Annotated in this window: 55 protein-coding genes (2 of these 55 running past the window's edge); 22 read left to right on the top strand and 33 right to left on the bottom strand. The window is 62.2% G+C overall.

The window, feature by feature from the left end; translation table 11 throughout:
* The 6 genes from ACU5AZ_RS12465 to ACU5AZ_RS12440 form a co-directional block, all read right to left on the bottom strand.
* Nucleotides 1-64 carry the 5' end (the start) of an ABC transporter ATP-binding protein gene (locus tag ACU5AZ_RS12465; protein WP_446826006.1) on the bottom strand. 677 nt of this gene lie to the left of the window's left edge, so 64 of the gene's 741 nt are visible here — the first part of the coding sequence; its start codon is at nt 62-64; its stop codon lies off the left edge, out of view.
* Nucleotides 65-95: 31 nt separating this feature from the next.
* Nucleotides 96-848, bottom strand: coding sequence for an ABC transporter ATP-binding protein (locus tag ACU5AZ_RS12460; RefSeq protein ID WP_446822679.1), 753 nt, complete (start codon nt 846-848; stop codon nt 96-98).
* An 11-nt stretch (nt 849-859) separates the two neighbouring features.
* On the bottom strand, nt 860-2,068 hold the full coding sequence (locus ACU5AZ_RS12455) for a branched-chain amino acid ABC transporter permease (protein WP_446822678.1): 1,209 nt from the start codon (nt 2,066-2,068) through the stop codon (nt 860-862).
* Nucleotide 2,069: 1 nt separating this feature from the next.
* A complete protein-coding gene (locus ACU5AZ_RS12450; protein ID WP_446822677.1) occupies nt 2,070-3,101 on the bottom strand; it encodes a branched-chain amino acid ABC transporter permease in 1,032 nt (343 codons plus the stop codon).
* 94 nt (nt 3,102-3,195) lie between these two features.
* The gene (locus ACU5AZ_RS12445) at nt 3,196-4,539 is read right to left on the bottom strand and encodes a substrate-binding protein (RefSeq protein WP_446822676.1); all 1,344 of its coding nucleotides are present in this window, start codon (nt 4,537-4,539) and stop codon (nt 3,196-3,198) included.
* A 246-nt stretch (nt 4,540-4,785) separates the two neighbouring features.
* Nucleotides 4,786-5,589: a ferredoxin--NADP reductase gene (locus ACU5AZ_RS12440; protein WP_446822675.1), complete on the bottom strand. Its 804-nt coding sequence runs from the start codon at nt 5,587-5,589 to the stop codon at nt 4,786-4,788.
* Between the two features lie 249 nt (nt 5,590-5,838).
* Between ACU5AZ_RS12440 and ACU5AZ_RS12435 the strand changes: the two genes are divergently transcribed.
* Nucleotides 5,839-6,327, top strand: coding sequence for a MarR family winged helix-turn-helix transcriptional regulator (locus ACU5AZ_RS12435; RefSeq protein ID WP_446822674.1), 489 nt, complete (start codon nt 5,839-5,841; stop codon nt 6,325-6,327).
* Between the two features lie 26 nt (nt 6,328-6,353).
* Here ACU5AZ_RS12435 and ACU5AZ_RS12430 read toward each other — a convergent pair whose 3' ends face one another.
* From ACU5AZ_RS12430 to ACU5AZ_RS12390, 9 genes are all read right to left on the bottom strand, one after another.
* Nucleotides 6,354-7,058 (bottom strand): ABC transporter ATP-binding protein, encoded by a 705-nt coding sequence (locus ACU5AZ_RS12430; RefSeq protein WP_446826005.1) that lies wholly within the window; start codon nt 7,056-7,058, stop codon nt 6,354-6,356.
* Nucleotides 7,048-7,821, bottom strand: coding sequence for an ABC transporter ATP-binding protein (locus ACU5AZ_RS12425; protein ID WP_446822673.1), 774 nt, complete (start codon nt 7,819-7,821; stop codon nt 7,048-7,050). Before ACU5AZ_RS12425 ends, ACU5AZ_RS12430 begins: the two co-directional genes overlap by 11 nt.
* Nucleotides 7,818-9,680, bottom strand: a complete 1,863-nt coding sequence (locus tag ACU5AZ_RS12420) for an ABC transporter permease (RefSeq protein ID WP_446822672.1) — start codon at nt 9,678-9,680, stop codon at nt 7,818-7,820. Before ACU5AZ_RS12420 ends, ACU5AZ_RS12425 begins: the two co-directional genes overlap by 4 nt.
* A 79-nt stretch (nt 9,681-9,759) precedes the next feature.
* A complete protein-coding gene (locus ACU5AZ_RS12415) occupies nt 9,760-10,959 on the bottom strand; it encodes an ABC transporter substrate-binding protein (RefSeq protein WP_446822671.1) in 1,200 nt (399 codons plus the stop codon).
* A gap of 67 nt (nt 10,960-11,026) precedes the next feature.
* On the bottom strand, nt 11,027-12,094 hold the full coding sequence (locus ACU5AZ_RS12410) for an aromatic ring-hydroxylating dioxygenase subunit alpha (RefSeq protein WP_446822670.1): 1,068 nt from the start codon (nt 12,092-12,094) through the stop codon (nt 11,027-11,029).
* A 30-nt stretch (nt 12,095-12,124) separates the two neighbouring features.
* Nucleotides 12,125-12,709 carry an amino acid synthesis family protein gene (locus ACU5AZ_RS12405; protein ID WP_446822669.1) on the bottom strand — a complete coding sequence of 195 codons (585 nt, stop codon included), beginning with the start codon at nt 12,707-12,709 and terminating at the stop codon, nt 12,125-12,127.
* On the bottom strand, nt 12,706-13,290 hold the full coding sequence (locus ACU5AZ_RS12400) for an amino acid synthesis family protein (RefSeq protein WP_446822668.1): 585 nt from the start codon (nt 13,288-13,290) through the stop codon (nt 12,706-12,708). Before ACU5AZ_RS12400 ends, ACU5AZ_RS12405 begins: the two co-directional genes overlap by 4 nt.
* A complete protein-coding gene (locus tag ACU5AZ_RS12395) occupies nt 13,283-14,164 on the bottom strand; it encodes a UPF0280 family protein (protein ID WP_446822667.1) in 882 nt (293 codons plus the stop codon). Before ACU5AZ_RS12395 ends, ACU5AZ_RS12400 begins: the two co-directional genes overlap by 8 nt.
* Before the next feature lie 2 nt (nt 14,165-14,166).
* A complete protein-coding gene (locus ACU5AZ_RS12390; protein WP_446826004.1) occupies nt 14,167-15,621 on the bottom strand; it encodes a 6-hydroxynicotinate reductase in 1,455 nt (484 codons plus the stop codon).
* A 233-nt stretch (nt 15,622-15,854) separates the two neighbouring features.
* Between ACU5AZ_RS12390 and ACU5AZ_RS12385 the strand changes: the two genes are divergently transcribed.
* The 13 genes from ACU5AZ_RS12385 (at nt 15,855) to ACU5AZ_RS12325 (ending at nt 35,215) form a co-directional block, all read left to right on the top strand.
* Nucleotides 15,855-17,966 carry a hydantoinase/oxoprolinase family protein gene (locus tag ACU5AZ_RS12385; protein WP_446826003.1) on the top strand — a complete coding sequence of 704 codons (2,112 nt, stop codon included), beginning with the start codon at nt 15,855-15,857 and terminating at the stop codon, nt 17,964-17,966.
* Complete coding sequence (locus tag ACU5AZ_RS12380; protein WP_446822666.1) at nt 17,963-19,708, top strand: hydantoinase B/oxoprolinase family protein; 1,746 nt, start codon at nt 17,963-17,965, stop codon at nt 19,706-19,708. Before ACU5AZ_RS12385 ends, ACU5AZ_RS12380 begins: the two co-directional genes overlap by 4 nt.
* A 32-nt stretch (nt 19,709-19,740) precedes the next feature.
* The gene (locus tag ACU5AZ_RS12375; RefSeq protein WP_446822665.1) at nt 19,741-20,238 is read left to right on the top strand and encodes a (2Fe-2S)-binding protein; all 498 of its coding nucleotides are present in this window, start codon (nt 19,741-19,743) and stop codon (nt 20,236-20,238) included.
* Nucleotides 20,235-23,747, top strand: a complete 3,513-nt coding sequence (locus tag ACU5AZ_RS12370) for a molybdopterin cofactor-binding domain-containing protein (protein WP_446822664.1) — start codon at nt 20,235-20,237, stop codon at nt 23,745-23,747. Before ACU5AZ_RS12375 ends, ACU5AZ_RS12370 begins: the two co-directional genes overlap by 4 nt.
* Before the next feature lie 89 nt (nt 23,748-23,836).
* Nucleotides 23,837-24,853: a zinc-binding alcohol dehydrogenase family protein gene (locus ACU5AZ_RS12365; protein WP_446822663.1), complete on the top strand. Its 1,017-nt coding sequence runs from the start codon at nt 23,837-23,839 to the stop codon at nt 24,851-24,853.
* A 226-nt stretch (nt 24,854-25,079) separates the two neighbouring features.
* Nucleotides 25,080-26,060: a sialic acid TRAP transporter substrate-binding protein SiaP gene (locus tag ACU5AZ_RS12360; RefSeq protein WP_446826002.1), complete on the top strand. Its 981-nt coding sequence runs from the start codon at nt 25,080-25,082 to the stop codon at nt 26,058-26,060.
* A gap of 117 nt (nt 26,061-26,177) precedes the next feature.
* Entirely contained in the window at nt 26,178-26,744 is a 567-nt protein-coding gene (locus tag ACU5AZ_RS12355; RefSeq protein WP_446822662.1) for a TRAP transporter small permease, read from the top strand.
* 8 nt (nt 26,745-26,752) lie between these two features.
* Complete coding sequence (locus tag ACU5AZ_RS12350) at nt 26,753-28,027, top strand: TRAP transporter large permease (protein ID WP_446822661.1); 1,275 nt, start codon at nt 26,753-26,755, stop codon at nt 28,025-28,027.
* 160 nt (nt 28,028-28,187) lie between these two features.
* On the top strand, nt 28,188-29,963 hold the full coding sequence (locus tag ACU5AZ_RS12345; RefSeq protein ID WP_446822660.1) for an N-acetylglutaminylglutamine amidotransferase: 1,776 nt from the start codon (nt 28,188-28,190) through the stop codon (nt 29,961-29,963).
* 9 nt (nt 29,964-29,972) lie between these two features.
* On the top strand, nt 29,973-31,784 hold the full coding sequence (ngg, locus tag ACU5AZ_RS12340; RefSeq protein WP_446822659.1) for an N-acetylglutaminylglutamine synthetase: 1,812 nt from the start codon (nt 29,973-29,975) through the stop codon (nt 31,782-31,784).
* A 9-nt stretch (nt 31,785-31,793) separates the two neighbouring features.
* Entirely contained in the window at nt 31,794-32,966 is a 1,173-nt protein-coding gene (locus ACU5AZ_RS12335; RefSeq protein WP_446822658.1) for an osmoprotectant NAGGN system M42 family peptidase, read from the top strand.
* 150 nt (nt 32,967-33,116) lie between these two features.
* Nucleotides 33,117-34,073 carry a diacylglycerol/lipid kinase family protein gene (locus tag ACU5AZ_RS12330; protein WP_446822657.1) on the top strand — a complete coding sequence of 319 codons (957 nt, stop codon included), beginning with the start codon at nt 33,117-33,119 and terminating at the stop codon, nt 34,071-34,073.
* Nucleotides 34,074-34,174: 101 nt separating this feature from the next.
* On the top strand, nt 34,175-35,215 hold the full coding sequence (locus ACU5AZ_RS12325; RefSeq protein ID WP_446822656.1) for a sensor histidine kinase: 1,041 nt from the start codon (nt 34,175-34,177) through the stop codon (nt 35,213-35,215).
* A gap of 48 nt (nt 35,216-35,263) precedes the next feature.
* Here ACU5AZ_RS12325 and ACU5AZ_RS12320 read toward each other — a convergent pair whose 3' ends face one another.
* Nucleotides 35,264-35,800 (bottom strand): PRC-barrel domain-containing protein, encoded by a 537-nt coding sequence (locus ACU5AZ_RS12320; protein ID WP_446822655.1) that lies wholly within the window; start codon nt 35,798-35,800, stop codon nt 35,264-35,266.
* Nucleotides 35,801-35,971: 171 nt separating this feature from the next.
* Nucleotides 35,972-36,673 (bottom strand): Crp/Fnr family transcriptional regulator, encoded by a 702-nt coding sequence (locus ACU5AZ_RS12315; RefSeq protein WP_446826001.1) that lies wholly within the window; start codon nt 36,671-36,673, stop codon nt 35,972-35,974.
* 267 nt (nt 36,674-36,940) lie between these two features.
* Between ACU5AZ_RS12315 and ACU5AZ_RS12310 the strand changes: the two genes are divergently transcribed.
* Nucleotides 36,941-37,300 carry a hypothetical protein gene (locus ACU5AZ_RS12310; protein ID WP_446822654.1) on the top strand — a complete coding sequence of 120 codons (360 nt, stop codon included), beginning with the start codon at nt 36,941-36,943 and terminating at the stop codon, nt 37,298-37,300.
* A gap of 16 nt (nt 37,301-37,316) precedes the next feature.
* On the opposite strand, the gene ACU5AZ_RS12305 is transcribed toward ACU5AZ_RS12310, so the two are convergent.
* Complete coding sequence (locus ACU5AZ_RS12305; protein ID WP_446822653.1) at nt 37,317-37,880, bottom strand: sigma-70 family RNA polymerase sigma factor; 564 nt, start codon at nt 37,878-37,880, stop codon at nt 37,317-37,319.
* Nucleotides 37,873-38,094: a NepR family anti-sigma factor gene (locus ACU5AZ_RS12300; RefSeq protein ID WP_446822652.1), complete on the bottom strand. Its 222-nt coding sequence runs from the start codon at nt 38,092-38,094 to the stop codon at nt 37,873-37,875. The genes ACU5AZ_RS12305 and ACU5AZ_RS12300 overlap by 8 nt, the downstream gene beginning before the upstream one ends.
* A 186-nt stretch (nt 38,095-38,280) precedes the next feature.
* Between ACU5AZ_RS12300 and ACU5AZ_RS12295 the strand changes: the two genes are divergently transcribed.
* Nucleotides 38,281-38,448, top strand: a complete 168-nt coding sequence (locus ACU5AZ_RS12295; RefSeq protein ID WP_261928619.1) for a DUF1328 domain-containing protein — start codon at nt 38,281-38,283, stop codon at nt 38,446-38,448.
* Between the two features lie 107 nt (nt 38,449-38,555).
* On the opposite strand, the gene ACU5AZ_RS12290 is transcribed toward ACU5AZ_RS12295, so the two are convergent.
* The 7 genes from ACU5AZ_RS12290 to ACU5AZ_RS12260 all read right to left on the bottom strand — a co-directional run bounded on the left by ACU5AZ_RS12290 (nt 38,556) and on the right by ACU5AZ_RS12260 (nt 45,062).
* Nucleotides 38,556-40,334 (bottom strand): SLC13 family permease, encoded by a 1,779-nt coding sequence (locus ACU5AZ_RS12290; RefSeq protein ID WP_446822651.1) that lies wholly within the window; start codon nt 40,332-40,334, stop codon nt 38,556-38,558.
* A 73-nt stretch (nt 40,335-40,407) separates the two neighbouring features.
* On the bottom strand, nt 40,408-40,590 hold the full coding sequence (locus ACU5AZ_RS12285; protein ID WP_446822650.1) for a hypothetical protein: 183 nt from the start codon (nt 40,588-40,590) through the stop codon (nt 40,408-40,410).
* Between the two features lie 20 nt (nt 40,591-40,610).
* Entirely contained in the window at nt 40,611-40,949 is a 339-nt protein-coding gene (locus tag ACU5AZ_RS12280) for a hypothetical protein (protein ID WP_446822649.1), read from the bottom strand.
* Nucleotides 40,950-41,005: 56 nt separating this feature from the next.
* Nucleotides 41,006-42,013: a zinc-binding metallopeptidase family protein gene (locus tag ACU5AZ_RS12275; protein ID WP_446822648.1), complete on the bottom strand. Its 1,008-nt coding sequence runs from the start codon at nt 42,011-42,013 to the stop codon at nt 41,006-41,008.
* Nucleotides 42,010-43,110, bottom strand: a complete 1,101-nt coding sequence (locus tag ACU5AZ_RS12270) for an AI-2E family transporter (protein WP_446822647.1) — start codon at nt 43,108-43,110, stop codon at nt 42,010-42,012. Before ACU5AZ_RS12270 ends, ACU5AZ_RS12275 begins: the two co-directional genes overlap by 4 nt.
* A gap of 77 nt (nt 43,111-43,187) precedes the next feature.
* Nucleotides 43,188-44,138 carry a sensor histidine kinase gene (locus ACU5AZ_RS12265; protein WP_446822646.1) on the bottom strand — a complete coding sequence of 317 codons (951 nt, stop codon included), beginning with the start codon at nt 44,136-44,138 and terminating at the stop codon, nt 43,188-43,190.
* 129 nt (nt 44,139-44,267) lie between these two features.
* Nucleotides 44,268-45,062, bottom strand: coding sequence for a response regulator (locus ACU5AZ_RS12260; RefSeq protein ID WP_446822645.1), 795 nt, complete (start codon nt 45,060-45,062; stop codon nt 44,268-44,270).
* Between the two features lie 170 nt (nt 45,063-45,232).
* Here ACU5AZ_RS12260 and ACU5AZ_RS12255 point away from each other — a divergent pair, with 170 nt between their 5' ends.
* Nucleotides 45,233-45,430: a NepR family anti-sigma factor gene (locus ACU5AZ_RS12255; protein WP_446822644.1), complete on the top strand. Its 198-nt coding sequence runs from the start codon at nt 45,233-45,235 to the stop codon at nt 45,428-45,430.
* A 9-nt stretch (nt 45,431-45,439) separates the two neighbouring features.
* Here the strand turns inward: ACU5AZ_RS12255 and ACU5AZ_RS12250 are convergent, their stop codons facing one another.
* The 4 genes from ACU5AZ_RS12250 to ACU5AZ_RS12235 form a co-directional block, all read right to left on the bottom strand.
* Complete coding sequence (locus tag ACU5AZ_RS12250; RefSeq protein WP_446822643.1) at nt 45,440-45,688, bottom strand: hypothetical protein; 249 nt, start codon at nt 45,686-45,688, stop codon at nt 45,440-45,442.
* 89 nt (nt 45,689-45,777) lie between these two features.
* Entirely contained in the window at nt 45,778-46,290 is a 513-nt protein-coding gene (locus ACU5AZ_RS12245) for a Dps family protein (protein ID WP_446822642.1), read from the bottom strand.
* A gap of 76 nt (nt 46,291-46,366) precedes the next feature.
* Nucleotides 46,367-46,810, bottom strand: a complete 444-nt coding sequence (locus ACU5AZ_RS12240; RefSeq protein ID WP_446822641.1) for a hypothetical protein — start codon at nt 46,808-46,810, stop codon at nt 46,367-46,369.
* Between the two features lie 4 nt (nt 46,811-46,814).
* The gene (locus ACU5AZ_RS12235) at nt 46,815-47,150 is read right to left on the bottom strand and encodes a DUF883 family protein (RefSeq protein WP_446822640.1); all 336 of its coding nucleotides are present in this window, start codon (nt 47,148-47,150) and stop codon (nt 46,815-46,817) included.
* A 199-nt stretch (nt 47,151-47,349) separates the two neighbouring features.
* Here ACU5AZ_RS12235 and ACU5AZ_RS12230 point away from each other — a divergent pair, with 199 nt between their 5' ends.
* The 4 genes from ACU5AZ_RS12230 (at nt 47,350) to ACU5AZ_RS12215 (ending at nt 50,852) form a co-directional block, all read left to right on the top strand.
* Nucleotides 47,350-47,547, top strand: a complete 198-nt coding sequence (locus ACU5AZ_RS12230; protein WP_446822639.1) for a CsbD family protein — start codon at nt 47,350-47,352, stop codon at nt 47,545-47,547.
* A gap of 189 nt (nt 47,548-47,736) precedes the next feature.
* Nucleotides 47,737-49,221 carry a sensor histidine kinase gene (locus tag ACU5AZ_RS12225; RefSeq protein ID WP_446822638.1) on the top strand — a complete coding sequence of 495 codons (1,485 nt, stop codon included), beginning with the start codon at nt 47,737-47,739 and terminating at the stop codon, nt 49,219-49,221.
* 2 nt (nt 49,222-49,223) lie between these two features.
* Nucleotides 49,224-49,661, top strand: a complete 438-nt coding sequence (locus ACU5AZ_RS12220) for a response regulator (RefSeq protein ID WP_446822637.1) — start codon at nt 49,224-49,226, stop codon at nt 49,659-49,661.
* Between the two features lie 75 nt (nt 49,662-49,736).
* On the top strand, nt 49,737-50,852 hold the full coding sequence (locus ACU5AZ_RS12215; protein WP_446822636.1) for an anhydro-N-acetylmuramic acid kinase: 1,116 nt from the start codon (nt 49,737-49,739) through the stop codon (nt 50,850-50,852).
* A gap of 18 nt (nt 50,853-50,870) precedes the next feature.
* Here the strand turns inward: ACU5AZ_RS12215 and nagA are convergent, their stop codons facing one another.
* The 3 genes from nagA to ACU5AZ_RS12200 all read right to left on the bottom strand — a co-directional run bounded on the left by nagA (nt 50,871) and on the right by ACU5AZ_RS12200 (nt 55,584).
* A complete protein-coding gene (gene nagA / locus ACU5AZ_RS12210) occupies nt 50,871-52,037 on the bottom strand; it encodes an N-acetylglucosamine-6-phosphate deacetylase (protein ID WP_446822635.1) in 1,167 nt (388 codons plus the stop codon).
* A gap of 132 nt (nt 52,038-52,169) precedes the next feature.
* On the bottom strand, nt 52,170-53,450 hold the full coding sequence (gene rhaI / locus ACU5AZ_RS12205) for an L-rhamnose catabolism isomerase (RefSeq protein WP_446822634.1): 1,281 nt from the start codon (nt 53,448-53,450) through the stop codon (nt 52,170-52,172).
* Nucleotides 53,451-53,481: 31 nt separating this feature from the next.
* The gene (locus tag ACU5AZ_RS12200; protein WP_446822633.1) at nt 53,482-55,584 is read right to left on the bottom strand and encodes a bifunctional rhamnulose-1-phosphate aldolase/short-chain dehydrogenase; all 2,103 of its coding nucleotides are present in this window, start codon (nt 55,582-55,584) and stop codon (nt 53,482-53,484) included.
* Nucleotides 55,585-55,776: 192 nt separating this feature from the next.
* Here ACU5AZ_RS12200 and ACU5AZ_RS12195 point away from each other — a divergent pair, with 192 nt between their 5' ends.
* A protein-coding gene (locus ACU5AZ_RS12195; protein WP_446822632.1) for a DeoR/GlpR family DNA-binding transcription regulator crosses the window boundary here: on the top strand, nt 55,777-56,538 show its 5' portion. The gene runs 42 nt beyond the window's last position; 762 of the gene's 804 nt are visible here — the first part of the coding sequence; it begins with the start codon at nt 55,777-55,779; its stop codon lies off the right edge, out of view.

Here is a 56,538-nt window from a genome sequence, read left to right as displayed (position 1 = left end):
GGATATCCTTGACCGAGAAGAAGGGCTTTTCGCCGGCCTTCGCGGATGGCTGCGCCCCCGCCATGGCCGCGTTTTCCTGAGAAACAACATTCATGTCAGTGCGCTCCCCCGAGATAGGCTTCCTGGACCTTGGGATTGCCCTTGATCTCTTCCGGCTTTCCAGACGCGATCACCGTGCCCTGGGCGAGAACCGTGATCCGGTCGGCAAGCGAGAAGACCACATGCATGTCATGCTCGATGATCACCTTGGTCATGCCGGACTGCTTGATCTCCTTCAGGAGGTCGATCGTCCGGTTGGTGTCGAGGCGGGACATGCCCGCCGTCGGTTCGTCGAGCAGCAGCAGCTTCGGCTCCTGCACGAGGCACATGGCCATTTCCAGCCGCCGCTTGTCGCCGCGTGAAAGCGTCGCCGCGTTCATGTCGCGCTTGTCGAGCATCTTCACGTCGTCCAGCATTTTCTCGGCCTTTTCCAGGATGTCCCGTTCGCCGGGGACACTATCGAGGCCCTGCAGCCGGAACGCACCGTCACGATGGGCGAAGCACGGGATCATGACGTTTTCCAGAACCGAAAGCTCGCCGAAGATTTCCGGCGTCTGGAACACGCGACTGATTCCCATCTGGTTGATCTCGTGCGGCTTGCGCCCGAGAACCGGCTGGCCGTTGAAGCTGACCGAGCCGACGTCGGGCGAGATGCGCCCGACGAGGCAGTTGAGGAAGGTCGACTTGCCGGCGCCGTTCGGGCCGATGATGGCATGCACCGTGCCGGCCTCGACCGCCAGATTGACCTGGTTGAGCGCAAGCAGGCCGCCGAAGCGCTTGGAGACGTCGTTGACTTCAAGAATGTTCATGGTCGTCTCCCTCATTCCGCCGCATGCGGCGCAGGATTGCCCCGCGGCCCGTTGCCGTCCGCCTTGCGGCTGGACATCGCCCGCCCGATACGGCGCGCACCCTCCATCAGTCCGCCCGGCAGGAAGATGACGACGGCCATGAAGATCAGGCCAAGCGTCAGCGACCAGCCCTCGCCGGTAAACCGCGCTGCAATCCAGACGCAGACATCCTGAACGGAGTCCGGCAGGAACGAGAACCACTGGTGCAGCACGCCTTCGTTGATCTTGGAAAAGATGTTTTCCAGATACTTGATCAGCCCGGCGCCCATGATGGGACCGAGCAGCGTGCCGGCGCCGCCGAGGATCGTCATGATGACGACCTCGCCGGATGCCGTCCACTGCATGCGCTCGGCACCCGCCAGCGGATCCATGCAGGCAAGCAGAGCACCGGCGAGGCCGGCATACATGCCGGAGATCACGAAGGCCGCCAGCGTGTAGGGACGGGTGTTGAGGCCGGTATAGCTCATCCGGTTGCGGTTGGTCTTGATGGCGCGCAGCATCAGGCCGAAGGGCGACCGGAACAGCCGGATCGCCAGATAGAAGACGATCAGCAGGATGAGCGCGCAGATGTAGTAGCCGACATTCAGCTGAAACTCCCAGCTGCCGAAATGCAGCGTCGTCGTCGCCCGCATCTCTGCCCCGAATATCTGCGTCACCGGAATGCCGCCCGTCTGCGTGGCCGTCTGGCCGAGGATGCGCGGATCGCTGAGCGTGATCTGCAGGCCGGTCTCGCCATTCGTCAGCGGTGTGAGCACCGAATAGGCGAGATTGTAGCACATCTGCGCGAACGCGAGCGTGAGGATCGAGAAGTAGATCCCCGAGCGGCGAAGCGAGACGTAGCCGATCACCAGGGCGAAGATGCCCGACACGATGACGGCAAGCACGATCGCCGGGATAATGTTCATCGTCAGAAGCTTGAACATCCACACCGCCGAATAGGACCCGACGCCAAGGAAGGCTGCATGGCCGAAGGAGAGATACCCCGTCAGGCCGAACAGGATGTTGAACCCGATGGCGAAGATTCCGAAGATCACGAAGCGCCGCATCAGGTCGGGATAGCCGGCATTGAACTGCGCAAGCGCACTGTCTGCCGGGAACGGGTTGAGAATGACCGGTGCGAACAGGCAGAGCCCGAACACCAGCAGGAGAAGACCGAAGTCCTTGCGATCGAGGCCCAGCATGTCAGTCCTCCATCACGCCGACACGTCCCAGCAAGCCGCGCGGGCGGGCCAGGATGATGACGATTGCCACAAGATAGATGATGATCTGGTCGATGCCTGGAAACAGCATCTTGACCTCGTTCATCGATGCGAAGCTCTGCAATATGCCGAGCACGAAGCCGGCAAGCACGGCACCGGGCAGAGAGCCCATGCCGCCCACCACGACGACCACGAAGGACAGGACGAGGAAGTCCATGCCCATATGATAGTTGGGTGAGCTGATCGGCGCGTACATCACGCCGGCAATACCCGCCACCGCGGCCGCGATGCCGAAGGTGATGGTGAAGCGCTTGTCGATATTGATGCCGAGCAGGCCGACTGTTTCACGGTCCGCCATGCCGGCCCGCACCACCATCCCGAAGGTGGTGAACTGCAGGAATGCGAAAACCGCGCCGATCACGACCAGCGAGAAGCCGAAATAGATCATGCGCCAGTAGGGATAGATGACGACGTTGGGATCGAACCCCAGCATCGCGCCGAAGTCGAACGATCCGGTGAACTGCGAAGGGCCTGCAGTCTGGATCGGATTGGCGCCGAAGAAGTATTTGACGATCTCCTGCAGGACGATCGCAAGGCCGAACGTCACCAGGATCTGGTCGGCGTGCGGCCGCTTGTAGAAGTGCCGGATCAGCCCGCGCTCCATGGCATAGCCGACGATCAGCATCACCGGGATGGCCAGCAGAATGGCGAGCGGCACCGACCAGTTGAGAATGGCCGCGCCGAAATCCTGGCCGAACCATGCCTCGATATAGGCCGTCTTGACCTTCAGCGGCTGGCCGAGAAAGTCCGTTCGTGTTGGGTCGACCGTCTCGAAGGACAGGCCGAGCAAGCGTTGCATGGTGACGGCACAGAAGGCGCCGATCATGAACAGGGCGCCGTGCGCAAAGTTCACGACGCCGAGCGTACCGAAAATGAGGGTCAGTCCGAGGGCGATCAGCGCGTATGCGCTGCCCTTGTCCAACCCGTTCAGAATCTGAAGAATTATTGCGTCCATTGCCCCTCCCGCTGGAACACACCCGATCGATCAAGCTGTAGAAGCCGGCCGCCCTCCTCCCGAGAACGGCCGGCTGTCGACATTCGTCAGACGCTTATGCGCCCGCGTTGCACTTGCCGAGGTCGCCGCCGGCGAACATCGGATCATCAGGGGCGTACGTCACCTTGTCGGCCGGGGTGATCTCGACGACATCCAGCACGTCGAACTCATTGTCCGGCTTGTCCTTGCCCTTCACGACGAGAACGTCCTTGAAGCACTGGTGGTCGGCGGCACGGTAGAGCGTCTTGCCGTTGCCGAGGCCGTCGAACTCGTAGTCTTCCAGCGCTGCGACGACGTCGCAGGGATTGAAGGATTTCGCACGCGCCACGGCGTCGGCATAAAGCAGGGTCTGCACGTAGCAGGTCTGCGCTGCCTGGCTCGGCGGGAAGCCGTATTCCGTACCGAACGACTTCACGAAGGCCTTCGTGCCATCGTCCTGCAGCTTCCAGTTCCAGTTGGACGAACCCGGAATGCCCTTGATGTTGTCGCCGGCACCCTTGGCCATCAGCTCGGAGATCAGCGGCACGATGATCTCGAACTGCTTGCCGTTGACCTGCTTGTCCTTCAGGCCGAACTGCACGGCCTGGGTCAAGGAGTTGACCATGTCGCCGCCGTAGTGGTTGAGAACCAGAACATCCGCGCCGGAGTTGAGGACCGGGGTCAGGTACTGCGAGAAGTCGCCCGCGCCGAGCGGCGTCATCACATTGGTCACGGTTTCCCAGCCGATGCCCTTGAACGAGGCTTCCATCGACTGCTGCTGCGTCCAGCCCCAGGTGTAGTCGGCCGTCAGCATGTAGGCCCTGCGGCCGTCGCCGTAGAGGTTCTTCAGAACCGGCGCGAGTGCGGCTGCGGACATATAGGCGTTGAAGAAGTGGCGGAAGCCATTTGCCTTCTTGTCCTTGCCGGTCGTGTCGTTGGAGTGCGTCAGGCCAGCCATGAAGATGATGCCGGCCTCCTGGCAGAGCGCCTGAACGGCAACCGCGACGCCCGACGACGAACCGCCGGAGATCATGATCGCACCGTCCTTCTGGATCATCGACTGCGCGGATGCACGGGCAGCGTCGGACTTGGTCTGCGTGTCGCCGGTAACATAGGCGACCTTCTTGCCGAGAATGCCGGTACCGTCCAGGACCTTGGACGAGAAGGTGTTCAGCATGCCGCCGTCGCCCTCGCCGTTCAGGTGCTTGACGGCGAGCTGGAACGCCCGCAGTTCGTCGGCGCCTTCATCGGCATAGGGTCCCGTCTGCGGAACGTTGAAGCCGAGCGTGACGGTGCTCCCCTTCGGTTCGTTGACGAAGCCGTAGGCCGAGCGGGTGAAGATCGTCGGGGTCGCAAGAATGAGACCCGACGCGGCACCCGCCTTGAGCGCCTGACGACGCGTAAAGTTGAATTTTGACATTAAGCTCCTCCCATGAGCTGCAATCAGCGATGTAAATCTGTTCCGTCCTCCCCGGAACAGACATAACCTTAATAAGCTTACCGAAGCAGGCAAGCGATATATTTTGTTGTGAGTATATAATGATGAACTAAATCGTTTTAGCGCCGCAATTCCCGACAGAAAGACCGGGCCTTGCAGCGCAAAACTTCGTTTTTGTCAAAACGGTCGGCCCGAATTCACAGGCCAAGGTGCCATTGGACTGGAAAATCAGTCGACGAAGGCACGCTCTACGACGAAGCTTCCGGGCGCATTGTTGGCGCCTTCCACGAGGCCGCAGGCCTCCAGAATTTCCTTGGTTTCCTTCAGCATCGCCATCGAACCGCAGATCATGCCGCGGTCGACTTCGGGATCGAGCGGCGGCACGCCGAGATCGGAATAAAGCTTGCCGGACCGCATCAGGTCGGTAATCCGACCCGTATGGGTGAAGGCTTCGCGGGTAACCGTCGGATAGTGGACAAGCTTGCCCGACGCGAACTCGCCGACCAGCGGATCGTTCAAGGTTTCCTCGACCAGATCCTGACCGTATTTCAATTCGGCGACGTCACGGCACGTGTGGGTGAGGATGACCTGCTCGAACTTCTCGTAGGTTTCCGGATCGCGAACGAGGCTGGCGAACGGTGCGATGCCGGTCCCTGTCGAGAACATGTAGAGACGTTTGCCGGGGAGAAGGGCGTCGTTGACCAGAGTGCCGGTCGCCTTCTTGCGCAGGAGGATCGTGTCACCGACCTGGATCTTCTGCAGATGCTCCGTCAGCGGCCCATCCGGAACCTTGATGGAGAAGAATTCCAGCTCCTCGTCCCAGGCCGGGCTGGCGATCGAATAGGCGCGATAGACGGGCTTCTCGGCGTTCGGCAGGCCGATCATCACGAATTCGCCGGAGCGGAAACGGAAGGCGGCGGGGCGCGTGGTGCGGAAGCGGAACAGGCGATCGGTGTAATGCTGCACCAGCGTCACCGTCTCGGCATAGACATTCTCCGGAATTGCGAATGTTTGCTTCGCCATCACATCCATGACCCATCACCCTCTTTTTACATGTTTATTGAAAGCACTTCCGTCAGAGACGGCCGGTTCCGGCCGTATCGATGTGATGAAACGTCATCACATTTTCATTCGTATACTAACGATAATAAAGTCATTGTCTTTTGTCAATCCACCACGAGCAAGCACCCGGAGGTCTCTGCGGCCGCTTGACCGCGAGAGCGGACGCGACTTGACCCGTCGTGCAACCTATGGAAACAAGGGCAGGTCGTCCGCATCGAAATGCCGGGCGGCAACGGCATAGGGGGACATTCCATTTCAACGGATTCCAACGACGAGACCGCGCTTCCCGCAAACCGTGACGGCTACCGCCTTGACGACCAGATCGGCTATCTGCTGCGTCTGGCCAACCAGCGACATACGTCCATCTTTCAGGAACATTTTCCCGAACGGCTGACGGCGACGCAGTTTTCCGCCATGGCCAGGCTTGCCGACGTCGGTCCCTGCTCGCAGAACCAGCTGGGACGGCTGACCGCCATGGATGTTGCGACCATCAAGGGCGTCGTCGACCGCCTGAAGGCAAAGGACCTGGTCGCCATCAACGCTTCGGAAAGCGACCGCAGGCGATCCCTGATCAGCCTGACCTACAAGGGACAGACCCTGCTGGATTCCCTCTACAAGATTGGCTTCGAAGTCTCCCGGCTGACCCTCGATCCGCTGACCGCGGAGGAAAGCCGCACGCTGGTGACCCTGCTGGCGAAAATCACCTAGCCGTCCCGTAACCCTGCGTCACCGGATCAGACGGACAGGTATTGATCCCGTATCTCCGGCTCACGTTCGAGCACCTCGAACGTGCCGTCGAATTTCTTGGCTCCGCCTTCGATGATGATCGTCCGATCCGCCACGGCCCTTGCGAAATGCAGGTTCTGCTCGGAGATGATGACCGTAAGCCCGTGCTCCTTGAACTTCAGGATCGACGCGGCCATCTGCTCGACGATCACCGGCGCGATGCCCTCCGACGGCTCGTCGAGAAGGATCAGTGACGGATTGCCCATCAGCGTGCGGGCGATCGTCAGCATCTGCTGCTCCCCACCGGACAGCGCCTTGCCCAGATTGTTGCGTCGCTCCGACAGGTTCGGGAAAAGTTCGAACAGCGCGTCCACCGTCCAGTAAGGGGCACCGGCACGCTTTGGCTGTTTGCCGACCTCGAGATTTTCCAGGATCGTCAGGCTGGTGAAGATGCGCCGCTCCTCCGGCACGTAACCGAGCCCCTGGCGCGCCACCTTGTAGGCCGGCTCGCCTGTAATGTCGCGCCCCTGGAAGCGCACGCTGCCGGAACGCGGCCGCACCATCTGCATGATCGACTTCATCGTCGTCGTCTTGCCGGCGCCGTTGCGTCCCAGAAGCGCCACCACCTCGCCCGGCTCCACCGAAAAGCTCAGATCGTTCAGAATATGCGCCTTGCCGTAGAAGCTGTTGATTGCCGTCAGCTCAAGCATGATCGCCATCCTTCTTGTAGAGAGTGCCGCCGCCGAGATAGACTTCCTGGACCTTCGGATCGGCCTTGACTTCCGCCGCCGTGCCATCGGCGATCAGCTTGCCGCGGTTGAGCACCATGATCCGGTGCGCATGCGCGAAGACGACGTCCATGTCGTGCTCGGTAAACAGCACGCTGATCCCGCGCTCCCGCACGATGTCGCCGGTCAGCTGCATCAGCGCGATGCGTTCCTTCGGCGCCATGCCCGCCGTCGGTTCGTCCATCAGCAGAAGCTGCGGACCATGGGCGAGCGCGATCGCCAGTTCGAGGCGCTTGAGATCGCCATAGGCCAGAATGGCGCAGGCCCGGTCCGCCTGGTCCGCCATGCCGACGAGGTCGAGCAACGCCAGCGCCTCGGCGCGGTAAAGCTTCCAGGCCCTGGGCCACAGTGAGGTCAGCCGCCGCTGATAGCTGATCAAGGCCATCTGCACGTTCTCGGCGACCGTCATGCTCTGGTAGGTGCCGGTGATCTGGAACGTGCGGCCGACGCCCATGCGCCAGATCTTGCGCGGCGGCAGGCCGGTGATCGGCTTGCCCTTGAAGTAGACGCGCCCCGACGTCGGCTTCAACTGGCCCATGAGCATGTTGAAGCAGGTGGACTTGCCCGCGCCGTTGGGACCGATCAGCGCCTTCATCTCGCCTGCGGCGACCGCGAAGCTGACGCCCGCAACCGCCTGCACGCCGCCGAAGGATTTGCTGAGGTTTGTGACATCAAGAACCGGCGTCATACCCGCTCCTCCTTGTCGGCATAGAAGCCGAGCTTTGTCGCCAGCCTCTGCAACGTTCCGGCGATGCCATAGGGCGCGACGATGACGACGGCGATGATCAGCAGGCCGAGCAGCAGACGCCAGTATTCCATGCGCGTCAGCCAGTCCTTGGCGGAGGCCAGGAAGGCCCCGCCGACGACGGCGCCGGAGAGCGTCTTCACGCCGCCCAGGAAGACGACGATCAGCGCGTCGAAGCTCTTGGCGATCTCCAGCTCGTTCGGGAAGACCGACCCCTTGGAGAAGACGAACAAACCACCGGCGAGACCCGCCAGCGCACCGGCGATGGCAAACGCCGTCCACTGGATCATCTTGACGTCGATGCCGGTCGCTTCCGCCTGCCTTGCGCTATCGCGCGTCGCCCTCAGCGCGTAGCCGAAGGGCGAGTGGATGATGTGGCGCAGCGCGAGGATGCCGCCGATACCAAAGGCCAGCGTGAAATAGTAGTAGGCGGTCGTCGAAGACAGCCACGGCGCCGGCCAGATGTTGAGGATGCCGTCGTCGCCGCCGGTGAAATCGCCCCACTGGAAGACCAGCGACCAGATGAGCTGGCTGAAGGCAAGCGTCAGCATGGCGAAATAGACGCCGGCAAGCCGGATGCAGAACCAGCCTACGATGACGGCCAGGAGACCGGCACCGAACGGCGCGAGCAGGAAGGCAAGCTCCATGGGTGCCGCGAAATACTTGACCGACAGCGCCGCGACATAGGCGCCGCCGCCGTAAAAGGCCGCATGGCCGAAGCTGACGAGACCGCCGCTGCCGAGCATGAACTGCAGCGAGGCGGCGAAAAGGCAGAATACCAGAATGTCGATGATCAGCACCTGGGCGAAGTTCGACCCCAGCAGGGGAACGGCCGCAAGGCAGGCGACCAGCGCCAGGAAGAAGAGCCGTCCCCGCAGACCGAAGGGCCGGATCGGCGGCTCGATATCGCCAACCTGCCCGTGCTCGCCTGCCACCTCCGGCTTGCCGAGCAGGCCGTAGGGCTTGAAGATCAGCACGACTGCCATGACGACATACATCAACACCAGCGTGCTTTGCGGAATGTAGGTCACGCCGAAGACATTGAGGACGGAAATGATGACGGCAGCAATGAAGGCGCCGGGCAGCGACCCCATGCCGCCGATGACGACGACCACGAAGGCGCCGGCGATGATGTTGAAATCCATCAGCAGGTCCGCGCCGCCCTTCGGCAGCTGGATCGCGCCGCCGAGACCGGCCAGCGCCGAACCGAGGAAGAAGACGCCGGTAAACAGCCAGGCCTGATTGACGCCGAGCGCGCCGACCATTTCGCGGTCCTGGGTCGCCGCGCGCACCAGAATGCCGACGCGCGTCTTGGTGATCAGCCACCAGAGGCAAAGAAGGATGAAGGGGGTGATGGCGATGAGCGCCAGATCATACTGCGGGACCGGTTCGCCGAAGATTCGCACCACCGATTTCAGCCCCGGCGCACGCGGACCCAGACGGTCCTCGGCGCCCCAGATCATCAGGGTCAGGTCCTGCACCACCAGAATGACGCCGAAGGTCGCGACAAGCTGGAAGAGCTCCGGCGCCTTGTAGATCGGCCTGAGCACCAGGATTTCCACGACCACGCCGATCAGCCCGACCGCGATCGCGGACAGCACGATCGCCCCCCAGAAGCCGACGGCTCCGGGCAGGACCTGCATCAGCGTGACGCCGATATAGGCTCCAAGCATGTAGAAGGAGCCATGCGCGAAGTTGACGATACGGGTTACACCGAAAATCAGTGACAACCCGGAGGCAACGAGAAAAAGCGCCGCCGCGTTTGCAAGCCCGGTAAGGAGCTGCGCTACCAGAAGTCCCATTGAGGTCCGCTCGATATCTGAGAAGGGGCAGGCTCCGGCCGGTTCGTGGCAAACCGGCCGGATCGTTCGTCAACCGTGATCAGTTGGCCGGACGCATGGCTTTGACTTCGTCATCGCTCGGCATGTAGGGGACCGGATCCTTGTAGGACCAGTCGACCATCACGCCCTTGCCGTCCTTGACGGCGGTCGTGCCGACATAGGCGCCCATCGTCGACTGGTGGTCGATGTCGCGATAGGAGATTTCGCCGACCGGCGTTTCCACCTTCAGGTCCTTGAACGCTTCGAGCAGCGCAGGGGTGTCGGTAGAACCGGCCTTGGTGATGAGCGCGGCGATGCTCTTGGCGGTCATGTAGCCGACAAGGCTGCCGATCTTCGGACCGTCGCCGTAAGCGGCCTTGTACTCGTCGACGAAGGCTTTGCCCGGGCCGTCCTGAATATCGTACCAAGGGTAACCGGTGACGAACCAGCCTTCCGGCGCCTCGTCGCCGAGCGGATCGAGATATTCCGGCTCGCCGGTCAGGAGACCATAGACCTTGCGGCCTTCAAACAGCCCGCGCGTATTGCCCTCGCGGACGAACTTGGCAAGGTCGGTGCCGAATTCGACGTTGTAGATCGCGTCCGGCTTGGCTTTCTCGATCGCCTGGACTTCAGCGCCCGCGTCGATCTTGAAGAGCGCCGGCCACTGTTCGGCAACGAATTCGACATCCGGCTTCAGCTTCTTCAGCTGCGTCTTGAAGGCTTCGACCGCAGCCGTGCCGTAGGCATAGTTCGGCGCGATCGTCGCATAGCGCTTCGCGTCGGTCTTCGCGGCTTCTTCGGCCAGCATGCCGGCCTGAACCCAGGTGGAGGCACGCAGGCGGAAGGTGTAGGGATTGCCGTTCTTCCAGATCAGCTCGTCGGCGAGCGGCTCGGACGCGAGATAGATGTAGTGCTTCTCGCCGGCAAGCGCCGAGAGCGCCAGCCCGACATTCGACAGGATCGAGCCTGTCAGCATGACCGTGCCGTCACGCGTCATCAGTTCTTCGGCGATCTTGACGGCATTGCCGGGATTGCCTTCATCGTCGCGGTAGACGAATTCGAGCTTCTTGCCGAGCACGCCGCCCCCATCGTTGATTTGCTTCAGCGCCAGCTCGATGCCCTGCTTGTAGGGCTCGGCAAACGCCGCCATGCGCTTGTAGTGATTGATTTCGCCGATCTTGATCGTCTCTTCGGCCAATGCCGCCGTCGACAGGGCGAGCACCGCCAATCCTGTTGCGGCCAATTTAGTGAATAGTTTCATGTCGTTCTCCTCTGACGGCTTGTTTTCGCCTTTTCGTGATTCCGGTCTTCGCCGGATTGTTACGGATTTAGTCGTGATAGATAAAGGCCGGTGTCGGATCCGACGCGATATCGTGTGTCCGCTCCTTTTCCAGAAGTTCGGTGATCCGCTTGCGGTAGACCATCGGTCCCTTGTCGATGGCTATCCGGATCGGCCGGCGTTTCAGGGGGCGTTCCTCTTCTGCCTGGACTGCCTCCAGGATCTCCTTGTCTTCATTGAAGGCGATGCGGAACATGGCGTCCATGGCCGCGCTCGCCTCTTCGTCACCCACGGCCCGGTTGCGTAGGTGCATCCAGCGGTCGATGGTATAGTTCTTCGTGACCGGGGTCATGAAATGCAGGGCAAAGATGCGTACACCCTTGTCGCGCTCATCCTCGGCGATCTGATCTTCCACCGGCGCCGAACCGAAGTCGATGACCGCCGTGCACGGCGTGTAGAGATAGTAGTAGTGCCAGCGATCGACATTGCCGGAAAAGCCGCCGAACTTCTTGAAGAAGCCCACCGGCTCGGCATCGCGGATCCAGCGCCAGGCGACGATCGCCTTGCCTTCGGTCACCACGTGGACCGGAACGTTCTCGGAGGCGGCGCTGCCGAGCGTCGTCGGGTGGACGAAGCTCACATGCGCCGGGTCGACGAGATTTTCGGCGACATTCAGATAGTTCGACTTCAGATGCAGCGCCTCGCCCTGATGCGCATGCCAGCTGGCATCGTAGAATTCCGGCATGTCAAACACGTCGTCGGCATTTGCCTTGTCCTTGTCGCCCATCCAGATCCAGACGATGTCGTTCTTTTCGACGATCGGATAGGCCTCGACATAGGCCGATGCCGGCAGGTTGCTCTGACCCGGCACGCGCACGCATTTGCCGGAACAGTCGAAGGTCAGGCCATGATAGCCGCACTGGACGGTGTCGCCGATGCGCTTGCCCTTGGAAAGCGGCAGAAGGCGATGGGGACAGCGATCCTCCAGGGCGACGACCGAACCGTCGGATTTGCGGAACATGACGATGTGCTCGTCAAGGATTGTAAACCGGCGGAGCTCCGCATCGATTTCCTTCGACCAACCGGCCACGTACCAGGCATTTCTGACAAATTCCATGGATCCGCCTCCTTGTTCGAGCGCTTCGTTCTATCTCAATCCGTCTTCACCAACTGCGTCTTCATGTTTCAGTCCGCCGACGCGCGGCAGCGGGCGCCCGCCCGCCGTCACCGCGATGGCGACCAGTATTTCATTGGCCCGCGGCGCATCGGCAACGCGGATTTCCATGCCGTCAAAATGCGAGCGCACATAGGCCGCATCCTTGTGGCCGAGCGGCACGTCGAGCGGCTGGCCGGGAGCGCCCATCTTCTTGTTCGACGGCACCAGCGCGGCGCCCTTTTCCACGGCCTTGCGCAGCGGCGCACCCATCTTCGGATGCAGGAGAGCGGCGGCATGCTCCAGCTCGCCGTTTTCGCCGACAAGCGCCGCCTTGCCGTAGCTTTGCGCTTCCGCCGGCGAGATGCCGAGTGCCGCCACACATTTTTCGCCGAGCAACGCTCCTAACTCCTCGCCAATCGCAATCAGCTGGTCGAGGTCGGAGGAATAACGTCCGGCGTAGGGGTTGGCGATCACGGCGGCAGAGACCACCCGGCGCGCATGCGGCGTCACCGGCTGGCCCATTTCGAAGGCCACATCCTCAAGAACAGTGACGATCTTGCGGATCTGCGCAATCACCGGAGACCATCCTCCCCCTTGACGTCTGCGTGCTTGAGGCCGCCGACACGTTCGTGAATGCGCGCACCTGTGGTCATGACCAGCGCCAGCAGAATTTCGTCGGCCTTGGGAGAATCGTTCAGTCCGACCTCCATGGCGTCGAAATGCGAGCGGACATAGGATGCATTGGTATGGGTCACCGGCACGTCGAGCCGCGCACCCGGGCCGCCGACCTTCTTCGTCGAGGGAACGATCGCCGCCGAATTCGGCAGGATTTCCCGCATCGCGTAGCCGCCCGGCACATGCCAGAGCGCGCCGTGCTCAATTTCTCCAGCGGAGCCGACGATCGCACCCTTGCCGTAGCCCTGGATGACCGACGCATCACCGCCAAGCGCATTGACGAGGTCCTGCGCCATTTCCAGACCGAGAGGGTTGAGGTCATCCATGAAACCGGCGATGTCCTCGACATACTGGCCCGCGAAAGGGTTTTTGATGACGGCGAGGCAGGCGGCACGCTTCAGCGTACGGCCGGGAACGGGACCGCCCTCGTGAAAGATTTCCTCGACGATGATCGCCTTCTTGCGGACGACGGGCTTAGGCATGGATGATCTCCCTGGAATTATTGTGGTTCGGCGCGGCGTCCACAGTACGGCGCTCGCCGGAAAGACTGAGATAGGCGGCACGGATCAGGCCGCGCTCGCGGTAACCATAGGCAGCCCGTTCGCCGGACGAAAGGGCTTCTTCGACTTCATCGCGATCAAGAGGGGCGACGCCCGTTGTCACCAGACGATCGCCGAGATCGCTGTCGTGGGAAAGATCGCGGGCCGGAACGCGCGTTACCTTGGCAGACAGCGGTATATCGACCTTGTTGGCGATCATGGTCGCCGCGGCGTCCGCCTCGGCGGCGCTTTCCGCCAGCACGGTCACGGCGTCGGCGATGCCAAGCGAATGCGAGCGCCCGCGCCAGCCGCTGGTGGCGATGCCGCCGATGCCGTCGCCAGGTCCGATTTCGACCAGGCCGCCCGCCTCACCGGTCTCCGGATTGTCGCAGATGCGGATGCGAAAGGTTCCTTCCGCCAGATGGATCGCGATATCGCCGCCATTGTTGACATAGGCGCGCTCGAGACAGGTGCCGGAGCGCATCGCCGCCAGAATGTGATCGGCAACGCTGCCGGCCACGGCCGCCATCGGCGTGATGAATTCGGGCGCGTAGGGCGCGACTGCGGCGGCCATCCGCCGCGCGACGACACCGTAGGGCTCTGCCCCGGTCGCTGACCGCAACCGCGGCAATTCGAGAACGAGATCGGCAAGCAGGGGATCGAAGGCGGCACGCGCCTGCTGATAGGCCTGACGGACATCTGCGGGCGATCCAATAGCCTCGATGATGAGATCGATCGGCCCGTGCTGCAGATGCAGGCGGCGGCTGTCCGGCAGCAGAACCGCGATTGCACCCGATTTGCCGCCGCCCGCCACCATTGTCAGCTGACCTTCTTGCTGAGCGCAGACTTGGCGCGCGGTGGCCAGGGATTGTCGCCGCTGGCGGAAAGGTTGCGACGGCCCTTCAGGAGATGGTCGTTCTGCCGCCCGGTCTTGCCGCCAAGCGCTTCCATCAGCGGCATGACGTAATCCATGTGCCCGCCGAGCGCCGCGTAGTCGTCGGAGCGCATGGTGAACTCGATTGGAGCGACCAACGCCGGGGTCGGGACGTAACCGAAGGAATTCTTCGGCATGCGCGTAACATCGACCATCAGCGTGATACCGCCGCCGGGCCAGACATAGGCGGGCGCGCCGCCACAGGACACATAGGTGAGCGCCTGCTGGACCGAACGGGTGAGACCAACCGGGTTCTGCGTCGCGCCGGCGCGCAGCGATCCGCCGGCGCCCGCCATGAACAGGACGGACGTCATCGCCGGCTCGCAGTTTTCCTCGATCCGCTTGACCGAGGGGAGAAGCCGCTCCGGCATCTCCTTTTCGATCGGACAGAGGTTTTCGTCGAGTTCGTAATAGGCGGCGTGCTCGCCCGTCGTCGAAACCATCAGCAACGACTGACCGGGCTTAGCCGTCTTCGGATCGAACTTGCCGAGGATGGCGAGCGGATCGGCGAGATCGGTGCCGCCCCAGCCCGTGCCGGGTTCGGCCACCTGGAAATAGCGACCGGGAGTCGAGCGCCGGCCATTGATCTTGATGCCGGTCGGCTGCCAGCCGATGACCTTGCCCGCCTGGTGCTCGGACATGACGCCGGTGATGTGATCGTCCACCACGACGACCTCGTCGACCAGCCCCATCCATTGCGCCGCGAACATGCCGACCGTCGCCGATCCGCAACCGACCCGCATGCGGCTCTCGGGCACGCCGTTGACGATCGGCGCCTTGCCGGCCTCCACGATGAGCGTCGCGCCCTCGTCGATCGAGACTTCGACCGCCTCGCCGTTGCAGAGCTTCAAGAGCGTATCGCAGGTAATGCGGCCTTCCTTCTTCGAGCCGCCGGTCAGATGGTTGACACCGCCGAGCGACAGCATCTGGCTGCCGTATTCCGCCGTCGTCACGTGGCCGACGGGCTCGCCGTCGACGCGAACCGTCGCGCATTCGTGGCCAAGGTGCCGGTCGGTGTCGATTTTCACCTTCACTCCGCAATAAGAGAAGATGCCTTCGGTGACAACGGTAATCATGTCGGCGCCGTCGACTTCGGACGAAACGATGAAAGGCGCCGGCTTGTAATCGGGATAGGTCGTGCCAGCCCCGACGGCGGTCACGAAACTGTTCGAAGCGCCGACCACGTCGCCGTCCCAGTCACGCTCCAGGAAGGGCACGACGTCGCCGCCGGTCGCCGAGCGGTTTTCGAGGATAACGAGGGGATCGAGGCGGATCAGTTGTCCACCTTCATTGGCATAGCGGTCGCAGGCTCCGGAGCGGCCATCGGCGATGTAGCACATCACCGGACAGGCATCGCAGCGTATCTTCTCGGCCTTGACATCGGGGGCAGTCGTCACATTCGGCTCCCATGCGCCTGAACATCATTCGTTCGTATACAAACATCTAACCTCAAGACCTGTCAACGGCTGTTTTCCGCAGAGGAGAAATTGTTTCCGACGACGAATGTGACGCTTGACAGTCGTTGCGCTTCATTCATAGTCTGTTCGTATACAAATGATAAACGGGGTTCATGATGCAGGACGATGTTCTGGCCGCCGATCGCGCAGCTGGCAAACCGGCAGATCCGGCACCGACGGTGCAGTCGCAGGTCGCGGGCATTGACGTCGGAGGCACGTTTACCGACCTCGTCCTCGTCGACAGCGCCACCCGCACGGTTCGCCTCGCCAAGACCCCGACCACGCTCGACAACCAGGCCGGCGGCGTCCTGAACGCGCTGGAGGCAGCCGGTGCGGATCTCCACACGCTCGATCTCATCATCCACGGCACCACGACGACGACGAATGCGGTTCTGGAGCGGACGCTGGCCAAGACCGGCATCATCACCACGATCGGCTTCCGCGATGTGCTGGAGCTCGGCCGCCGCACCCGCCCCAATCCCTACGGCATGAAGGGCGAGTTCACACCTATCATTCCGCGTGATCTGCGCATCGAAATCCCCGAGCGCATGGATGCCGGCGGCAATGTCGTCACCCCGCTCGACGAGGACGCGTTGAAGTCCGCCCTTCAGGCACTGGTCGACAAGGGCTGCGAATCCCTCGTCATCCATTTCCTGCACGCTTACGCCAATCCCGCCCATGAACTGCGCGCGGCCGAAATCGCCGCTGAAATCTGGCCGAACGGCAACATCACAATGGGTCATGCCCTGCTCTCCGAAAGCCGCGAATTCGAGCGCGGCGTGACGGCCGCCGTCAACGCCTCGGTACAGCCGCTTCTGCGCCGCTATGTCGAGCGCCTGGCCGACAAGCTCGCCGAGCGCGGCTACCGCAACGACGTTCTGGTGATGAACGGAAACGGCGGCATGGTCTCGGCCCGCCACGTCTCCAACGAAGCCGCCAAGACCGTCATGTCCGGCCCGGCATCCGGCGTCATGGCGGCAGCCTACACCGGACGGCGTGCGGGCATCACCAATCTCCTGACCTATGACATGGGCGGCACCTCAACCGACGTGGCGCTGATCAAGGGCGCGGAACCGGCGGTCTCCAACGAGATCGAGATCGAATACGCCATGCCGATCCACGTGCCGATGGTCGACGTGCGCACCGTCGGCGCCGGCGGCGGCTCGATCGCCAAGGTGACGGCCGCGGGCCTCTTGCAGGTCGGTCCGGAAAGCGCCGGCGCGACGCCGGGCCCGATCTGCTACGGGCGCGGCGGCACACGCCCGACCATCTCCGACGCCAACCTTCTGCTCGGGCGCATGAACCCGGACAAGCTCAACTCCGTTTCCTCGAAAATCTCCCTCGACGATATCCGCGCGATCTTCGAACGCGACCTCGGCGCGCCGCTCGGCCTGGATGCCACGGACGCCGCCGCAGCCGTGCTGCAGATCGCCAACGCCAAGATGGCCGGCGCGGTGCGCATGGTCTCGGTGAGCCTTGGCGAAGACCCGCGCGACTACGCCCTCTTCGCCTTTGGCGGCGCGGGCCCGTTGCATGCCGTGGCGATCGCCCGCGAACTCGGCGTGCCGCGCGTCCTCTGTCCCTCCCGCCCCGGCATCACCAATGCGCTGGGCTGCGTCGTCGCCGATCTCCGGCATGACTTCGTCAACACCGTCAACAAGCCGCTCGACTTGGCCGACATGGACGCCGTCCACGCGCTCTTTGCCCATCAGGGCGAAGAAGGACGCCGGCTGATCGCCAAGGAACCGGTCGAGATCGAGGAATTGAAGGAGATCTATTCGGTCGACATGCAGTTCATCGGCCAGACCCACCTCCTGCGCGTGTCACTCGACACGCCGACACCGAGCCGCGAGGAACTGCGCCAGCGTTTCGCCGACGCCTATTTCAACCGCTTCCATGTCGAACTGCCGGAAATCCGCCCGAGCCTTGTCAACGTCAACACATCCGTCATCGGCCGCCGCAAGGATATCGACCTCTCCCTGCTGATCGACGCGTCTGGCCGCAAGGCGACGCTCGCCGAGGCGAAGACCGGCGAACGCCCGGTCTGGTTTGACGGCTGGGTGACGACGCCGGTCTACTGGCGCGACCACCTGCCCGCCGACGCCACCGTCACCGGCCCCGCCATCATCGAACAGATGGACACGACCATAGTCGTGGAACCCGGCGATACGGCCGCGCAGGACCGCGACGGCAACATCATCATCACCCTCAAGGGAGCGCTCGCATGACCATCGATCCGATCACGCTCTCCGTCATCCAGAACGGCCTGCAGCAGGTCTGCGACGAGATGGACCTGACCTTCTCGCGCGCCGCCTTCTCTCCGGTCATAGCCGAGGCGAACGACCGCTCCGACGGCATCTATTCGGCCGAAGACGGCGCGCTGATCGCGCAAGGGGCCGGCGGCCTCCCCGTCTTCGTCGGCACCATGCAGTACTCCACCCGCACGCTGATCGAGATGATCGCCTCGGGCGACGCGGCCGAACCGCAGCCGGGCGACATCTACATCGTCAACGACCCCTATCTCGGCGGCACGCATCTCATGGATGTCCGCTTCGCCATGCCCTATTACCGCAACGGCAAGATCTTCTGCTGGCTGTCGAACACCGGCCACTGGCCCGACACCGGCGGCGCGGTCCCGGGCGGCTTCTCGGCCTCGGCGACCGCCGTCGAGCAGGAAGGCCTCCGCCTTCCGCCGGTCCGCCTGTTCAAGAAGGGCGTGCTCGACAAGGAAATCTACGCCATCATCTGTTCCAACATCCGTGTCGCCGAACAGCGCATCGGTGACGTCAAGGCGCAGGCCGCCGCCCTTCTGGTCGGAGAGAAGCGTCTGAACCGCATTCTCGACCGCTACGGCGACGACACCGTTGCCGAGGCGATCGGCGAGCTGAAGCGCCGCGCCGCCGAACAGATGCGCGCCAACATCAAGCTCATTCCGGACGGCGTCTACACCTCGACCGCCTATGTCGACAGCGACGGCGTGATAAACGAACCGCTGGAGATCAGGCTCACCGTTACGGCCAAGGACGGCGAACTGACCTTCGATTTCGCCGGCTCTTCCGCGCCCTGCATGGGACCGATGAACTCGGTTCTGGCGACGACGCATTCCTCCGTATATCTCGCCATGCGCCACATCTTCCCCGACGTGCCGATCTCGGCCGGCGCCTTCGAGCCGCTCAAGATCGTTCGCCCGGAAGGCACCTTCCTCGACGCCCGCTATCCGCGTCCCGTTTCCGGCTGCGCGGCCGAGGTCTCGCAGCGCATCGCCGAAGCCGTCTTCGCCGCGCTGGTCGAGGCGCTGCCGGACCGCGTCACCGCCGCGCCCGCCGGCTCGTCCGGCAATTTCGGCCTCGGCGGCTTCGATCCCGAGCGCGGCCGCAACTTCGTCATGTACCAGATTTCCGGCGGCGGCTACGGCGGCAGCGCGGATGGCGACGGCATCGCCAACGGCTGCTCGACCATCGGCATTTCCAAGGCACCGCCGGTCGAGATCATGGAGCAGCAGTTCCCGGTCCTCTATCATCGCTACGCGCTGCATGAAGGCTCCGGCGGCGCCGGCAAGCATCGCGGCGGTTTCGGCCTCGACTACGAAGTCGAGTTGAGGCGCGGCAATGCGACCGCGAGCTTCGTCATGGATCACGGCCGCTTCGGTCCGCAGGGCGCGCTCGGCGGCCGCGATGGCATGGTCAACCGGGTCACCGTCTGGCAGGACGGCAATCCGATGACGCCGGAACACCTGTCGAAGGCGCAGGATATCCCGATGAAACCGGGCGACCGGGTGCGGGTGCGCACGCCGGGCGGCGGCGGCTACGGCGATCCGCTGACCCGCGACCCGGCGCTGGTGGCCGAGGACGTGCGGCTGGAACGCTACACCCGGGAGGAAGCCGGCACGTTGTTCGGCGTTGTCATCGCTGAGGGCGGCGTGCCAGACTGGCAAAAAACCGAAACGCTGCGGACGCATCTTCGAACATAACGGACAAGAGGGGCAAAGAGGGTGACCGATCCATGAGCACTCCCCATGAGATCACCGTCAATGGCAGGACCGTCACCGTCTCTGCCGACCCTGAAACGCCGCTCCTCTATGTCCTGCGCAACGATCTGCAACTGAACGGCCCGAAATTCGGTTGCGGACTCGGCGAATGCGGTGCCTGCATGGTGCTCGCCGGCGATCGCGCCGTGCGCGCCTGCACCGTCAAGATCCGCGACGCGGCCGGCCGCACCTTCACGACGATCGAGGGCCTTGGCGACGGCGAGAGGCCACACCCGGTCCAGCAGGCCTTCATCGAAGAAAATGCCGCCCAGTGCGGATATTGCCTGAACGGCATGATCATCGCCACGACTGGGCTTCTGAAACGCTGTCCGACACCGACCGAGGATGAGATCCGGGCATCGCTCAGACACAATCTCTGTCGCTGCGGCACGCATATGGAAATCCTCGCCGCTGTCAGAAAGGCCGCAGGCCTGATGCGTGAACCGTCCGCCATAGAAAGCGCCGCCGGATGAGCGACGTTCGCGATATCCCGAAAAGCGCCTGGTTCGCCAGCGACGACATGCTTCTGATCACCGGCACCGACGGGTCGGACATTTATATAGCCATCGATGGAAATGGCGCGGTGACGGCCTTCAACGGCCATGTCGATCTCGGCACCGGCATCCGGACCGCGCTTGCCCAGATCGTCGCCGAAGAGCTGGACCTCGCTTTCGCCAGGGTCGACATGGTGCTCGGCTCCACCGGCTCCGTTCCGGACCAGGGCGCGACCATCGCCTCGGAAACGATACAGATTGCCGCCAAGCCCCTGCGCTTTGCCGCCGCGACCGCCAGACGGTATCTCCTCGGCGAAGCGGCCGAACGGCTGGAGATCGCCCCCGAGGCGCTGGTTTTCGACGATGGCATCATCCGCGAGAAGGACGGCAACCGCTCCATCAGCTTCGGCGAGATCGTCACCGGACGGCACGTGGATATCCCTCTGGACCGCGATGCGCCAGTCAAGCCCGTTTCCGACTACCGCCTGGTCGGAACCCCGCAGCGTCGCAGCGATATCCCGGCAAAATCACGCGGGGCCTGGATCTACGTCCATGACGTGCGGCTGCCCGGCATGCTGCATGGCCGCGTCGTGCGCCCACCCTATGCCGGTTACGACCAGGGCCCGCATGTCGGCAACAGCCTGATCGCGATCGACGAAGGGTCCGTCGCCGATATCCCCGGCATGGTCGGCGTCTTTTCCGAAGGCGATTTCGTCGGTCTGGTGACTGAGCGCGAAGAGCAGGCGATCGAGGCGATGAACCGCCTCAAGGTTGACTGGAAAGAGCCACCCGCCCGGCCCGACCTCAACGATCCCTACGACCCGCTCCACCAGAATCCGGGCATTGCCCGCAAGCTCGCAGACAAGGGCAATGTTGACCGCGTGCTGGAGGGTGCCGCCGAGCCGCTCACCCGCAGCTATGTCTGGCCCTACCAGATGCACGCCTCGATCGGCCCGTCCTGCGCCGTCGCCGACTGGCGCGAGGATGGCCTGACCGTGTGGTCCGGCACCCAGAACCCGTTCTGGATGCGCCGCGACCTCGCCCAGCTCCTCCATGTGCCGGAGAGCTTCATCACCGTGGAGCGGCTGGAGGCGGCAGGCTGTTATGGCCGTAACTGCGCCGACGACGTTACCGCCGATGCGGCTCTCCTGTCGCGCGCCTGCGGACGCCCGGTCAGGGTGCAGCTGACGCGCGAGCAGGAACACGAATGGGAGCCGAAGGGCACCGCCCAGGTGATGGATGTGCGCGGCGCGCTCGATCTCGAGGGCGGCCCTGCGGCCTACGACTTCGAAAGCCGCTATCCGTCCAACGCCTCGCCGACGCTGGCACTGATCCTGACCGGCCGCCTCGCCCCGGTCGCCGATACGCTGCAGATGGGCGACCGCACCGCCATCCCGCCCTATGACTTCGGCGCGCTGCGGGTGACCGTCCACGACATGCCGCCGATTGCCCGCGCCTCCTGGTTTCGCGGCGTTTCGTCCATGCCGAACACCTACGCGCACGAATCCTTCATCGACGAGCTCGCCGCCGCCGCCAAGGTGGACCCGATCGAATACCGCCTGCGCTACATGAAGGACGAGCGCGCCATAGACCTCATCAAGGCGACCGCCGAACGCGCCGGCTGGACGCCGCGCACCAGCTGGGGAACCATGGGCGGAGAAGGCGATCTTCTGTATGGCCGCGGCTTTGCCTATGCCGTCTATGTACACGGCACCTTCCCCGGTGTTGCCGCAGCCTGGGCCGCCTGGGTGACCGATGTCGCCGTCAACCGCAAGACCGGCGAAATCGCCGTCACCAAGGTGATCTGCGGCCAGGACTCCGGCCTGATGATCAATCCGGACGGCGTGAAGCACCAGATCCACGGCAACATCGTCCAGTCCGTCAGCCGCACGCTGAAGGAACAGGTGGAGTTCGACGAGACGAAGGTCGTGTCGAAGGACTGGGGCAGCTATCCACTGATCACGTTCCCGGACGTGCCGGATATCGATGTCCTGCTCATGCCGCGCCAGAACGAACCGCCGCTCGGCGTCGGCGAATCGGCTTCCGTGCCCAGCGCCGCCGCCATCTGCAACGCGGTCTATGATGCGACCGGCATCCGCTTTCGCGAATTGCCGCTGACGCCTGAAAAGGTGCTGGCTGCGCTGAACGGCGGTGAGCCACCCGCGAAGCCGCAGCCGGAGAAGCCGGCAAGGAAGGGCCTCCTCGCTGGCCTGTCGTTTGCCGGCATCGCCGCCACGCTTGCCGGTCTCTCCTGGGTAACCCCCTTTCCGGCCTCGATCGCCCCGGTCGCCAGGCCGCAGAGCGGCGTCTACAGCACTGAGACGCTGGAGCGTGGCCGGTTGGTCGCCGCTGCCGGCGCCTGCAATGTCTGTCATGTCGGTGCCGACGGAACCGCATTTGCCGGCGGCAGGGCGTTCGAAACGCCGTTCGGCAATATCTATGCGCCGAACATCACTCCTGATCCGGACGCCGGCATCGGCGCCTGGTCCTATCCCGCCTTCGCGCGAGCCATGCGCGAAGGTGTCAGCCGCAACGGTCATTTCCTCTATCCCGCGCATCCCTATACATCCCTTGCCGGCGTCGAGGAAAACGACATGCAGGCGCTCTATGCCTACATGAACAGCCTCGCCCCCAGCCGGAACAAGACGCCGCAAACGGCGCTCGCCTTCCCCTTCAACATCCGCACGCTGATGGCCGGCTGGAATGCGCTGTTCCACAAGCCCGAACCATTCACCGCGAATACGGCAATGAGCGCCGAATGGAACCGCGGTGCCTATCTGGTCGAAACGCTCGGCCACTGTTCCGCCTGCCATACCGAGCGCAATGTCCTTCAGGCGGAGAAGACGGGCACGCATCATCTTGCCGGCGGGTTTGCAGACGGCTGGGAAGCCCCGGCCCTGACCGGTGCGACGAAAGCGCCTTCGGGCTGGACCACAGACGAGCTCTACGCCTATCTGCGCCACGGCTATTCGGAAAACCACGGCGGCGCCGGCGGACCGATGGCGGAGGTTGTCGCCTCGCTTGCGCCGCTGCCGAACAGCGACATCCGCGCCATGGCCACCTATCTCACCTCCCTTAAGAACGTGACAGGACACGCCGCCGACCCTCAGACTGCGATCGCCGCCAGCGACGCCGCAGCAGAGGCAGCCGCCCTTGCCGAGCCGCGCGGCAAACGGATCTTCGACGGCGCCTGCGCCTCCTGCCACGAGAACAACGATCTGCTGACCCCGCTCGCCCTGCGCTCCGCCGTCGTCAGCGACAATCCGGCCAATGTTCTGCAGGTGATCGTCAACGGTGCCGAAGCCCCTGCCCGGCTAGCCGCGCTCACCGGCGGCGCGCATGAGGAAATCATGTCCATGCCGGCCTTCGGCCGGACGCTGACGGACAAGCAGATCGGCGAACTGGCGCGCTATGTCCGGGCCCGCTTCGCACCTGGGGCTCCCGCCTGGAACGGGATCGAAAAAGCCCTTCAGGAAATCCGCCACTGAACCATCGCATCCGAAAAAGCCGTTTCTTCCTGCGAGGCTTTGGCGTATGCATCGGACAACAAGCCGGAACCTGTTGGAGGAGTGAGACTATGGTGCGCGCGCTGATGATCGAACGGGAAAACACCACGGTTTTCCATGACATTGAGTCCGCGCCCATGGGAGAGGGCCAGGTGCGGATCGCCGTCAGGCACGTCGGTCTCTGCGGCAGCGATCTCAACACCTTCAAGGGCCTCAACCCCCTCGTCGAACTGCCACGCATTCCCGGCCACGAGATCGGCGGCGAGATCATCGAGGCAGGCTCCGCGGTCAATCCGGCCTACCAGAAGGGCAAGCGCGTCATCGTCATGCCCTACACCAATTGCGGCACCTGCTCGTCCTGCCGCAAGGGCCGCCTCAACGCCTGCCGCTACAACAAGACCCTGGGCGTCCAGCAGAATGGCGGGCTTGCCGACGAGATCGTCCTGCCGGCCGAAAAAGTCATCCTCAACGACACTTTGAAGCCCCTTCATCTGGCGCTGGTCGAGCCGCTGTCCGTCGGCTTCCACGCCGTCGAGCGTGGCCGTGTCGCCAAGGGCGATCGGGTGGCCGTCATCGGCTGCGGCATGATCGGCATGGGCGCTGTCATCGCGGCTGCGTCGCGCGGCGCCGAGGTCATCGCCATCGACCCGAGCGAGCAGAAGCGCGAACTGGCCAAGCGCTTCGGCGCCACGCATGCGCTTCCCTCCGGCGCCGAGGAACTGGTCAAGGCCGTCTACGACCTGACAGACGGAGACGGCGTCGATGTCGCCTTCGAGGCCGTCGGCCTGCCGCAGACCTTCACCCAGGCCGTCGATCTCGCCTGCTTTGCCGGACGCGTCGTCTATGTGGGCTATTCGAAGGCGCCGGTCACCTATCAGACCCAGTTCTTCAACCTGAAGGAACTGGACATCATGGGATCGCGCAATGCCACCATGGCGGATTTCCGATCGGTGATTTCCTACCTGGAATCGGCAGGAGACACGCCGGATCTGCTGGTCTCCAAGGTCGTGCCGTTCACCGAGGCGGAATCGGCGCTGCCCTATTGGGATTCGCATCGCGACGCATTGAAAGTCGTGATCAGCCGATAGGCCGCAACGTTCGCATTCATAATACGACAAGTGCAATTGATCGCCTGTCAGTTTCATACTATGAGTTGAGGTAATCACCTGTCGGGAACGGGTGATGCTTGCGCATTTTTCGCGGAAGTTATCAGACAAGATAGTTTTTCCGTATGCAGTCCCGTCTTGGAGGAGACGCCTGCCTGCGGAACTGTCCGCTTGAAGCGGACACCCTAGGAGGAGGGAAACCATGAAGATTACACGCAGAACGGCCACGTTCGGCCTCGTAGCCCTGTCGCTGTCGACAGCCCTTTCCGTGCCGGCCAAGGCCGCCATGGAGCTGAAATGGGCGCATGTCTACGAGACGTCGGAACCCTATCACGAGCAGGCGCTGTGGGCCGCCGAGGAAATCAAGAAGCGGACCAACGGCGAAATCTCCATCTCGGTCTTCCCGGCGTCGCAGCTCGGCAACGAGAACCAGATCAACGAAGGCCTCGGCCTCGGCACGGTCGACATCATCTATACAGGCGTGGCCTTTGCCGGCTCGATCCACAAGCCGATGGCGATCTCCAACGCGCCGTTCATCCTGCGCGATTTCGACCACTGGAAGGCCTATCGCGACTCGCCCCTCTTCCAGGAGCTGACGGGCGGCTACAATGACGCCTCCGGCAACCATGCCGTGGCACTCACCTATTACGGCCAGCGCAACCTGACGGCAAACAAGGCAATCACCAAGCCGGAAGACATGAAGGGCATGAAGCTGCGCGTACCGCCGGCGCCGCTGTTTCTGATGTTCACTAAGTCTGTCGGCGCCAACGCCACGCCGATCGCCTTCTCCGAAGTCTACCTCGCTTTGCAGCAGGGCACGGTCGACGGCCAGGAAAACCCGCTGCCGACGATCAAGGCGAAGAAGTTCTATGAAGTGCAGAGCCACATCATGCTCACCCAGCACATCACGGAATCGCTTCTGACCATCGTCGGCCCGCATGTCTGGTCGCAGCTTTCGGACGACCAGAAGAAGATCTTCGAGGACGTCCTGCGCGAGGCCGCCTCCAACGCGACCGACCAGATCCGCGACGCCGAAGGCAAGCTCGCCGCATGGTTCACCGAACAGGGCAATACCGTCGTCGAAGTCGACCGCGGCCCGTTCATCGAAGCGGCCAAGCCCCTGCACAACGATCCTGACTCCGGCGCCGGCTGGACGAAGGAGCAGTACGACGCCCTGCAGGCCCTGTAAGGCATCCGCCATCGACGCCACCGGCCCCGACGCGCCTGCCATGGCGCACCGGGGCCGGTGCACAATCAGGATATTCCGCGATCGCGGAAGCCCGTATCGGATGGGGAGACGAGCCGCATGGCGACGAATGACGACAAGCAGCAGGAAGAGCTGAGCGCAGCCGCTGCGCTGCACATCGAAGACGAGCAGGACGAGCCGATCGAACACCACTTCGACGACTGGCTGTCCTTCCTGCTGTTCTGGGGAATGGCGATCGTCACCTTCCTGCAGTTCTTCAGCCGCTACGTGCTGAATGATTCCTATGCCTGGACGGAAGAGATAGACCGCTATCTCCTGATGTGGCTGACCTTCATCGGCGCCAGCGTCGTCTTCCGCCGCCGCTCGAACATCGCCGTCGACATCCTGCCCTACATGCTGCCGGAAAAGGCGGGGCGGGTGCTGCGCGCCATCTCCGATACCATCACGCTGGCCTTCGTCGCCCTGCTGGTCGTCTTCTCCTGGACCGTGATGGACAAGATGAAGATCCAGCGGATGACCGTCTTCGACATCTCCATGCAGGTCGTCTATGCGGGCATCGCCATCGGCTGCCTCATGATGCTCTGGCGCGCCGTCACCAGCTTCATTGCCAGCGCCCGCCGCGGCTGGCGCGAAGATGAAAACAGCACCCCGCTGGTCATAGACTGAGGTTCACGATGCTTCTTCTTCTCACCGTCTTCTTCGGTCTGCTCATCATCGGCGTACCGGTCTTCGTCTCGCTGGGCGCTGCCTCGCTCGCCTATGTCTATTTCATAGGACACATCCCCGCCTTCGTCGTGCTGCACCGGATGGCGGGCGGCGTCGACAGCTTCCCGCTGATCGCCGTGCCGTTCTTCATTCTCGCCGGCAACCTGATGAACTCGGCCGGCATCACCAACCGCATCTTCGACTTCGCGACCGCCGCCGTCGGCTGGCTTCGCGGCGGCCTCGGCCACGTCAACGTGCTGGCCTCGGTCATCTTCGCCGGCATGTCGGGCGCGGCCGTCGCCGATGCCGGCGGCCTCGGCACCATCGAGATCAAGGCGATGCGCGACCGCGGCTATGACGACAACCTGTCCGTCGGCATCACCGCCGCCTCGTCCACCATCGGCCCGATCATGCCGCCGTCCCTGCCGATGGTCGTCTTCGGTGTCATGGCCAACGTCTCGATCGGGCAGCTTTTCGCAGCCGGCTTCCTTCCCGGTCTGCTGATGGCCGTGGCGCTGATGCTCTACGTCACCTGGTATTCGCATCGCAAAGGCATCGGCCGCGATCAGGCGTTCCGCGTCACCACGCTTGGCCGGACCTTCGTTTCCGCCGTTCCCGCCCTGATGACCCCGGTCATCATCATCGGCGGCATGTCATCGGGCGCCTTCACTCCGACGGAAGCAGCAATCGCCGCCTGCGCCTGGGCGCTTCTCCTCGGCTTCGTCTTCTATCGCACGCTCACCTTCCGCCGCTTCTACAAGATCAGCATCCAGACCATCGAGACGACGGCAAGCGTACTGATCATCGTCGCGGCCGCCTCGCTGTTCTCCTGGGTGCTGACGGTGACCCAGGTGACGACGCTGGTGACCAACTTCCTGCTCGGTGTCAGCGACAATCCGCTCGTTATCCTGCTGATCATCAACATCCTGGTGCTGATCGTCGGCTGCTTCATGGAAACGATCGCCGCGATCTCGATCCTCGTGCCGGTGCTCATGCCGGTGGTCGTCCATGTCGGCATCGACCCCGTCCAGTTCGGCGTCATCATGGTGCTGAACCTGATGATCGGCCTGCTGACGCCGCCGGTCGGGATGGTCCTGTTCGTGCTGTCGCGCATCTCCGGCCTGTCGGTCGAGAAGACGATCCGGGCGACCGCGCCCTTCCTCATCCCGCTGCTGCTGGTGCTGGCCGCCATCAGCATTTTCCCGTCGATCACCCTTTACCTGCCCACCGTCTGGTACAGGTAGGAAAGGGCCGACCCGGAAAAGTTCCCGCCGAAATTTGAATTCAGGGAACTCTTTCTATACAAACCCGTTAACAGAAGGCGCGGCTTGGTCCGCGCCTTTTTTGTTTTGATTGCAACAGCGCAGGGTCAACCACCCTGCAGAACAGGAAGGTGTCCCCGTTATGTGTGGAATTGCCGGAGAAGTCCGTTTTGATGATTCGTTTGCCAATGCCTCGGCTGTCGGCAGGATGATGGAGGTGCTGGCACCTCGTGGTCCGGATGGTGCGGGAGTGGTGTCGAGAGGACGGATAGCCTTCGGCCACAGGCGGCTGAAGATCATCGATCTTTCCGAGAAGGCCGCCCAGCCGATGACGGATCCCGATCTTGGCCTGACCATCACGTTCAACGGGTGCATCTACAACTACCCCGAGCTGCGCAAGGAATTGCAGGAAGCCGGTTACCGCTTCTTCTCCGAGGGTGACACCGAAGTCATCCTCAAGGCCTTCCACAAGTGGGGTGAGGACTGCGTCAAGCGCCTCCACGGCATGTTCGCCTTCGCCATTCACGAGCGCGACACGGGCGCCGTGACTCTGGCGCGCGACCGCTTCGGCATCAAGCCCTTCTACATTTCCGAGGACGGCAAGCGGTTGCGCTTTGCCTCCAGCCTGCCCGCGCTCGTCGCAGGCGGCGACATCGACACGGGCATCGACAAGGCCGCACTCCACAATTACATGAGCTTTCACGCCGTCGTGCCGCCGCCGCGCACGATCCTGAAGGGCGTGCGCAAGCTGCCACCGGCGACCGTTCGCCGGATCGAGCAGGATGGCACGAGCCGAGAACGCCGCTACTGGCAGCCGGTCTACGAGCGTCGCGAGGAAGACAGCGGCCTCACCCGCGAACAATGGCGCGACCGCGTTCTCGAGGCCCTGCGCGTTGCCGTCCGTCGCCGCATGGTGGCCGACGTGCCGGTCGGCGTGCTGCTCTCCGGCGGTGTCGATTCCAGCCTGATCGTCGGCCTGCTGGCGGAAGAAGGCCAGAAGGATCTGATGACCTTCTCCATCGGCTTTGAAGAGGCCAATGGCGAGAAGGGCGACGAATTCGTCTATTCCGACCTGATCGCAAAGCGCTTCGAGACCGACCACCACAAGATCTTCGTTCCGGCAGAAGACCTGATGGGCCATCTGCCAGATACGATCCGCGCCCAGTCGGAACCGATGGTTTCCTATGACAATATCGGCTTCTACCTGCTGTCGCGCGAGGTCTCCAAGCACATCAAGGTCGTGCAGTCCGGCCAGGGCGCCGACGAGGTCTTCGCCGGCTATCACTGGTACCCGCCGCTGATGGGCTCCAACGATGTCGTCGGCGACTATGCCAAGGTCTTCTTCGACCGCAGCCACGAGACGCTGGCCACGCAGCTGTCGCCCGAATGGATGGCCGACCGCGACGAAAGTTTTGAGCTGGTGCGCGACCATCTGATGATGTCCGGCGCAGCCACGCCCGTCGACCGGGCCCTGCGCCTCGATTCGCAGGTGATGCTGGTCGACGACCCGCTCAAGCGCGTCGACAACATGACGATGGCCTGGGGGCTTGAGGCCCGCGTTCCGTTCCTCGACCACGAGCTCGTGGAACTGGCCGCCACCGTGCCGCCGGAACTGAAGCTCGCAGACCAGGGCAAGGGCATCCTCAAGGATGCCGCCCGCCAGGTGATCCCGAGCGAGGTGATCGACCGCAAGAAGGGCTATTTCCCGGTCCCGCAGCTCAAATACATCCAGGGTCCGTTCCTCGACATGGTGCGCGATGCGCTGACCTCCCAGAAGGCACGCGAGCGCGGTCTGTTCCAGAAGCAGTGGCTCGACCAACTCTTTGCCGATCCTGCTGCCCACATCACGCCGCTGCGTGGTTCGGAGCTGTGGCAGGCCGCCCTCCTGGAAATGTGGCTGCAGGCCCACGACATCTGAGGTGCTGACATGTCCGACACGAAGAAGACGACGTCCGTGACACAGCGCGGCCGCGACGGCTACGGACATCGGCTGAAACGGATGCGCGAACAGGGGCTCAAACCCCCGATTGCCCATCCGCAACCCGATGAGGATCAGAAGGCGGAATCCGATTTCGCCCTCGACTGCGGTTGGGGTCGGCTGGTCTTCGCCCAGACCTTCACCAGTCCGGATACGCTGGCCGGCGCCTTGCGCGAGGAGAAGGCGGACCGCCGCGACATCGCACTCTATGTCCGCGACCCGCATGTGCTGCTGGCAAGCGCGCCGCAGGAGATCTTCCTCGATCCCTCGCACACCTACCGGCTGGACCTGTCCGGCTACCGGCCGTCGAAGCGGACGCCGAAAGGCTATTTCATCCGCCGGCTGACCTCGCAGCGGGATGCGATCGCCATCAATCGCATCTACGCCTCGCGATCCATGGTACAGGTGCCGCCGGAGTTCTTCTGGTCCAAGCGCGATGCGCGGGCGATCATCTATTTCGTCGCCGAGGACGAGCGCACCGGCCAGATCATCGGAACGGTGACCGGGGTCGACCACATGCGCGCCTTCAACGACAGCGAGCGCGGCTCCTCGCTCTGGTGCCTTGCCGTGGATCCGCAGGCCCGCCATGCCGGTATCGGCGAGGCGCTGGTCCGGCGGCTGGCGGAATACTCAGCCGCCCGTGGCGCAGGCTTCCTCGATCTGTCTGTCCTGCACGACAATGAACAGGCGATTGCGCTCTATGAAAAGCTCGGCTTCCAGCGCGTGCCGTTCTTCTCGGTCAAGCGCAAGAATTCGATCAACGAGCGGCTCTTCACCCGCCCTGAGACCGACGAGGGCCTGAACCCCTATGCGGCGATCATCGTCAAGGAGGCGCGCCGGCGCGGCATCCAGGTCGACATCATGGATGCCGGTGGCGGCTTCTTCCGCCTGACCCATGGCGGCGTCTCGATCCGCTGCCGGGAAAGCCTGTCGGAACTCACGTCGGCCGTCGCCATGTCGATTTGCGACGACAAGGCGACGACGAGGCGGATCGTCGAGCAGGCCGGCGTGCGGGTTCCACCGCAGATCAGCGGCGATGCCGGCAGCGAGGCCGTGAGCGCATTCCTGGCGGAACACGGTTCGCTCGTCGTCAAGCCGGCCCGAGGCGAACAGGGCCGCGGAATCTCCATCGGGCTGACCACCGAAGAGGACGTCGCGGCTGCGGTTGCCGAAGCCAAGTCGGTGTCCAACGATGTGCTCATCGAGGCGATGATCGAGGGCCAGGACCTGCGTCTCGTAGTGATAAACTACAGGCTGGTGGCTGCCGCCATCAGGCGTCCGCCGATCATTGTCGGTGACGGACACTCGACCGCCGCGGAGCTGATCGCCGCACAGAGCCGCCGCCGTGCCGCCGCGACGGGCGGCGAATCCGAAATTCCGGTGGATGCGGAAACCCGGCGGACCCTCGCGGCCGCCGGCTACTCGTTGAAGAGCGTCATCCCGGCGGACGAGGAAGTCATGGTGCGCCGGACCGCCAACCTGCACACCGGCGGAACCATTCACGACGTCACCGAGGAAGTGCATCCGGTGCTGATCGAGGCGGCCGTCAAAGCGGCGCGGGCGATTGACATACCGGTGACGGGCATCGACCTTATGGTGAAGTCGCCGCATGAGGCCGACTATGCCTTCATCGAGGCGAACGAGCGGCCGGGGCTGGCAAACCACGAGCCCCAGCCGACCGTCGAACGCTTCATCGACCTGCTCTTTCCGCTTTCGATGCCGGAACCGGTCAGGCAGGCGATGCGGCGAACAGGAGTTTAAGGAGGACACATGACACGGCTGACGATCGACAGCGCATATCTCATCCAGGTTCTGAAGGACCTGCTCGCCATACCGAGCCCGACAGGCTACACGGACACGATCGTACGCTATGTAACCGGTGAGCTGCAGAAACTCGGCCTCGAAGCCGAACTGACCCGGCGTGGCGCCATCCGCGCCGTCAGGCAGGGCTCGCGCCGCCATGGCGCCCGCGCCGTCGTCACCCATCTCGACACACTCGGCGCACAGATCAAGGCGCTCAAGGCCAATGGCCGGGCCGCGCTCGTGCCTGTCGGTCACTGGTCCGCCCGCTTTGCCGAAGGCGCTCGTGCGACCATCTTCACGGAGAAGGGCTCGTATCGCGGCACCGTCCTGCCTTTGAAGGCATCGGGCCACACCTATAACGAAGAAGTCGACACCATGCCGATCGGTTGGGAATACGTCGAACTGCGCATCGACGCCATGTCGCGAAGTGCCGAGGACCTGGAGCGGCTCGGCGTCGAGATCGGTGACATGGTCGCCATCGATCCGCAGCCGGAATTCATCGATAACGGCTTCATCGTCTCCCGCCATCTCGACAACAAGGCCGGCGTCGCCGTCGAGCTTGCCGCCCTGAAGGCCTTGCAGGACGAAAAGGTCCGCACGCCGGTGGACATCCATTTCCTGTTCACGATTGCCGAAGAGGTCGGCGTCGGCGCCGCCTCGGTGCTGACCCCGGAAGTGGCCTCCATGATCGCCGTCGACAACGGCACGTCGGCGCCCGGGCAGAACTCCTCCGAGTTCGGTGTCACCATCGCCATGGCAGACCAGACCGGCCCGTTCGACTATCACCTGACCAAGAAGCTGGTCGATCTCTGCCGGGAAAACGATATCCGCTACCAGAAGGACATCTTCCGCTACTACCGCTCGGACTCCGCCAGCGCGCTGGAGGCAGGCGCCGATGTCCGCACGGCGCTGATCACCTTCGGCGTCGACGCGTCGCACGGCTACGAGCGCATCCATCTCCACGCGCTGCGCTCCCTGGCCGAGTTGATTGCCGCCTACGTGGCAAGCCCGGTCGCCATTACCCGCGACTTTTCGCCGACGGCGGAAGGGGTCAAGGGCTTCACCCGGCAGAACACCGACGAGGCAAGCCAGGACCTCTCCCCGGACATCCGCGACGAGGAGCTGGACGCCGGCGAATGACGAGCGAGCGCCTCTGACGCAAAGCCGCGCGCGAGAATTCCACCGATGACCGGGAACCAAATCCATCCGGGCGCATTCCTGCTGGGGACGTGCCCGATGGTACGGCTCGCGCCGCACCATGCGTTCGGCGATCACATGGGATAAGGGGATATGACCATGCGCTTCGCCGCCATTGTCAACGCCGCAGGCGGCACGTTGCGGACGATCGACGTCCAGCAGTTTACCCAGCACATCGAAACCGCGTTCAGCCAGGCCGGCCATGAGGTGAAGATCGTCATGGCCTCCGGCAAGGACGTGGTGGAAGCCATGGAGCGGGTTACGACCGACCCTGATCTGGGCGGCATCATCGTTGCCGGCGGCGACGGCACCCTGTCGCTTGGCGCCGCAACGGCATGGAAGCATCAGAAGCTCCTGGCCGTCGTCCCCGCCGGCACCATGAATTTCTTCGCCAAGTCGCTGGAGCTTCCCACCGATATCTTCGCCGCGGTCGAGGCGCTTGCTACCGGGGAGGAAAGGCACGTCGACATTGCCACCGCAAACGACAAGCCGTTCATCCACCAGTTTGCCGCCGGCATTCACCCCAAGATGGTTCGCCTGCGCGAATCCCTGCCGTTCCGGTCGCGGATCGGCAAGATTTTCGCCAGCATGCGCGCCGGCATCACGGTCTTCCGGCGCCCGCCGCGCATCAAGATGGAGATCCTGTGCGACGGCGCGCCGAAGAAGAGCGGTCGCTTCAGCCTGGTCGCAGTGTCAAACAACATGTATGGCGCCGGTCATCTGCCTTATTCCGACAGGCTCGACGAGGGCATTCTCGGCCTCTACACGCTGCCGCCCGCCTCCTTCGGCACGCTGATCAAGCTCTCTTTCGGCCTGATCAGAGGCCACTGGCTCGACGATCCCGACATAGATATTTCTTCGGCGCGCGAAGTCAGCCTCAAGCTTCTCGACAACCGTCGGAAGACCCATGTGGTGATGGATGGCGAGATCGTGCTATTTGAAGGCGAGGTCGTCATACGGCTGCACCCGAAGGCGTTGCGTGTACTCGTCCCGAAGCAGGACACCTCTGAAAATTCATCGGTTTTCGGGGAAATTTTGTCCGACCGTTGATCACATGCAACTAGGAATTCAATCCGCGGCGCGCTAACGTGCGGCCTTCGAGGAGACTGGACAGGGTTATCCCTTCTGCCGGAAGGACGCTAGCGGCTTATATGGAAACACGCATACTCTACATCGACGATGACCTTGCCCTCGCGAGTTTGGTCAAGAGAAATCTTGGCCGGGCAAGTCACGATGTCACGCATACCCATGATCCGGAAATTGCCATCAGCTACCTGCGGGAGCAATCCTTCGACGTGATCGTGCTCGATCACTATCTCAGCAACATGACGGGCCACGACATGCTGAAGCGCTTCCAGGAGCTCGGCATCGGCATTCCTGTGGTCTACATCACCGGCTCGCATGAGGCGCGCATCGCCATTGATGCGATGAAGTCAGGTGCATCCGACTACGTATTGAAGAGCGTCAGCGAGGACTTCTTCCCGCTCCTGGTGGATGCCATCAACCAGACGGTCAGCAATGCGCGGCTGCGTGAGGCGAAGGCCCGTGCCGACGAGGAGACGCGGCTCGCCAAGGAAAGAGCCGAAGCCCTGCTGGCGGAAATGAACCATCGCGTCGCCAACAGTCTGGCGCTGGTCGCGGGCCTTCTGCGCCTGCAGGCCAACAACTCCGCCAATCCCGAGGTCAAGGAAGCGCTCGAGGAAACCCAGGGACGTATCTCCGCCATCGCCGGCATGCACCGCAGCCTGTACACGACGGACGACGTGCGCACCGTCGAGATGCAGCCGTACCTGAATGCTCTGGTCAAGGACATCACCGCGACTGCGGCCAAGGGCTCCTCCACCTCGATCTCCATCGACGTCGAACGTATCCTGCTGCCCGCCGACAGGGCCGTCTCCGCCGGCATGATCGTCACCGAGCTAGTGACCAATGCGTTGAAATACGCCTATTCGGACAGCCAGCAGGGAGAAATCCGCGTTCTCTTCAACAAGATCGATGAAACGTCGGCCCGTCTGGCGGTGGAAGATGACGGTGTCGGGGTCAATGCGGCCCAGCCGAGCGCCGGATCGACCGGACTTGGACGCAAGATCGTCAAGACGATGGCCGACACCATCGGCAGCGGCATCCGCTATCCGGAAACCGAGCGCGGCACGGTTGCCGAAGTGATCGTCACGCTCGGCAAGCCGGAATAAAAAAGCCGGCGTCTTGCGACGCCGGCGAGTTTTCAAATTCCGTTATCGTTATTTGGTAGCCGGAGCGGCAGCATCCATCGGATACTTGGTCGCATCAAACTGCGGTGCCGATTCCAGCTGTTCCTTGGTCATGGCCGTCTTGACGGAGAAGTTGCCGTCAGCATCAGCCATGATCGTCAGCTGGTCGGGGGAGATGGCAACCGGCTTGTCGCCGATACCCAGGAAGCCACCGACATTGACGATGTACGACTGCACGCCACCCTCGGTGGAGAGGATGATGTCGCCGATCTCACCGATGCTGTCTTCATTGCCGTCGGTGATCGAGGTGCCGATCAGCTGATTGGCGGCAAATTCCTTGCCGTCGAGGTTCATCATCGGCTTGGCCTGGGCGTCAGCCGTGACATCGGCAGTGCCGGTAGTGCCTACGCCCGGAACGGCGGGCTTGGTGTCCATGGTGCCGGTATCAGCACCGGAATCCATCGTGGCGGCACCACTTGCGCCGGCATCGGTGTTGGTGCTCTGCGCCATAACCGGGAACGCAACGGCGGCGGTCAGAAAGGTCGAAGCAATAAGTGCACGAAACATGAGGTGTCTCCTTTGGTTTCTCTCTCTTTCCGGCCAGGCTTGGGAGTCTTGTTGTCTTTCCGACCGGATACAGGGGATAAACGTGATGACCTCTTGAAAGGTTCCGCAGATTGCGGGCGGAAATTTATTTTTTGATATTTCTTTTTAAAATCAAAAAGATAATGAATAATCTCAGATGAACGGGCGCTCGGCTTCCGACCGCGGCTCCCACTGGGCGACCGCCGACAGGCCGTCGGCATCTAGGATTTCGCAGCCCTTTTCCTTCCAGGTCACAAGCTTGCGGGCAGCAAGCTTCTTCAGGGTCTTGTTGGTGTGCACAATCGAAAGACCGAGGGTATCGGCAATCAGCGCCTGCGTAACCGGAAGGTGCGCCCTGCCCTTGGAAATCAGACCCGCGTTGAGGCCCCTGTAGTAGAGAAAGGCAAGCAGATAGGCAGACCGCTCGAGTGCCGAACGACGACCGACGCTCAGAAGATGCTCATCAAGAATGGTTTCCTCCCGCGAGGCAATCCAGGTCACGTCGAAGGCCAGATCGGCATGCTTCTCAAACAGCGAGAAGAAGCGCTCCCGCTCGAACACGCACAGACGCATCGGCGTCAAAGCCTCGACACTGTGGTCCATGTATTTGAGAACGGCGCCCTGCAGCCCGACCATGTCTCCAGGCACGACGAAATTGAGGATCTGCCGGCGGCCATCCTCAAGCGTCTTGTAGCGGAAGCCCCATCCGTCGAGCACGGTGTAGAGATGCGGGCTGTAGGCACTTTCGGCGATCAGGGTCATGCCCGCATCGCACGCAAGTTCGCCCGACTTGAAGTCCTGAACGAATTTCAATTCTGTAACCGACAAGGGACGGAGCCCGGAAAGTTTGCGCAGACTACAATTCTTGCAATCCTGCGAGGGCCTGGATTCAACCTTTGTGTCCACGATGGGCTCTCCTGTTCAACTGCCATGAACGTCGATAGTGCGGGTTTGTTCCGCAAAAGCGGTTTCACATGTCATTTTTAAATGACTTGGGAGGAAACTCGGGTCTTTCGTGTTTCCAATCGCAAGTCCTCACTGGCCCCCGCCCCCGAAGACAGCGACGATTTGCCCGTTACACCGATTTTGACCGTTTCGGACGGTAATGATTTGCAGGAATAAATGACCAACCGCCGCCGCCAGATACTGATTGCAGAGAACCAGTTCTTCATTGCCATGGATGCCGAACGGGCGGTCCGCGAACTGCTCGACTGCGAGATCAGCCTCTGCCGGCGCGACCACCTGGATGATATGCTGGCGCAGACGCCACGCGATCTCGTGCTGGTCGAGGCGGGCGCAACTTTCGAGGAATGCTGCGAACAGGCCGAGCGGATCATCAGGGCCGGCTCGCAGGTCGCATTCCTCACGGCCAATTCCAACATCCGGGAAAAATTGCGGGCGGAAACCAGTTATCCCGTGATCGACATCCCCTTTACCGACGATGCCATTCGGGCATTTCTGGAAGGGTTGTACGGGGCCTGACGGCCCCGCTCCTTCGTCAGGCTGTCAGCGTCTGCTTGATGACGGCGGCGCTGTGTGCGTCCGGACCGTAATCCGCTTCACCGCTCACGCCGAGCAGTTCCTGCAGACGGCTTCTGGCGCGATTGATACGGCTCTTGATGGTGCCGACCGCGCAGCCGCAGATATCGGCCGCCTCTTCGTAGGAAAAGCCGGATGCGCAGACGAGGACGATTGCTTCGCGCTGATCTTCGCTGATCTGCTTCAGCGCATGCAGGAAATCCTTCATGTCCACTGATCCGTACTGGTTCGGGTGTACGGACATCTGCGAGGTGTAATAATCGTCCGGATCGGACACTTCCCGACCCTTCTTGCGCATCTGGGAATAGAACTCGTTGCGCAGGATGGTGAACAGCCAGGCCTTCAGATTGGTACCCGGCTCGAACGATTCCTGCTTGGACCAAGCCTTCACAACGGTTTCCTGGACAAGGTCGTCGGCCCGATCGTGATGGCCGCTCAGCGACACGGCAAAAGCCCGCAAGCTGGGTATGGTGGTCAGCAGCTGGCTCTTGAAGTCAAATCCGGCTTTGGTCTTGTCACCCATCGACTGTACCCTTCGAACTCTGAACCTTTGCCTCGGCCTTCTCGGCGGCGTCGAGCTTTTCCAGGAGCTGGACGAGGTTGTCCGGAATGCCCTCGTCTTCGAGGACCCCGTAAAACTCCTTCAGCTTGGACGCTATGCCGTCATGGGCGAAATCTGCGGACGCGTCGGCCCCGCCAGCCGCCCCGCCAACTTGTCTGGATTCTATCTTACGCATTTCGAACCACTTATATTTGTTTCTGTTTTCACCTTAACGGCGCCCACCGGGTTAAAGTTCCCCGCAGAAATTGCAATTTCGTCAGCCTCCGGCGAATTTCATACAATGAACGAAATCCTTCACATGTCCATGGGAACGACTTTGCGTCCAACGCGTTTAGCAAGCATCTGTCAAAGGAGAAGTGACATGCTTTACTACGCCCTGGTATTTCTGGTTATCGCCCTTGTCGCAGCAGCCCTCGGTTTCGGTGGCATCGCCGGCGCCTCGGTCGGCATCGCGAAGATCCTGTTCTTCGTCTTCATCATCCTCTTCGTCCTCTCGCTGATCTTCGGTGGGTTCCGCCGGGGCGTATAACCGCCCCGTCAACGGACGGACCAAAAATGCCCGGCATGACGCCGGGCATTTTTTTATGCGCAGTTCGGAGCGCCGACCAACACCTGCAGGCGGGCCGCACTGTCTCCTCAGACGAAGAAGAAGTAGATCGCCGTGCAGGACGCCAGTCCGCAGACTATGTTCATCGGTACACCTATCTTGAGGAAATCGACGAAGCGGTAGTCGGCCGCACCGTAGACGAGCGTGTTCGTCTGATAGCCGATGGGCGTGGCGAAGCTGGCGCTCGCGGCAAACATGACCACCACCAGCAGCGCGACCGGCGGCAGGTCCAGTCCTTCGGCCGCCGACACAGCAATCGGCCCCATCAGGATGGCAACCGCGGCATTCGAGATGATCTCGGTCAGGAATGAAATCAGGACATAGAAGGCGATCAGCACCATGAAGGGCGAAAGCCCCTTGAGATACGGCAGCAGGATGTCGACGATCAGCTGTGCCGCGCCGGACTTTTCCATGGCTGTCCCCACCACCAGCATGCCGAAGATCAGCATGACCACCTCGCCGTTGACGGCCGGCCATGCGTCCTTTGCATCAAGGCCGCGAATGAGAAGCAGAAAGCCCACCGCGATGATGACCAGGCCGACGATCGGCATGACATTGAGCGCGGCAAGCACGACGACGAAGACCAGGGCAAGGATGGCAAGGATTGCCTTGTTGCGGCGGAAAGGCGGTGCCAGTCCGCTTTCGGAGGCAATCAGCGACCGGTCGCGCGAAAGTGTCGCAAGCTCTTCCTTCGGACCGCTGACCCACAACCGGTCCCCTGGCTTCAGGGTCAGGCCGGCGAGGTCCGGCCCGGCGAGATTGCGGAACCGACTGGCGCCGACGACGGTGACGGCGGACCGGGAAAAGAAGGTCGCATTCGGCAGCGTGGAACCGATGGCCGGGCTTTGCGGCGCAATGCTCACACGCAGGATTTCGTCTTCAGGATTGAACCGGCCACGCACGCTGAGCCCCATACGCACGCCCTCTACGGTGCGCAGCGTCGCCAGTTCCTCCGCAGTTGTTCGCAGCACGAGACGGTCACCCGCCTCCGCGACCGTCGCCTTGTCCTCCTGGTCGAGCTTCACCCGGTTCCGGTAGATCGCGACGATCTTCACCCCGCGCGGCTTCAGTTCCGAAATGTCGCCGTAGCGCTTGCCGAGCGAAGCGAACGTGTCGCGCAGGCGCAACTCGGTTATGATGTCGGGCCGCACGACCGTATCGTCGTCGCTTTCGCTGTCGGCCGGCAGAAGTCGTGCGCCGAAAAGCAGCATGAAGGCCAGTCCGGCCGCGGCCGTGACCAGCCCGACCGGGGTAATGTCGAAAATTCCGAATGGCGGAAGGCCTGCCTGTCTGCCTACGCTGTCGACCAGAAGGTTGGTGGACGTACCGATCAGCGTGCATGTGCCGCCGAGAATGGCCGCATAGGACAGGGGGATCAAAAGGCGTTTGGAATTGGTGCCGAGCGCCGAAGCAAGGTTCTTCATCAGCGGAATGAGGACGATGACGACCGGCGTACTGTTGACGAGCGAGGAAAACAGAACGGATCCGCCAAGCATCATCGCCAGGGCGCTGCGGGGCCGGCTGGAGGCAGCCGCCACCACATATCCGGCCAGTGCCTCCAGCACGCCGGTACGCACCAGGCTTGCCGACAGGATGAGCATGCCGCAGATCGTGATGACCGCGCTGTTAGAGAAGACCGCGAGCGCCTCGTCCGTCGTCACCAGCCCCAGCGCGACGATGAGGCTTGCACCGATTGTGGCGACCGCCGACGCCGGCATGCGTTCGGATACGAACGCGGCAAACAGTGCTGCAAGAATGACAAGGCAAATAACGGCGCCATGCGCCTGGACGAAGCCAGCCAGATCCATGCGTTCTCGAACTCCAAACCGGAAGGGGCGGACGGATTGCCAGCTTATGCGAATATGTATTCTGCGGGAATCGTCAGCCGATAGAAATGTAGAGAATTGCGATCAGCGCAAGCGCGATCAGGCAGAACAGAACAGCCATGAAGAAGGACGTGGAACGCCTCCAGGTCGGCGGAACCATCGATTCAAGGTCCTCGTCGAGCTGCGCATCCTGCGCCATCTTGCGGATTTCGAAGTCTTTCTCACTGGAATTTGTCATGGTCGTCTCCTGTTCGGCGTCTAGTTGGAAGCGCGCTGGGCCAGGGTCCTTTCAAACTCGGACGTGGAGAAGCTCATAGCCTGGCCTGTCGGCGCGGCAGTGACGCGGGCAGTCTTGTAGGCACTTGCGCCGGCGGTGAAATTGATCGGCGTACGGGCCGTGACCAGATTAGCGTCGACGATGTTGCACGTGCCATAGATCTTCATACCGTATTTTTCGGCCCGCTTGGTTTCAACGGGCAGGTTCCGATTGCAGTCCGCGACGTTTTCGTAGGACACAACACGCACAGGTTCACGCACGCATTCGCCATAGCCCACCGGGCAAGCCACCAAAACCAGAATTGCTGCAAAGCCGCTCATAGCCGCCTCCGTTCTTTCACGAAGAAGAAACGGCCATGGCGAAGTTTTGTTCCTTTTTAGACTTCTCCGTGCACCAGACGGTGGATGAAGCGCAGCTTTCCGATCACGTCGTCGGAAAAGACGAAGGGATAGAGATCAGGCTGACCGATGCTCCGGTTGACGGCATTGACGGCAATCGAGAGCGAAACCCAGGCCTTGACCAGTTGTTCGACCGGCTGGGCGGAATCGTAGGGATCGTAAGGCATCGCCGCGGTCGTGGACTTCAGACCGTATGACTGCGCCGTCTCCAGCCCGTCGACGATATGGAGGTAATGCGCCCAGCTCTCGGCAAAGTCCTCCCAGGGATGGCTCGACGCATAGGCGCTGATGAAGTGCTCCTGCCATGCGGCAGCCGGACCATTCGCGTAGTAGCGCTGCAGCGCGTCGGCGTAGTTCTCGCTCTCGTCCCCGAAAATCGGCCGGGCCTCGGGAATCCTGCCCTGGTCGCGCACCAGACGGTTCCAGTAATAATGGCCGGACTCGTGACGAAAATGCCCGATCATGGTGCGGAACGGCTCACCGAGCGCCTCGCGGCGCGCCTCGCGCTCCGGATCACTTCCCTCGGCAATGTTGATCGTGATCAGACCATTGTCGTGCCCGGTCAGCACCGAGCCACTGTCGCCGCCAGGCTGATCGGCCAGGAGCTCGAAGGCCAGCCCTTCCTCGGGATCCTCCTCGCGCGACACGATCGGCAGGCCGAGCCGCATCAGCCCGTATATGAACTGGCGCTTGGCGCTCTCGAGCCGGCGCCAGCGCTCGGCATGCTCCGGATTGGACAGGTCCGGCACCATCAGGTTCAGCCGACAGGCAACACAGAAGGCATGCCCCTCGTTCCCATCGACGAGCCAGTTGCAATTGGCGCTGTCGGCGTTGGCGCATCTTATGCGTCCGCTTGGCAGTTGCTCGGTGAAGGACAGCATCTCGAACGTCTCGGGACTGTAACCGAGAGATGCGCCGCAATTGACGCAGACATGATTGTCGAAATGAACTTCATTGTCACAATTGCTGCATTTGAAAATTTTCACGCGTTTCTCCTAGGAGGTATCGGCTCTCCGATGGCTAGCGTCGGGATGATGTTGGTCAGGATCGCCGAGCAGATCAACAATGACGGAACGGCGATGAAGCCACCGATCGGCCCCCAGAGCCAGAGCCAGAATGTCAGAGCCAGAAAAATCAGGAAGGGATTGATCGTCACCGATGAGCCGAGCACGCGCGGCGTGACGAACTGGGATTCGATGAAGTTCAGGGAAAGGTAGACCGCCGGCGGCAACAGGGTGGCGCCCGTCGTGTCGTTCGTTGCCAGGCTGACCGCCAGAAGGATCACCGTCATCACCGCCGGGCCCACATAGACGACGTAGTTGAGAACCGTCGCCAGCATGCCCCACAGGAAGGGCGACGGCACACCGATCAGCCAGAGCGCCAGGCCGACGACGATGCCAAGCGCGACATTGACGATCGAGATCGACAGGAGATAGCGCGACATCAGGTATTCGGTATCGCGGAATATCCGCGCCGCCCGCCAGCGTAGCGGCCGGGTTATGCACAGCGACAGGACGAGAAAGCGGAAGTTGTCGCGAGTGGCCAGGAAGAAATAGAGGCTGAGCAGGAAGAGGATGAGCTCCGCGACGTAACCGGGCGCCAGTGTGATCACCGTTTCGACGCCACTGTTGCCGTCGACGGCGACCTTCATCTTGCTCGCATCGCCTGCGACCTGACCCAGCCGTTCCCAGAATGCGTTGAGCGAGGAAATCGTCGATCGCCAGTCGGAAATGCGCAATTGCAGCGACTGCCATATCTCCGGTGCCTTATCCACCCATGCGGAGATTGGCACTGCAAATGCGATAATGGTGCCCATGATGAGAATGAGAAGCGCCAGAACCACCACGCCGGAAGACAGCCAGGGCGAGAAGCCGATCCGCTCCAGCCGCAAGGCCAGCGGCGCGAGCATGAGCCCGATGACGACCGCCAGTACGACCGGCGCGATGATGACCTGCGCGTAATCCATCGCCGCAATGCATGCGAAAAAGGCAAGCACGATCAGGGACAGTCTCGCAAGAAGGTTGAGAAGACCGTCCAGATTGATTCTCTTATGGCTGTAACTCGGCCGTCTCATGGCTGTCATAGGCTTTGTCCCCAAGGCCACGGACAACGATTGCAGGCCGTGTTTGTTCCTTTACTTGAGTGTGTCGCGGTTCGAAATCAGTCGCGGACGTCTGCCGGGAACGTCAATTCGTAGTGGATGCCGCTCTCGTCGACGCGGTGGATCGCACGGCCGTTGACCGAAGCCGGCACGACCTTCTGCAGCACGGTGCTGCCGAACTGCCCCTCGATCGACTTCGCCTCCTCGAAGGTGCCCGACGAGGGCTGCTCCGTCCAGACGATCCTGATCTCCAACCCGGCAGCTGTCTGGATGCGGTGGCAGCTGACGCGAACCGTTCCGGTTCCCTTCAGGATGTCACCATGGCTGATGGCATTGATGATCAGCTCATGCAGCGCGAGGCCCACATGCATGGCGGCATTCGGCGACAGAAGGATATTCTCGGCCGAGACCTCGATGGCGGTCGAGGTGTCCGCCACATAGCGGGAGAGCTGCCCGCGCAAAAGATCGAGGAAGGTCGCCCCCTGCCAACTCGATTCGGTCACCAGGTCCTGAGACTGGGACAGGGCATAGAGCCTGCCCCTGAACTTCTGCAGGAAGGAATCGAGCGACCCGGAAAACCGTGCCGTCTGCGACGCGATGCCCTGGACCACGGCAAGAAGGTTCTTCGAGCGGTGACTGACTTCCAGAAGCAGGGTGCGCAACAGCTTTTCCCGCTGCCGCTCCTCGGACTTGTCGGTGATCGACGTGATGAAATAGCGGCCGCGTTCGGGAATATCGACCTTTCGGCAGCGGAATTCGAAAACGGTCTCCTCGTCGGGACTGACATCGATGCGGTCTTGCATGCCGGGATCCGTCAACCCCTTCTTCAGGGCGCTCAGCCGATCAGCGATCTCCGGACCGAAAAGGCGCAGATCGGTGGGTGTCTCCTCAATCGTACGCGACCAGGGCTCCGGCAGACGGGTTATGCAGATACACTTGTCACTCTCGTCATAGAGCAGATAACAGGCGCCCATATCGAGAAGAGCATGGATAAAGAAATCGCGCGACAACGCGTCAATTTCCCCCGACTCAACCCACGACAATCTATGCACCAGTCAAAACCCTCGGTGGGGCGCCCGTCGACCATCGCCGACGGTGCCGCAAATGAACCTTCGAAACCGGTTTGCGCAGCCGATCTGTTACGCCTGTTCCTTCACCTTCTCATTGAAGAACAGAGCCTGGCTGATCAAAGCCTTCACCATGTCCGGGTTGAACGGCTTTGTCACAAGGAACGCCGGCTCGGGGCGTTCACCCGTCAGCAGCCGCTCCGGGAACGCCGTGATGAAGATCACGGGCATCATGTCCTCCTTGAGGATGTCGTTGACCGCGTCGATGCCGGAGCTGCCATCGGCAAGCTGGATGTCGGCGAGGATCATCTTCGGGGAGGTCTTCTTGAAAAGTGCCACGGCTTCCGTGTGCGTGCGCGCCACGCCGGTCACCCGATGGCCGAGGTCCTCGACCATCTGCTCGATGTCGAGCGCAATGAGCGGTTCGTCCTCGATGATCATGATGTCGGTGGCGACCTGCTGCGAAATCTGGCGGGCGGCTTCCTCTATCAGCCGCGAGAACTGGGCTTCGTCGACGTCGAGAATCTTGGCTGCATCGGAGGAGGAGAAACCTTCGACCGAAATGAGCAGGAACGCGATGCGCTCCGTCTTCGGCAGGTTGGCAAGGTTCGCGGCGGCCCGCTTCTCCCAGGCGAAGGGTGATTCCAGCGGAGTGACGTCGACATCCAGCCGCTCGAAGATCTGGACGAACAGCTTGTAGAGGCTGACACGGTCATTGCCGGTGTCCGAGAAAAGCGAGAGATCCTCGATCAAGGCCTCAAGCATGGCGGCGACATAGGCGTCGCCTGAAGTCTGAGAACCGGTGACGGCCCGGGCAAAGCGTCGGAGGTACGGAAGGTGGGTAGCGACGCGTGCGGTCAACGACATATGAAATATCTCCAGATTAGGAAACCAAGACTCAATCCGGAAGAAAACGTCTGGTCCAGAAAAAAGTTCCCTTCCGCGGAACTTTTTTTCAAGTTGTCGATTATCAGGTATGGCCGACAGCATCCCGGGAGATGAAACGCCATGCAAGCACACCAGATGGACGGGGCATAATGGCGTCTGAGAAAACCGAAAATGAGAACGGCAACCCAATCGGAAAAGGCAGAAAGGATCAGGCGACCAAATTGATCGAGGGGAGCCTGCGCACCTTCTACGACGGCATCATGGAGCAGGGAACCCCTGAACGACTTATCGATCTGCTTGAAAAACTCGACGCCGCGGAAAAGGCGGCTGCCGAGAAAAAGAAGTAGGCGCAGCTCCTAGAGGGTCGCCGCGCCTTTCTCGTCCGCATCGCTCTGCATGTCGTCGCCAAGATCGGCAAGCGCCATCTCGATCGTGCGGAACGCATCGTTCAGGCCGTCGTCATCGACCATCGAGCTCTCGCTCGCGGCACGCTGTTCTCCGCGGGCATATTCATAAAGCTCGCGCAGCTTCTTGATCTTTTCCTGGTCGTTCAGCGACGCGTCGTCCCTGACAGACTTGGCCTGGCGCAACAGATCATGTTCCATCGTCAGCCTCCTCTTCATGTCTCGTATTTCAAATTCGCGGACCGGCGGCGGATGAGCCGCCGTCGGTCAATCGCGAAACGCGCAGTCCATCAATCGGAAATGATGGCGCGCAGCATCCACAGCGCCTTTTCGTGGAAGGTGAGATGCTGGGTCAGCATGTCTTCGGTGACGAGGTCGCCGGCGTCGCCAGCCTTCTCGCCCGCCTTGCGCATCTTCTTCACGGCGTCTTCATGGTCGGCGATCAGATCTGCGACCATGCCCTTGGCGGTGTCATGCGCCGTATCGCCGGTCTTCGGCGTGAAGTTGGCGGTGGCGCCCATGTCGACCGGCGCCAGATGGCCGATCGCACGAATGCGCTCGGCGATCACGTCCGCCGCGGCGAACAGCGCTTCGTAATGCGCTTCCGTCAGTTCGTGCAGCGGCTTAAACAGGGGGCCGACCACGTTCCAGTGATAGATGTGGCTCTTGATCGTCAGCTTGTAGGTGCCGTTCAGGATCTCCGTCAGATGACCGGCCATTTCCTTGCGGTAGGCCTTCGGCAAACCGATGTCGATGTCTTCCGCGTGAGAATGAGCCTGAAGGACCTTTGCGGTGGTAGCCATTTTCTTATCCTTTCCTTCCATAATGGAAGTGTGGGTGTTTCCTCTGCCAGCCCGCCAGCCCGATGAAAGCCGAGGCTCAATCCGATTTCGGATCGGCTCGCTGGGATTTCATCAGCGCGTAGGCAAGGCCGGATACAAAGACGAGCGTGGCGATCGGGCTTTCCCGAACCATTGCCGGCAACGTCGACATCGCGCCCTGAACGAGCTGGCTGTCGATCGACGCGGCCCGAGCCTGACGCTCCAGCTGCAGCCGGTGACGCGCACGCCTGTTGAGTTCGGCGGTGACACCCCAGACGATCAGCGCGAGAACGAGCGTCGCCGCCGCGATGAGGGCACAGCTGATAGCAGGCCCGTAGAGCGGCAACAGCGCGAACCAGGCAGCAAACATCGCCGCGATATAGGCCGTCATGACCAGAACCGCGATGATGGCGCCGCCGAGCGCGTTACGCTGAACCTTCTCCGTCGTCGGCAAAAAACTGCCGACGAGGGTCCGGGTGATCAGTCCCGCGATTGAAGTCACGAACTCACCTTTTGGACATGAGCGCCGCAAGAAAGCCGACACCGGCTGCGATGCCGATAGCGGCCAGCGGATGAGCGCGAACCTGGTCTTCGAAATCGCTTTCGGCGCTGACAAGCCGCTTCTTCGTGTCGGCCGCGACGACGGCGGACTTTTCCACCATGTCATCCTTGAGGCTGCGAGCCTGCTTGACGGCTTCATCCATCTTGCCGTTGCCGAAATCGGCCATCGTCTTGGTCAGGGCCGCGACGTCTGCGCTCAACTTCTGCAGCTGCTCTTCGATATCGGCAGCGCTGGCGTAATCGGTCTTCGCATTATTCTTCAGAACAGTGGCAGTAGCCATGTGCGTCTCCTGTCGTTGTTGGATTGCATTGATAACTGACAGGACAACGTCGACCCTCGCGCTTTTGTTCCTTCCACCGTCCGCGGAATCTCCAGAACCAAAAACCAGAACCAAAAAAAAGCGCTTGCCGGGAACGAAAGACAGCCGGCAACGTTGATCAGGGCGAATAAAATTCAGCCAACAAACAAAGGAGACACCCATGAACTGGAATCAGATCGAAGGAAACTGGGAACAATTCAAAGGCAAGGTCCAGACCCAGTGGGGCAAGCTGACGAACGACGATCTCGACGTCGTCGCCGGCAATCGCAAGCAGCTCGCTGGTCGCATCCAGGAAGCCTACGGCAAGACCCAGGAAGAAGCCGAGAAGGAAATCGACACCTGGCTCGGCCGCCACTAAGCCTGATCGGCTAACCATCCTCCCAAGCATGGCCGCGCCCTCCTAAAAAGGGGGCGCGGTTTTGTTGCTGGAGGGGGTGGCAACTGGAAGGCGGATGGATAATGTGGTGCCCGCACCGACGGAAACGACGACGAGCGGCATCGCTCTTCCGGACAACCCCGGGGCTTGGCGACACAGGAAAGGAATTCGATGACGTTCAGTAAGAGCTTCGTGCGTACCTCGCTGCTGATGATCATATTCGGTCTGGCGATGTTGCTTGCGATCATCGGTTCCGCGCTTCTTCTCGTTCAACGGACGCATGATTCCTTCCAGACGCTCATAGACGAGCGCGCCATCCGCAGTTCCGCTGCCGACCTGTTCAGCCTGCTGCAGGACGCCGAGACCGGCCAGCGCGGATACCTTCTGACACTCAACGAGGATTTCCTGACCCCGTACAACGAAGCGGTCGGCGAAATCCGCACCGCCGAGGCGAAGATGTCAGGGCTGATCGGCGGGGACAGTTCCTATCAGGCCGACATGCAGCCGCTCTATGAGCTGATCGATGCCAAGCTGCAGGAAATGGCCAGCACCGTCAGGCTGGCGAAGTCCGGAGACACGCAGGAGGCCATCCGGGTCGTCCAGCAGGGCTTCGGCCAGAAGGTCATGGATGGCATTCGCAACCGGATGCAGAACATCATCGACATTTCCGATACCCATATCCAGGCCAACATCGCCGAGCAGCTTCGCAGCTCGGTCACGCTGAAGTGGATCGTGCTAGGCGCCGGCGTCGCAATCGTCATCGTGCTTGGCGGCGCCATCTTCGTCATCATGCGCCATATCCAGTCGATCAACGCCACCCGCCGAGAAGTTCTGCGGCTGAACGAGGACCTCGAACAGCGCGTGGTCGAGCGGACGGACGACCTGGTCAAGGCAAACCAGGAAATCCAGCGTTACGCCTACATCGTCACCCACGACCTGCGCGCGCCGCTGGTCAACATCATGGGCTTCACCAGCGAACTGGAGATGTCCCTGAAGCAGTTGCAGGCCTATGTGCTGGCAGACGGAGAACCGCTCAGCGAACGGGAAATTGTCGACGCGCGGAACGCCGCGAGGGAGGACGTGCCGGAAGCGCTGTCCTTCATCCGATCCTCGACGGCCAAGATGGACGGGCTGATCAGCGCCATCCTGAAAATCTCCCGCGACGGCCGCCGCCAGTTGAAGCCGGAACGCTTCAATCTCAAGGAAATCCTCGACAACAGCGCGGCAAGCCTGTTCCACATCGCCGACTCCGCCGATGGCTCGATTGAGGTCCAGTCGCAACCAATGTTTATCGTCAGCGACCGGCTTTCTCTTGAGCAGATATTTACCAACCTCATCGATAATGCTCTGAAGTACCGGAACAAGAATCGTCCGCCGCAGGTTGTCGTCAAGGCAAGCCTGAAGGGGAAGATGCTCGAAGCCGAAGTGATCGACAATGGTCGCGGCATCAGCGCCGACGACATGGAACGGGTCTTCGAGCTTTTCCGCCGGGCGGGTCCGCAGGATCAGACAGGTGAAGGCATCGGCCTTGCGCATGTCCGGTCCCTGGCCAGAAACCTTGGCGGCGATATTTCTGTCCGGTCCGAGCCAGGCGTCGGATCGACGTTCACGTTGAGAATACCTGCGGACCTCACGCAGGTCCTGAGGAGTGTTTGAGTATGAAGGCAAGCGGCAAGGAAGTGACCATCGTCATGGTCGAGGATGACGAAGGCCATGCGAAACTGATCGAGAAGAACATCCGCCGGGCCGGCGTCAGCAACCAGATCATGCCGTTCACCGACGGCACCTCGGCGCTCGACTTCATTCTGGGCGAAGACCGCAGCGGCGAAGTGTCGGCGGACCGCTACCTGCTGATCCTGCTCGATCTCAACCTGCCGGACATGTCCGGCACGGAAATCCTCGAGCAGGTCAAGAGCAACCAGTACACCAAGCGCCTGCCGATCGTCATCCTGACGACCACGGACGACGAGATGGAAATCCAGCGCTGCTACGATCTGGGCGCCAATGTCTACATCACCAAGCCGGTCGAATATGAGAGCTTTGCGAATGCCATCCGGCAGCTGGGCCTGTTCTTCTCCGTGATGCAGCTCCCCTGAGCGCGCCCGCCGGCGCATTCCCGATTGAAGGCCGCGCGGAACCGGGCGGCCGTTTTCGTTCCGGAGGATTGAAGCGTGGACCCTATCTGGGCTGTGGGACTGATGACGGGCACGGTGCTCGACGGAAATATCGACGTCGCTCTGTTGAAGACCGACGGCGAGCGCATCGAAGCCTTCGGCGCTTACACGCTCGCTCCCTATCCCAAGGACACGCGCGACCTGCTTGAGGAAACCCTGAAGCAGGCCCGGCAGTGGAATTTCGACGGACCTGAACCCGAGATATTCGCAGAAGCCGAGGAGACCCTCACCCGTGCGCAATCGGCCGCCGTTGCTGCCCTGGTCGAGGACGCCGGTCTGTCGATGAGCGAGATCGGCATCGTCGGCTTCCATGGCCAGACCGTTCTCCACCGCGCGCCGCAACCCGGCCGCATCGGCGCGACCCGCCAGCTCGGCGACGGCGCGCTGATGAGCGAGCTGCTCGGCGTCAAGGTCGCCTATGATTTCCGCAGCATCGACGTCAGAACGGGCGGACAGGGGGCTCCGCTTGCCGCCGCCTATCATGCGGCCCTGCTGAAGACCGCCGAAAGCCATGGCCGCGCCGCCATCCTCAACCTCGGCGGTGTCGGCAACGTCACCTGGACCGATGGTGCCGGCCAGCTCGTCGCCTTCGACACAGGGCCCGCCAACGCGCCGATCAATGATTTCGTCAAGCGCCACGGCAAGGGCGAGATGGATGTCGACGGGGCGTTCGCAGGCGCCGGCAAGGTCGACGAGGACCGTCTCGCACGGCTTCTCGAACATCCCTATCTGACCGCCCCTTACCCAAAATCTCTGGACCGCTTCTCCTTTACGGCAGACATGGCGGACGGGCTGGAACTGGAAAACGGGGCCGCGACGCTGACAGCCTTTACCGCCAGTGCCGTCGGCAAGGCGCTCGACCTGCTGCCGCAACGGCCGGCATCGATCTATGTCAGCGGCGGCGGCCGGCACAATCCCACACTGATGAGGATGCTCGCTGAGCGGGCCCGCGTCGAGGTCCATCCCGCCGAGGTGCTCGGCTGGCGAGGCGACGCGGTGGAAGCCGAGTGCTTCGCCTTCCTCGCCGTCCGCGTGCTGCGCGGACTGCCGATCAGTTTTCCGACGACGACCGGCGTCCCGAAACCACTGACAGGCGGCCGCCTCGCGGGCTGAGAACATTGGTGAACAGCGTCAGTCAGCCTTCGTGGCCGAATGCACGCAGGCGCCGCCGATCCAGGTCGAGCACAAGTCGAGATCCGCTGTGAGGACCACGAAATCCGCGTCGGAGCCTTCCGACAGGTGTCCTTTCCTGTCAGCGCCAATGGCCCGGGCGGGATAGAGCGCCACCATGCGCAGCGCCTCTTCGAGCGAGAGCCCCAACCTGTCATGGACGAGACGCAGGCATTGCAGCATGTCGATATCCGCGCCCGCAAGCGTTCCGTCGGCCAGCGTCAATCGTCCGTCGCGCCGGTAGATCGTCCGGCCATTCAGGGTGAAGGTCTCCTCCTCGGTGCCGATGCAGGACATGGCGTCGGTCACGACGAAGATGCGCCCGGGGCCGACCTTTGCCCGCATGGCAACAGCCGTCGTCGTCCAGTTCACGTGATGGCCATCGGCAATCAGGCCGCAATGGAGTTCGGGCGCGGAAAGTGCCGCGCCGACGAGACCCGGCTCGCGGTTCTGTAGCTGGCTCATTGCATTGAAGATGTGCGTGACGAGCGTCGCGCCCGCCTCCACATAGGCAAAGGCGGTCGCGGCATTGCAATCGGTGTGACCGAGACTGACATGATAGCCGGCAGCAACGAGCGCCCGCACCTGGTCGGCCGAGACATTTTCCGGCGCGATCGTGGTTTTGGCGACGCCGAAGGTGCCGGCAGCCGATGTCAGCGCCGCAAGATCGTCCGCCGTCATGTCCCGGATCAGGCTCGGATCGTGCGTGCCTTTGCGTGCCACCGACAGATGCGGCCCTTCCAGATGCAGCCCGAGATAGCCCGGCACAGTGGCCCCAACCGCTGATCGGCCAGCCGCAAGCGCCCGGTCTCGCACGGACGGCGTGTCGGTGATCAGCGTCACCATCAGCGCCGTCGTCCCGTACTTCGCATGGGCCGAGCAGATCGTCCTGATGCCGTCGACCGACGGATCGTTGTTGAAGAGCACGCCGCCGCCGCCATTGACCTGCAGGTCAACGAAGCCGGGCACGATCAATCCCCCGGCCGGAACGATCCGGCAATCGGCCGGAATCTTGGACCGCGGCACGATGCCCGCCACGCGACCGTCACGCACGAGCAAAGCGCAATCCTCATGGAACTGCTCTCCGTCGAAGATCCTGGCGGCTTGATAGGCAACGGTCTGGGTCATGAGGCATTCGTCTGTGACTGATGAAAAGGACTCGCCCGACCTGACGGCCGGACGTCTCGTCAAACACACAGGAACAGAGCTTCGAAGTCAAACCGAATTTGTCCGGGTACCGAACAATGGTTGACTGAGACCTCAGACGATGCCGCCGCCACCGCCAGAAACCGCAGGCCGCAGGCCAGCCACCTTCGCGCGGTAGCCGGCGGCACGGAAAGCCGCAACCGGATCGATGGCCGCGCCCTTCTCCAGCCGAGCCATGGCAAGGATCGGCTCGACATCGGTGCGGAATGCCCGCTTGAGGGTCGATGTCGCCATCAGCGCGTCATTGCCTTCCTGGAAGTTCTGCAGCGCCTTGCGATCGACCAGCAGGGCTGCGGCATAGGCGCGCTGCACCTCCATTGCCGACACCATCAGGCTCTCGATCGGGTCGGTGACATTGTGCGACTGGTCGAGCATGTGGGCAGGGTTGAAGCCCTTGGGCTGGCGCAGTTCAGCATCAACGAGTTCGTTGAAGACGAGGAACAGGCGGTACGGATCGATCGACGCCGTATCGAGGTCATCGTCGCCATACTTCGAATCGTTGAAGTGGAAGCCGCCGAGCTTGCCGAACTGGATGAGCCGGGCGACGATCATCTCGATATTGACGTTCGGCGCGTGATGGCCGAGATCGACGAGACAATAGGCCTTGTCGCCCAGTTCCTGCGCAATCAGGAAATTGGTGCCCCAATCCTGTACGACCGTCGAATAGAAGGCGGGCTCGTACATCTTGTGCTCGGTGAAGATGCGCCAGTCATCCGGCAACGCCTTGTAGACCGAGCGCATGGCGTCCAGGTAGCGTTCGAACTGCCGCGTGAAATTCGTCTGGCCCGGGAAGTTGGAACCGTCTCCGATCCAGACCGTCAGCGCCTTGGAACCGATCGCCTTGCCGATCTCGATGCATTCGATGTTGTGCTCGACGGCCTGCTGGCGCGTCGCGCCGTCGGCATTGCTCAACGAACCGTATTTGTAGGAATGCGCCTGATCGGCCTGATCCTGGAACGTGTTCGAGTTCATCGCATCGAAGCCGAGGCCGGTTTCCTCCGCCTTCGCCTTCAGGTCGGCCGGATCGGCCTTGTCCCACGGGATATGCAGGGAGACCGACGGCGTCGCGCCGGTCAGCTGATGGATGACCGCGCAGTCATCCATCTTGTCGAAAATGTTGCGCGGCTCGCCGGCGCCTGGAAAGCGGGCAAACCGGGTGCCGCCGGTGCCCACACCCCAGGACGGAACGGCCACGCCGTAGGCAGCGACCTTCGCCTTCACGACATCGATGTCGATGCCACGGCGGGCAAGCTGCTCGCCAAGGGCGTTGTAGTCGGCCCTCAGAGCGGCCGATGCGGCGTCGTTGACGCGTGCGATAACGTCTTTTTCAATCATGTTGTCCTCCTCCCATCCGTCCCAGCCGGCGCTAGCGCGTGAACGCCTGCACGTTGCCCGCATCGACGTTGATGATGTTGCCGGTCGACTTGGAAGACGCTTCCGATCCGAAGAAATAGACGGCCTCGGCGATATCCTCGGGCAGGACCGACCGCTTCAGCATCGAGCGCTGGCGGTACATTTCCTCCAGGCCTTCCTTGTCCGTCTTGTAGGTCGAGGCGCGCTGGTCGAGCCATTCGCCGGACCAGATCTTCGAGCCGCGCAGCACCGCGTCGGGATTGACGACATTGACGCGAATGCCGACCTCCGCGCCCTCGAGCGCCAGGCAGCGGGCGAGATGGATTTCCGACGCCTTGGCCGTGCAATATGCCGAGGCATTGGGCGAGGCGGCAAGGCCGTTCTTCGAGGCGATGAAGATCATCGACCCGCCGATCCCCTGCTTGCGCAGCATCTTGAAGGCTTCGCGCGCCACCAGGAAATAGCCCGTCGACAGGATCGACATATTGCGGTTCCAAAGCTCCAGCGAAGTCTCCTCGACAGGAGCGGACGACGCAATCCCGGCATTGGAAACGACGATGTCGACGCCGCCGAACTGCACCGCCATGTCTGCATAGGCGCTGGCGACCGCAACCTCATCCGTCACGTTCATGTCGACGGTGCGCACGACATCCTTCGAATAGGCGGAGGAAAGCTGTGCGGCCGTCTTTTCGAGCGCCGCCGCATCGATGTCGGCGAGCACAACACAGGCGCCTTCCGAGAGAAGCCGCGCCGCCGTCGCCGAGCCGATGCCGCCGGCGCCGCCCGTGACGATCGCCACCCGTCCGGCAAGGCTCTTCGGTTTAGGCATGCGCTGCAGCTTTGCCTCTTCGAGCAGCCAGTACTCGATGTCGAAGGCCTCCTGCTCCGGCAGGCCGCAATATTCAGACACAGCGGAAGCGCCGCGCATGACATTGATGGCATTGGTGTAGAACTCGCCGGAAATGCGCGCCGTCGCCTTGTCCTTGGCGAAGGTGATCATGCCAACGCCGGGCACCAGATAGACGATCGCGTTCGGATCGCGCATGGCCGGGCTGTTATCGTGCTTGCAGCGCTCGTAATAGGCCGCATAGTCCTTGCGGTACTGTTCGACGCTCGGAGCAAGGCTGGCGAGCGTCGCTTCGATATCCGGGTTTGCAGGTTCGAATTCGACCACCAGCGGGCGGATCTTGGTGCGCAGGAAATGGTCCGGGCAGCTGGTGCCGAGGGCCGCAAGCGCTTCCATGTCCTTGGAGCAGACGAACTGCAGAACGGCATCGGAATCGTCGAAATGTCCTACCATGTGGACTTCGCCGGAGACCATGCCGCGAATGGCCGGCATCAGGCTTGCAGCAACCTCTTGCCGCTCCTTGGCGGCAAGCGTCTTGTGCTTGACGCCGCCGAAGGCGGCTTTTCCGGCCGTTTCGGTCTCGAACCAGGCGATTGCCTGGTTGATGATGTCGATCGTCAAGGCATAGCACTCTTCCGCCGTATCGGCCCAGGTAAACAGGCCGTGGCTCTCCAGCACGACACCCTTGGCATCGGGATTGTCGAGGCAGAATTTCTCGAGCCACAGGCCAAGCTCGTAGCCCGGCCGCTTCCAGGGTAGCCAGCCGATGTCGTCGCCGAAAATCCTCTTCGTCAATTCGCGGCTGTTGGCGGAGGCGGCGATCGCGATGATCGCGTCCGGATGCATATGGTCGACATGCTTCTTGGGAACATAGGCATGCAGCGGCGTATCGATCGAGGCCGCGCGCGGATTGAGATTGAAGGTGCAATGCGGCAGGTAGCCGACCATCTCGTCTTCGAATTCGACGCCGCGATAAAGGTTCTTCAGCGCCCGCAGCTTGTCCATGTAGAGGGTGGAGAAACCGTCCATCTTGATGGTGCCGACATCACCGCCGGACCCCTTGACCCAGAGCACCTCGACCATGTCGCCGGTCAGCGGATCCTTCTGCATGACCTTGGCCGAGGTATTGCCCCCACCGTAATTGGTCACGCGCTTGTCAGAGCCCAGCAGATTGGACCGGTAGAGCAGCAGTTCCGGCTCGCTCATACCCGCTGCGCGGCCGCCATCCCACAGATTTTCCAGCCGCGAACCGGCTTGCTTCTCCGCCATCGTTTCCTCCCTGCGCACATGCAGACCAAGTGCAGACCATGTGATTTTCGTCTACGGATGCCCCAAATACTGACCTCAGTCAATCATTAATGGTCAAAAACAATCATATTGCAGCGCAATATGACTTATTTTGATTGATCTTGATTGACAGAGTGACGGTTTGGTGAAAGCATCATCCCCAGGAGGAGCCACATGCACGAGAAGGAACGCCATCGCATCATTCTGTCCGCGGTCCAGGAAAAGCCTGTCGTGACCGTGGCCGAAATGGTCGACCTGACGGAGTCGTCCGAAGCGACGATCCGGCGGGATATCGCGACGCTTCACGTTCAAAAGAAGCTGCGCCGGGTGCGCGGCGGCGCCGAGGCGATCAACCCGCCGCAGTTTCCGGGCCTGGCCGGCCGACCCTTTTCCGTCAACGAAACGATCAACATCGCGCAGAAGCGCGCAATCGCCCTGAAGGCGGTCGAACTCTGCAATGACGGTGACCCGATCATCATCAACGGCGGCACGACGACGTTCCAGATGGTGCATCCGCTGGCGAACCGCCGCATGCAGATCTTCACGAACTCCTTTCCGATCGCCGAACATCTTCTGAAGCACTCGAAGAACACGATCATGCTGTCGGGTGGCGTCATCTACCGCGAGCAGAACATCATTTTGAGCCCGTTCGACAACGACGTGACGCGCAACTTCTACGCAAAGCGGATGTTCATGGGCGCTCAGGGCCTGAGCCATCTTGGACTGATGGAGGCAGACCCGCTTCTCATCCAGGCGGAGCAGAAGCTGATCGACCAGGCCGACGAACTGGTGGTGCTGGTGGACTCGTCCAAGTTCAGGAAGCGTTCAAGCCTGATCCTGTGTCGGCTGGAGCGCATCACCACAATCATCACAGACAACGGAATTCGAGACGAGGACCGCCGCATGCTGGAGGATGCGGGCGTGTCGCTGATCGTC

This window comes from Rhizobium sp. PAMB 3182 (assembly GCF_052908355.1).
This window is presented reverse-complemented; position numbering and strand designations above follow the sequence as displayed.

Bases quoted from the DNA above. Each gene is read 5' to 3' on its own strand.
- ACU5AZ_RS12400 (WP_446822668.1), bottom strand. From the start codon at position 13,290: ATGCCTAAGCCCGTCGTCCGCAAGAAGGCGATCATCGTCGAGGAAATC.
- ACU5AZ_RS12330 (WP_446822657.1), top strand. From the start codon at position 33,117: ATGACCATGCGCTTCGCCGCCATTGTCAACGCCGCAGGCGGCACGTTG.
- ACU5AZ_RS12230 (WP_446822639.1), top strand. From the start codon at position 47,350: ATGAACTGGAATCAGATCGAAGGAAACTGGGAACAATTCAAAGGCAAG.
- ACU5AZ_RS12455 (WP_446822678.1), bottom strand. From the start codon at position 2,068: ATGCTGGGCCTCGATCGCAAGGACTTCGGTCTTCTCCTGCTGGTGTTC.
- ACU5AZ_RS12245 (WP_446822642.1), bottom strand. From the start codon at position 46,290: ATGGCTACCACCGCAAAGGTCCTTCAGGCTCATTCTCACGCGGAAGAC.
- ACU5AZ_RS12445 (WP_446822676.1), bottom strand. From the start codon at position 4,539: ATGTCAAAATTCAACTTTACGCGTCGTCAGGCGCTCAAGGCGGGTGCC.
- ACU5AZ_RS12220 (WP_446822637.1), top strand. From the start codon at position 49,224: ATGAAGGCAAGCGGCAAGGAAGTGACCATCGTCATGGTCGAGGATGAC.
- ACU5AZ_RS12460 (WP_446822679.1), bottom strand. From the start codon at position 848: ATGAACATTCTTGAAGTCAACGACGTCTCCAAGCGCTTCGGCGGCCTG.
- ACU5AZ_RS12365 (WP_446822663.1), top strand. From the start codon at position 23,837: ATGGTGCGCGCGCTGATGATCGAACGGGAAAACACCACGGTTTTCCAT.
- ACU5AZ_RS12345 (WP_446822660.1), top strand. From the start codon at position 28,188: ATGTGTGGAATTGCCGGAGAAGTCCGTTTTGATGATTCGTTTGCCAAT.
- ACU5AZ_RS12335 (WP_446822658.1), top strand. From the start codon at position 31,794: ATGACACGGCTGACGATCGACAGCGCATATCTCATCCAGGTTCTGAAG.
- ACU5AZ_RS12290 (WP_446822651.1), bottom strand. From the start codon at position 40,334: ATGGATCTGGCTGGCTTCGTCCAGGCGCATGGCGCCGTTATTTGCCTT.
- ACU5AZ_RS12320 (WP_446822655.1), bottom strand. From the start codon at position 35,800: ATGTTTCGTGCACTTATTGCTTCGACCTTTCTGACCGCCGCCGTTGCG.
- ACU5AZ_RS12310 (WP_446822654.1), top strand. From the start codon at position 36,941: ATGACCAACCGCCGCCGCCAGATACTGATTGCAGAGAACCAGTTCTTC.
- ACU5AZ_RS12235 (WP_446822640.1), bottom strand. From the start codon at position 47,150: ATGGCTACTGCCACTGTTCTGAAGAATAATGCGAAGACCGATTACGCC.
- nagA (WP_446822635.1), bottom strand. From the start codon at position 52,037: ATGACCCAGACCGTTGCCTATCAAGCCGCCAGGATCTTCGACGGAGAG.
- ACU5AZ_RS12370 (WP_446822664.1), top strand. From the start codon at position 20,235: ATGAGCGACGTTCGCGATATCCCGAAAAGCGCCTGGTTCGCCAGCGAC.
- ACU5AZ_RS12260 (WP_446822645.1), bottom strand. From the start codon at position 45,062: ATGTCGTTGACCGCACGCGTCGCTACCCACCTTCCGTACCTCCGACGC.
- ACU5AZ_RS12325 (WP_446822656.1), top strand. From the start codon at position 34,175: ATGGAAACACGCATACTCTACATCGACGATGACCTTGCCCTCGCGAGT.
- ACU5AZ_RS12380 (WP_446822666.1), top strand. From the start codon at position 17,963: ATGACCATCGATCCGATCACGCTCTCCGTCATCCAGAACGGCCTGCAG.
- ACU5AZ_RS12355 (WP_446822662.1), top strand. From the start codon at position 26,178: ATGGCGACGAATGACGACAAGCAGCAGGAAGAGCTGAGCGCAGCCGCT.
- ACU5AZ_RS12305 (WP_446822653.1), bottom strand. From the start codon at position 37,880: ATGGGTGACAAGACCAAAGCCGGATTTGACTTCAAGAGCCAGCTGCTG.
- ACU5AZ_RS12350 (WP_446822661.1), top strand. From the start codon at position 26,753: ATGCTTCTTCTTCTCACCGTCTTCTTCGGTCTGCTCATCATCGGCGTA.
- ACU5AZ_RS12270 (WP_446822647.1), bottom strand. From the start codon at position 43,110: ATGACAGCCATGAGACGGCCGAGTTACAGCCATAAGAGAATCAATCTG.
- ACU5AZ_RS12225 (WP_446822638.1), top strand. From the start codon at position 47,737: ATGACGTTCAGTAAGAGCTTCGTGCGTACCTCGCTGCTGATGATCATA.
- ACU5AZ_RS12440 (WP_446822675.1), bottom strand. From the start codon at position 5,589: ATGGATGTGATGGCGAAGCAAACATTCGCAATTCCGGAGAATGTCTAT.
- ACU5AZ_RS12375 (WP_446822665.1), top strand. From the start codon at position 19,741: ATGAGCACTCCCCATGAGATCACCGTCAATGGCAGGACCGTCACCGTC.
- ACU5AZ_RS12390 (WP_446826004.1), bottom strand. From the start codon at position 15,621: ATGTGCTACATCGCCGATGGCCGCTCCGGAGCCTGCGACCGCTATGCC.
- ngg (WP_446822659.1), top strand. From the start codon at position 29,973: ATGTCCGACACGAAGAAGACGACGTCCGTGACACAGCGCGGCCGCGAC.
- ACU5AZ_RS12285 (WP_446822650.1), bottom strand. From the start codon at position 40,590: ATGACAAATTCCAGTGAGAAAGACTTCGAAATCCGCAAGATGGCGCAG.
- ACU5AZ_RS12415 (WP_446822671.1), bottom strand. From the start codon at position 10,959: ATGAAACTATTCACTAAATTGGCCGCAACAGGATTGGCGGTGCTCGCC.
- ACU5AZ_RS12395 (WP_446822667.1), bottom strand. From the start codon at position 14,164: ATGGTGGCGGGCGGCGGCAAATCGGGTGCAATCGCGGTTCTGCTGCCG.
- ACU5AZ_RS12300 (WP_446822652.1), bottom strand. From the start codon at position 38,094: ATGCGTAAGATAGAATCCAGACAAGTTGGCGGGGCGGCTGGCGGGGCC.
- ACU5AZ_RS12250 (WP_446822643.1), bottom strand. From the start codon at position 45,688: ATGGAACATGATCTGTTGCGCCAGGCCAAGTCTGTCAGGGACGACGCG.
- ACU5AZ_RS12435 (WP_446822674.1), top strand. From the start codon at position 5,839: ATGCCGGGCGGCAACGGCATAGGGGGACATTCCATTTCAACGGATTCC.
- ACU5AZ_RS12385 (WP_446826003.1), top strand. From the start codon at position 15,855: ATGCAGGACGATGTTCTGGCCGCCGATCGCGCAGCTGGCAAACCGGCA.
- ACU5AZ_RS12255 (WP_446822644.1), top strand. From the start codon at position 45,233: ATGGCGTCTGAGAAAACCGAAAATGAGAACGGCAACCCAATCGGAAAA.
- ACU5AZ_RS12200 (WP_446822633.1), bottom strand. From the start codon at position 55,584: ATGGCGGAGAAGCAAGCCGGTTCGCGGCTGGAAAATCTGTGGGATGGC.
- ACU5AZ_RS12410 (WP_446822670.1), bottom strand. From the start codon at position 12,094: ATGGAATTTGTCAGAAATGCCTGGTACGTGGCCGGTTGGTCGAAGGAA.
- ACU5AZ_RS12420 (WP_446822672.1), bottom strand. From the start codon at position 9,680: ATGGGACTTCTGGTAGCGCAGCTCCTTACCGGGCTTGCAAACGCGGCG.
- ACU5AZ_RS12295 (WP_261928619.1), top strand. From the start codon at position 38,281: ATGCTTTACTACGCCCTGGTATTTCTGGTTATCGCCCTTGTCGCAGCA.
- ACU5AZ_RS12425 (WP_446822673.1), bottom strand. From the start codon at position 7,821: ATGACGCCGGTTCTTGATGTCACAAACCTCAGCAAATCCTTCGGCGGC.
- rhaI (WP_446822634.1), bottom strand. From the start codon at position 53,450: ATGATTGAAAAAGACGTTATCGCACGCGTCAACGACGCCGCATCGGCC.
- ACU5AZ_RS12450 (WP_446822677.1), bottom strand. From the start codon at position 3,101: ATGGACGCAATAATTCTTCAGATTCTGAACGGGTTGGACAAGGGCAGC.
- ACU5AZ_RS12280 (WP_446822649.1), bottom strand. From the start codon at position 40,949: ATGAGCGGCTTTGCAGCAATTCTGGTTTTGGTGGCTTGCCCGGTGGGC.